A 45,772-nucleotide genomic window follows, 5' to 3' on the forward strand; every position below is an offset into this window, starting at 1 on the left:
GAGGCGAGAGGTGAATCAGTAGAGACGTTGCATCGCAACGTCTCCAGTGCGAAGGTTGCCGGTTGTCGTAGGGGCGCCGCTGGCGCGCCCTTGCGTTGCATGGTGCGCATTGCACGTGGGAAGGTGGAAGGTGGTCGTGGCACGTGGCGCGTGGGAAGGTGGAAGGTGGAAAGGTGAGTCCCCATTGCCCACTCCCTGCTCCCTACTCCCGAATCCCTGACCTGTTCCTGGTTCTTGGTTCTCAGTTCTCGGTTCTCGGTTCTCAACATTTCCAAAGATTCAGGTATAATGGTGCCGCACCCAAAGCAACAGCAAACGTGCAACGGAGCAGAAAGGAGTCTCCCAATGGCGGCGAAGAACATCTTGATGCTTGTCGGCGATTACGTTGAGGACTACGAGGTGATGGTGCCATTCCAGGCGCTATTGGCAGTCGGTCACAACGTCCATGCCGTCTGCCCCGATAAGCAGGCAGGCGACAAGGTACGCACAGCGGTTCACGATTTCGAGGGCGATCAGACGTACAGCGAGAAGCCAGGACACAACTTCGCACTGAACGCGACATTTGCCGAGGTTCGGGCTGAGGATTACGACGCGCTGGTGATCCCTGGCGGGCGCGCGCCGGAGTATATTCGCCTGAACGAGAAGGTGCTGGACATCGTCCGTCACTTTGCGGCTGCCAACAAGCCAATTGCCGCCATTTGCCACGGCGCGCAGGTTCTGGCGGCGGCAGGCGTCCTGGAGGGCAAGTCGTGCTCTGCGTATCCAGCGGTTGGTCCGGATGTCAACCGCGCCGGGGGCCAGTATGTCGATATTCCAGCCAACAAAGCGCATGTCGACGGCAACCTGGTGACGGCGCCCGCCTGGCCCGCGCATCCTGAATGGATTGCGAAGTTCCTCCAGGTGCTTGGCACGAAGATCGAATTGTAGGTGGTCATGATCATGGGGGAGACGTTGCAATGCAACGTCTCCACCTTCTTATGTTATGGCCTCTCCACCTTATGGCGTTTATCGCCCCACCTCTCCCGCCAGGTAACGCCGCGCGGTTTCGGCGAGAATAGCGGCGCCGATCGGCAATGCGCGCTCGTCGATGTCGAAGATCGGGGTGTGATGCCTGCGGCTCACGCCATCATCAACTGCCGCGCCGAGCATGAACATCGCTCCAGGCGCTTTCTGCGTCATGTAGGCGAAATCCTCTGCACCCATACCGGTGCGGCTGCGGTCAATCGCATCGGCGCCGATCAGGTCGGTAATGGTTGCTGAAATCCACTCGCTGACCGTGGCATCGTTGTGCCCGGCGGGGTAGCCCCGCTCGATTTCCAGCCGATAATCACCGCCAACGGCGCGTGCGACAGCGAAAGCACGCTCTACCTCGGCAATCAACTGCTCGCGCACCTGCGGGTCGAAACTGCGCAGCGTGCCTTCCAGATACACCTCGGCGGGAATGACGTTCGACGCCGTACCGCCACGCACCACCCCGAGGCTGACGACTGCCGGATGCATTGGGTTGATGCGACGCGCCACAATCCCATGCAGCGCCTGCATCACCGGCAACAGCATCCAGAGTGGATCCGTCCCCAGATGTGGATAGGCGCCATGCCCGCCGCTGCCGGTAATCCACCCACGGAACGAGTCGACCGCCGCCGAACTCGCTTCTTCGCGGATAGTGATGTTCCCCACCGGCAGCCCGGAGTCGACGTGCAGCGCGATGACATGATCGACGCCATCGAGCGCGCCATCGTTGATCATCCGCGGCGCGCCGCTGAGACCTTCTTCGTCCTGCGCTTCCTCGGCTGGCTGGAACAGGAACCGCACATTGCCGCGCAGATTGCCTTCAGCAAACTCCTGTTTGAGCAGGTGCGCAACGCCGAGCAGAATGGCAGTGTGCGCATCGTGACCACATGCGTGCATCACTCCCGGATTCTGCGAGGCGAACGGCAAACCGGTCGCCTCATTGATCGGCAGCGCATCCATATCGGCGCGGATGCCAATCGTTGGTCCATCGCCGGTTCCCAGTTGCCCGACGACGCCGGTTTTGCCGACGCCGGTGCGGATGTCGATGCCGCCGATCTCACGCAGCGTCTCTGCAACCAGTTGGGCGGTCCGCACTTCCTGGAATGCGAGTTCGGGATGCGCGTGAATCTCGCGGCGCAAACGAATGATTTCAGGTGCAAGAGCATGGGCTTTGTCGAGCATGGACGATTCCTTTCTAACCAGCCGAGACATGAACAGCATAGGTATTGACGACTGTTTCTGCTACATCGCCCTCCAGCGCCAACTCCAGACGATATGTTCCAGGGTCCGACGGGATCAGGCGCAACCGTTCGACCTCCATCGCCATACAATCGGCAGGCAACGTGAAGGATCGCTCGACAGTCGCCAGAACTGCATCGCCAGGACCGACCAGGCGTGCGGCCGCTGTCACGGCAAGGTCGCGGTGCGCGTCGTTGACCACATAGACCGGCAGATCGAGCGCTTCATTGAGGGTAAGCGTTTCTTTTTCCAGCACGGTGAAGATATACTGCGGGCTGAACGCCAGGCGCATAGCGTGGTACGAACGTTTTGGAATGCGCCAGTAGTCGATGATCGACCAGGAGACCGAGGGGTTGGCATCATGGAACATGAACGGCATGATGCCGCCAGTCGGACGATACTTGCGCAACCGCAACCGGTCGATGTAGTGGCGATTGACCTTCACCTGATACTCTTGCGACATCTGCACCAGTTCCTCCAGCGAACGCGCAGCGCGCCAGTCGTACCAGTGCGCCATGATGTCCGCCTGAAACTGATGGCGCTCAATGAGGCGTTGCCAATTGATACGCCTGATGTCGGCGTCCATGAACCTGACGCAACTCTCGACGTTCGGGAAACTCTGTGCGCCGAACTCAGTGACAAAGCGCACCAGTTGCGGGAAGCGGCGGATCAGCGGTTCCCATGCTTCGAGGCGACCGTACATCTTGTACCAACCATAGTAGAAGTGGGTGCTGGCGCCGGCACGAATGCCCGGAATGGGAAACTCGTTCGACGAACGCACCACCGGTCGTCTGCGATCTTCCCGCTCGACTACCCGCTTCAACTCGCTATCCATAACATCACGGTTCCAGCTAAAGACAAACACCGACGCATACGTGCGCATGCGTGTCAGCATCCGTTCATCGCGGGTATCGACGACGTACACCGGTTCGTTATGCATACACCAGAGCGCCACCGATGGGTGGTTGCCCAGCAAACGCACCATGGCGCGCGCCTGACGGCGCGCCTCGGGCAGCACATCGCGGCGGTAGAGCCAGTGCAGCGGGAAATCCTGCCAGAGCAGCATGCCCATCTCATCGGCAGCGTCGTAGAGCGCCGGATGCGCGATGTGCCCGTGCACCCGCAGCATGTTCATATGGCACGCACGCGCCAGGCGCAGGTCCTCAATGCACCGTTCGCGCGTCGTGGTCGCAATACGCACATCAGTCGGCGGATAATTGTTCCCTTTGACGAAGAAACGCGTCCCGTTGAGATACGGTGTCCAGTCGTGCAATTCGAATGTACGGATGCCAAAGCGAAAGGTGCGCGCATCGGAAACCACGCCGTTGCAGAGCGCTTCGAGCGTCACTGCATAGAGATTCGGCGCTCCCATATCGTGAGGCCACCAGAGATGCGGGTCACTCACCAGCAGCACCCCGGCGACCTCGTGTTCTCCGGCAGCCAGCGCGCGACGCTGCTCGATCGTCTGAACCGCCCCTGCAAAATTGACCGGCGCAAACGTCCAGCGCAGGGTTACATCCCGCGCCGCATCCGTATCGAAGACCGCGCGGAAGCGCAGTTCCGCCAGCGACTCGCCAGCCGCTTCGGTGTGCAACACCACCTCGCGCACCCGCACCGGACCGGCGGCGATCAGTTCGACGGGCAACCAGACGCCGCCGGGGTTGGCGAGCGGATCCATGCAATCCCAGTGCGAGAAAATGCCGGTGATCAGGCGCTTGCCCGATTTATTGGCTTCGTCGGGGCACTCGACCTCGACAACAATCTCGTTCTCCGGTGCAATCCAGGCAGACACCTCACGCTCATACGGCTCGAAATACCCCTCATGACGCCCAAGATCAACGCCGTTGAAATAGGGCTGCGCCCAGTAAAACACCCCATTGAAGCGCAGGAAGTATCTGATCGGCGGCTGATCAGAGTTGCCCGCCGACATATCCGGCAGAGCAAACCGTCGGCGATAGACCATACATCCCGCGTAGCGTTCCAGCAGCGGATGTTGTTGCCAGTGCGCCGGTATATCCTGCGTCAGCCAGGTCTCGTCGTCAGATGGATAGAACCCCTGACGAAACGTATCGACCGGCAGCAGTTTCCAGGCGCCATCAAGCGATAGAACAGCGGGGATCTTCGTCATGTGCGTGCATCGATCAGAGTTCAGAACGCTGGTTTCAGGGCTTTGCCATTCTAGGGGATAGAACGCAGCGTGTCAATTGCTGCGTGGTACAATAGGTGACCGTGCGGTTGGGGCGGCAACCACACCTGGCGGCGGGCAATCTCAGCGGGGTGCGCCTGCCCGACCTAGCGCAGGTGACCGTCCCCCCTGCGGTTGGCGCGGCAACCGGTGGTGTGGCAACCACACCAGAGCCTACGCACCGTCGAGTCGGCATCCAGTGATGACGGTCACCTTAAACGAGAGGGAGGACACATGTCTGGCGGCCTTAAGTCAGGACTCATTTTTGCAATTATCAGCATCGTTGCGGTGGTCGGTTTCTCCTTCATTCCGGCAATAGGCGTGTTCTGTTGCGGTCCAGTGGCATCGATGGCGTTGGGTGCGATTGCAGGGTACATTGGCGTGCGCTGGAGCGGTCCGACGGCGGGAGTGGGCAGTGGGACGCTGGCAGGCGGCATTTCCGGAGTCGGAGCGTTGATCGGGTCGGTGATCTTCTGGATCGTGGCGTTCCTCATCATCCAGAATGACCCGGCATTGTTCGAAGAAGTGTTGCGACAGATCGAAGAACAGCAACCGGCTTCCGGGTTGACCAGCGACGACATTCGCTCCCTGATCAACATCATGGGACCGCTGATCGGGTTCTGTGCCGGTCTGATCCATCTGCTCTTCGCGGTCGCGCTCGGCGCGCTCGGAGGATGGCTGGCGGTGCGCCAGCGACCGCAACCGCCGATGACACCGCCAGCGTACACGGTTGGCTGATTGCTATAAACTGGCGCGCAGCGCCGTCTCGAAGATCGTCAGTCCTTCATCGACCTGCGCTTCGGTGAGCACCAGCGGCGGGCAAAGGCGGATCGTCGAGGCGCCGCAGGTCAGGATCAGCAGGCCGCGATGGAATGCTTCCTCCATCACGCGCTGCGCCAGCGACCGCGCCGGTTCGCGTGTTTCCCGATCTTTGACAAATTCAATGCCGATCATCAGACCACGTCCACGGACATCGCCGATCACCTGGTAGCGTTGCTGGAGGGTGCGCAATCCCCGCATCAGGTGTGCACCGATATGCGCCGCGTTGGCAGCGAGTTTGTGGCGCACCAGATCGAGCACCTCGTTGGCGGCAGCACACGCCAGTGCATTCCCGCCGAATGTGTTGCCGTGCGATCCAGGCTCCCATAGCGCTGTGAACGCTTTGCGCGCCACAATAGCGCCAATCGGCACACCGCCGCCTAACCCCTTGGCAGTCGCCAGAATATCGGGAATGCAGCCGGCGGGTTGCGCACAACCGCATGCCACACACGCGCCAGATGTATCGGAGGGGCATTCCTGCTCGAATGCCCACATAGTTCCGGTGCGACCCACGCCGCTCTGCACCTCGTCAAGAATCAGCAGAATGCCGTAGTGATCGCACAACCGGCGCAACCCGCAGAGAAACCCTGGCGCCGGAACCACATACCCGCCTTCACCCTGGATCGGCTCGACGACTATCGCCGCAATATCGTGCGGCGGCGCCACCGTGCGGAAGAGGGTGTCTTCGATGTACGACAGACATGCCTCGGCGACATGCGACGGATCGACATTGAATGGCGGGCGATACGGATTGGCGTAGAAGGCATGGAACGTACCCGGAACCAGCGGGAAATAGCCGCGCCGTTGCACCGGTTTCGAAGCGGTCAGCGACAGTGCGCCGTAGGAACGCCCGTGAAACCCGCCAAAGAAGGCGATAACACCCTGACGACCGGTGGCGTAGCGCGCCAGTTTGATTGCCGCTTCAATCGCTTCGGCGCCGGAGTTTGCCAGAAACACCTGCCAGTCATAATCGCGCGGCATGGTAGCAACCAGTTTTTCGCCCAGCGTCACCATTGGCTCGTTGTAGAAATCGGTGGCCGCCATGTGAATGAAGCGGGTCGCCTGTTCCTGGACAGCGCGCACAATCCGCGGATGCGAGTGCCCGGCGGCGACGACGGCAATCCCGGCATTGAAATCCAGGTAACGGTTGCCATCGACATCCCACACCTCGCACCCCGAGCCGCGTTCCATCACAAACGGGTACACCCGGCCCATACACGGCGCAAAAATCTTCTGATCGCGGGCAACCAGAGCCGCAGCGCGCGGGCCAGGAATATCGGCTCTGACAGACAAAGACGTGTTCAACGACGAAAGATCCATACAATCCGTCTCCTGCTCACTACTGACGGGGGCGCACAACGCCCTGTGTGTTATCGTATCATATCCTGCACGTCTCATCATACGAGGGCACGGAAGACGGGTAAGGGCGGGTCTGAGACCCGCCCTGACAACCCGCCCCGACCGTCCCGCCGATCCACAAGGGCGAGTCTCAGACCCGCCCCGACCACCCGCACCCAGGCGGGTCTCAGACCCGCCTCTACTTTGGCACATTCTCGAGGCGCAGTTGTGCAAACACAATGCGGCCGGTCTGCGTCTGATAGACGCGCGTGACGATCGTATCCACCTCACGCCCGATCAGGCGCCGTGCATCCTCGACAACCACCATCGTACCATCTTCCAGAAACGAAATGCCCTGCTCGCGCTCCCGCCCGATGTCGCGGATCGTCACACGCAGATCTTGACCAGGGACGACCGGAGGACGAACCGCATCTGCAAGATGGTTCAGGCTCAGTACTTTGACTCCCTGGAGTTCCGCAACCCGCCCCAGATTGTTGTCGTTCGTAATCACGGGGCAACGATACTGGCGCGCCAGAATGACGAGTTTCTCGTCCACGTCGATTGCACCTGGAACTTCCACATTCAAAACCTCAACGGCGCTATGCGACTGCTTCTGCATCGTATTGAGAATTTCAAGCCCGCGACGCCCTTTCATCCGCCGTAGTTCATCAGCGGAGTCCGCCAGCGATTGCAGTTCGTGCAACACAAAGTCGGGCACCAGCAATGTTCCATCGATGAAGCCCGTCTGCGCCACAGCAGCAATACGCCCATCAACAATCGCCGAGGTGTCGATCAGGTAGCGGTATGGCGGATGGATCGCATCGCCGACCTGTTGGAACCAGGAGAAGGAGCCGCGCCGCGAGGCGAGGAGCAGGTCTGCAATATCTTTCTTGCGGCTGGAGAAGAGGATCGCGCCAAGATACGCCAGCGCACCGGCAACAATCACCGACCCAAACTGACCCAACGGCGGGGGCAGTTGCGCCAGTGGAAACGACAGAAGCACGGCAAAGATCAATCCAACCAGAGCGCCAAATACAATCGCCATCAATTCAGTAATCGACACGCTCTGCATATGGCGGATCAGATCACGGACCGGCTCGACCGTCCAGCGATGGGTGGTCAACAGTCCTAACCCGGCGCCTGCCAGCGCCAGCAGTTGGGTCGCCAGCGCCTCAGTCGCGTTTGGAGGTTCACCCGATAGCGCGATGCCAATGCGAAATCCCAGATACCCCAATGCGAACATCCCAATCAGGCGAACAACAAAATTAAGACTGATTCTCATGAGCACAGGTGACGCCATCATACAACGCGATCCCAATTGCATCGGCGAGTGCGCGCGCCATCACGATGCCGAGACCATCCACACGCGGCGGATGGGCGGTTTCCGGGCACAGGGCGCAGGTAAAACCCAGCCCCGACGCTTCGGTAAGGCGTCGTTCCAACTGCCCGGCGCTGCGCAACTCTCCTGCCAGTCCGACCTCGCCGACCATGGCGAGATCCTGGCGCACGCACAGATTGCGGAACGATGACGCAATTGCGATCGCAACCGCCAGATCGACTGCCGGTTCATCAATACGCAGACCGCCGACAATGTTAACATAGACATCCTGATTGAACAATGGCAATCCGACCCGCTTGGTCAGCACTGCAACCAGCATTAACAGCCGGTTCATATCGAAGCCGTTCGCGGTGCGGCGCGGTTGCGCGTTGGCGCTGCTGGCAGTCAATGCCTGCACCTCGACCAGAATCGGGCGCGTCCCCTCCATCGTCACCGCTACGGCCGATCCGGGCGCATTGGTGGTGCGCTCTGAGAGAAACGCCTGCGACGGATTCTGCACTTCGCGCAATCCCTGCGCTGTCATCTCAAAGACGCCGACCTCGTCGGTCGAGCCAAAGCGATTCTTGACGCTGCGCAACAGGCGGTACTGGTGGAAGCGATCCCCTTCCAGGTAGAGCACCACATCGACGATGTGCTCGAGCACGCGCGGTCCCGCAATCGCGCCTTCTTTCGTGACATGACCGACCAGGAACATCGGAATGGCATGTTCCTTGGCGAGTCGCAACAGGCGCAGCGCCCCTTCGCGCACCTGGCTGACGCTCCCCGCAGCGGAGCTCAACTCCTCCAGGTAGACCGTCTGGATCGAGTCGACGATCACAAGCTGCGGTTTGACCGCTGCAATCTGATCGAGGATGGCGTTCAGGTTGGTTTCGGAGTAGACGAGCAGGCGTTCCGGTTCAAGCCCCATGCGCGCAGCGCGCAGTTTGATCTGCTGGACAGACTCTTCCGCCGACACATACAGCGCTGAACCGACGTGTTCCGCAAAATGCGCAGCGGCTTGCAGCAGCAGACTGCTCTTGCCAATCCCCGGTTCGCCGCCGATCAACACCACGCTGCCGGGCACCAGACCGCCGCCAAGCACCCCGACAAACTCGCTTCCCAGCACCGGCAGGCGCGTAAAGCCGCCGATAGCAACATCGCGCAACCCAACCGGACGGCTCTGTGAACCTGGAGCGACACTCCGACTGCGGGCGGCGGGGTCGCGCCGTTCGGTCTGTTCAACCAGGCTATCCCACGTTCCACAATCCGGGCAACGCCCCATCCAGCGCGACTGCTGCGAGCCGCACTGCTGGCAGACGAATACCGTGCGCATTTTTGCCACCGGCATACCCCCCTAATAGAGCGATCACCAAAATCTGGACACTCAAGGACGTGGCGCGGCTGACGTTGGCTGAGCCTGTCGAAGCCAGTCAATCACCTGACGCTCATATGTTCCATTATATCACGGAGTTTTTGCGTCCCGCCAACAAAAGAACCGAGCCGAAGCAGTCGTTTAGAACTGCTTCGGCTGCGGGAATGAAAGGTCTGCCCGGTTGGTCTGGATTAACCTGAGACTTCGACCGTCTCCGTTTCTACGGTTTGCGTCTCCTCCACTTCGCGCGCCGGACGCAGGCGGAGATACTGTTCGCCATTGTCCAGCGTCGCCACATCGACCAGCACCTTATCGCCGGAGTGGAAGCGACCCTCCAGTACGCCTTCCGAGAGCGGATCTTCGATCAGGTTCGTAATAATGCGGCGCAGCGGACGTGCGCCATATGCCGGATCGTAGCCGCGCTTCGCCAGCAGATCGCAGGCTTCGTCGGTGATCTCGAGCGTCAGGTTGTGCTCCTTGAGTTGCTCCTGCACGCGCTTGAGCATCAACCGCGTGATCTGCCGGATCTCGTCGTTGGTCAGCGCGTGGAAGATAATCGTCGCGTCGATGCGGTTGAGGAACTCGGGGCGGAACAACTGCTTGAGCGCATCGTCCACCTTCTTGCGAATATCCTCGTTGTCCAATTCGCTGCCGGCGCCGTACCCGGAGAACCCGATGCGCGACGCGCGCCGGATATGCTCGGTGCCGACGTTCGAGGTCATGATGATAATGGTATTGCGAAAATCGACCCGTCGCCCCTTGCCATCCGTCAGGTGACCGTCCTCCAGCACCTGGAGCAGCAGGTTGAAGGCATCGGGGTGCGCTTTCTCGATCTCATCGAAGAGCACCACCGAGTACGGCTTGCGCCGCACCGCATCGGTCAACTGCCCGCCTTCGCCATACCCCACGTATCCGGGAGGCGAACCGACGAGACGCGACGTTGTATGGCGCTCCTGGAACTCGGACATATCAATCTTGATCAGGTGCTCTTCCGAGCCGAACATAAACTCGGCGAGCGCTTTTGCCAGTTCGGTCTTACCGACGCCGGTCGGACCAAGGAAAATGAACGAGCCAATCGGACGCTTGGGATCCTTCAGCCCTGCCCGCGCGCGACGCACGGCTTTGGCGATGGTCACAATCGCCTCGTGCTGCCCGACGACGCGGCTATGCAGATACTCTTCCATCTGAAGCAGGCGAGTTGTTTCGTCCCCCTTCAGACGCTTAACCGGAATGCCCGTCCACATCCCGACGACTTCGGCGATGTCTTCTTCGGTGACATAGGGGCGCTCCATGAGATGGGCATCGCTCCCAATGCCGAGTTCGGCTTCGATCTTCTGGATACGCGCCATCATGCGCTCTTCGCGCTCGCGGAGATCGGCGGCAAGATCGAATTGCTCGTCCTCGATCGCCGCCTCACGCTCCTTCCGAATCGCCTCCAGGCCGCGCAGCGCATCACGCAACGAGGGCGGGGTCGCCGAGCGCGTCATACGAACGCGCGCCGCCGCCTCATCGATCAGGTCAATCGCCTTATCCGGCAGGAAGCGGTCGGGCACATAGCGCGCCGAGAGGTGCGCCGCCGCCTTGATCGCCTCATCGGAGATCTGCAACTGATGGAAATCTTCGTAGCGACTCTTGATGCCGCGCAAGATTTCGATCGTCTCTTCTTCCGTCGGCTGATCGACCATCACTGGTTGGAAGCGCCGTTCGAGGGCTGCATCGCGCTCGATATACTTGCGATACTCATCGAGCGTCGTAGCGCCGATAGTCTGTAGTTCGCCGCGCGACAGCGCCGGCTTCAGAATATTGGCAGCGTCGAGCGTGCCTTCTGCGCCGCCGGCGCCGATGATGGTATGGAACTCATCGATAAACAGAATGCAGCGCGTTTCCTTGATTTCATCGACGACCCGCTTCAGGCGCTCCTCGAACTGACCGCGATATTTGGTGCCGGCGACGAGCGCGCCCATATCGAGCGTCACCACTCGCTTGCCCTTGATGCTGTCCGGCACCTCGCCCGCAACGATCCGCTGCGCCAACCCCTCGACAATTGCCGTCTTGCCGACGCCCGGCTCGCCGATCAGCGCCGGGTTGTTCTTCGTGCGGCGGCTGAGAATCTGGATCACCCGTTCGATTTCATGCTGGCGACCGATGACCGGATCAAGGCGTCCGGCTTCCGCCATCTCCGTCAGATCGGTGCCGAGTGCATCGAGGTACGGCGTCTTGCTCTGGCGCTGCGACGACTGTGACGCACCCGAAGACGCAGCACCGGGACGTTCGAGACCGGCGCCGGCGCCCTGGCGCAGCACGCGCATCACATTCGTGCGCACCTGCTCGAGCGATACGCCGAGAATATCAAGAACGCCGGTTGCCACGCCTTCACCGTTCCGCACCAATCCGAGCAGCAGGTGCTCAGTACCGATATAGTGATGGTTCAGGCGCTTGGCTTCTTCGACTGCATAGGCGATCACCTTCTTGGCGCGCGCGGTAAGATCCTGGTCCTGTCGTGGCGGGCCCTCCCCCTGACCGACGATGAACTCAACGGCGTGGCGCGCCTGGGCGAGTTTGACGCCAAGTTCATCAAGCACCCGCGCCGCAACCCCCTCACCCTCACGAATCAGACCGAGCAGGATGTGCTCGGTGCCAATGTAGGGGTGATTGAACGCACGCGCCTCTTCGGTAGCGATTTGCAACACCTGTTTGGCGCGCTTTGTAAACTTATCGTATACCCGCTCGGACATAGCAGTTCTCCCTAGCGTTGTTACAACCAAGAGTTATGACTGGAAGCCTGAGGTTGCCGGCTACCTAGCATCCCGCCGCCGACGGCATTCACTCACCAACATCGGACTCTTCATCGTCGGATGACTGGCGCGTGCTCTGATCATCGGAAGACTGGCGCGTGCTCAAACCGATGCGTTTCCGCGCCGGGTCGATACGGATGATGCGCGCCTGCACCACGTCGCCCTCCTGCAGCACATCGCGTGGATGCTGGATGCGCCCATCACCCATCTCAGACACGTGGATCAGTCCTTCGACCCCGTCCTCGATCCGCACGAATGCGCCAAAAGGCGCCAGTTGCGTTACCACCCCCTCGACCATCTGGCCGATGTGATAGCGTTCACCAACTGTGGCCCACGGTTCGTGCTGGGTGCGCTTTAGCGAAAGCGCAATCCGCTTCCGCTCGTTATCGATGCTGAGCACATACACCTGCACTTTGTCGCCCGGCTTCAGGATCTCGCTCGGATGTTTAACCCGGCTCCAGGAAAGCTCCGAAAGATGCACCAGACCATCGGCGCCGCCTATATCGACAAACGCTCCAAAGTCGCACACGGATGTGACGACGCCTTTGCGAATATCGCCTTCTTTCAGCGCCGACAGCAACTCGCCTTTCCGCCCTTCACGCGCATCCATCGCCGCCTGGCGTTCCGAAAGGATCAACCGATTGCGATTGCGATTGATCTCAATCACTTTCAACGCCAGCGTCTGCCCTACCATGCGCGCCATCTCCGACTGCTTCTGCGTCTCGGAGCCGCGACTGATACCGCTGACCTGCGAAGAGGGCACAAAACCGCGCACGCCATCGAGATTGACCAGCAATCCGCCTTTGTTGTAGTTGATCACCCTGGCTTCGATCACTTCGCCGGTGTCGTAGCACTGCTGCAAGCGGCGCCAGCTCTTCTCCTGGCGCGCCCGGTCGATCGAGAGGGTCGCCCGGCCCTCTTTGTCTTCCGACTGAACAACAAAGACCAGCAATGGATCGCCCGGTTTCAACGCAGCCCGGTCTTCTTCAGAGAGCGATTGCATTTCCCTGGCGGGCACTACACCCTCGGCTTTGGCGCCGATGTCCACCAGAATCTCATCGCGGCTGACGCGCATGATGATGCCATCAACGGTATCGCCGTATTGCAGATTGCGGTAGTCGTGAGCAGGATTGGCGAGGAACTGCTCCATCAATTCCTGGTCGTCGCGCTGATCGGCGGACTGACCATTCGCAGCGTCGCCGTTGCCGAACGATTGAGTAGCGTTCGCCTGTTGATGGTTTGTGGCAGCCTGTTCTTGCTGTTCCATGCCCTTTCCTTATCCCGGCGGCACAAGGCGGTATGCGCCAGAGGGCGAATAGATGCGCGGGACTCTGTGGTATTATACGGCGTTCACATGCAAAACGCAAGCGCAACGGTATGCAACTGTCCCCCAGGAATATGTCAGTTCTACGCCCGAAACCGCATTGCCAGATCGCCGGTTTTCTGATATACTTTCAAGTTGGATTGATGCTCCTCCTGCATGTCAGCGCAGGGCGCGTACCCGCCGGTAGGTCTGGAAAGCGAGATTCGTCACCGTGGAGCAGCTGACCACCATTGTGGGACATCTCGCTCCGGATCTCGATTGCCTGACGGCAATTTGGATTCTGGTGCGATTCGGCGGCGCACACAATGCTGCGCTTCAATTCGTCCCTGCCGGTCAGACGCTGCATAATCGACCAGCCGACGAGGATCCCCACATCATCCATGTTGATACGGGCGGTGGACGGTTCGACCATCACGCGCCGGAGTTGCAGGGGCTATGCGCCGCCGAACTGGTGCGCCGCAGCATTGCTCCCGACGATGAGGCGCTTGCCCGTCTGGTCGAGCAGGTCAATCAGATTGACAACGCATCCGCGCCCCGCGGCTCACAGGGGTTTTTCAACGTCAATGCGCTGGTTGCCGGCTATAATCTGCTGTTCCCTAATCGCCCTCATCACGTGGCTTACGCGATGCTGCCCAACCTGGATGCATGGTATGAGCACGAGCAGCGCCAGATCCGCCTCGAAAAGGCGTTTGCGCGCCACGTGGAGTTCGATACGCCCTGGGGATTGGGGATCGCCCTCGACGGCGACGATGGCGGGTCGAGTAAACTGGCGTATCGTCACGGCGCGGTGCTCTATGCGTACCGCAACCAACAGGGGTGGATGGGCATTGCTGCCCGATCGCGATCGAACGTCGATCTGTCGCCGGTTTACCATGATCTGCGGATCGTTGACCGCGACGCGGACTGGTATTTGCATCCGGGAAAGCGGATGCTGCTCTGCGGCACACCGAAAGCGCCGCCGCGCTCGCTCTCGCGCCTGACGCTCGATGAACTGGTGCGGGTGATCCAGGGTGAGGCGCTGTTTATGGAATATTCGCAACCGGTCGCCGACCGGCGCAGATAGGTGTGAGAACTCGTTCCTGCATGCCGAAGATGCATGCAGGAAGATACAATCGAACAATCACCGCCCGCGATAACGTGTCTCCGCCACGTCATCGCTCTTGACACCCATCCGAATAACTCTGCGTCGCTAATTACAGGTGCATCATGCATGCATAGGGCGTGTGTGTAACAGCGGTACACCCGCGTTCCCGGTCCATCGATGGCTCTTGGATACAGCCGCGCTCTGCGCCTACGGCGTATGTGACGCATACATTAAGGGAGATGAAAACCTTATGGCGCACCACGATGACCATGGACACAACTCGTCTGGCGCGTCGCCAGCCCTCTCGAGCAACTCCGGTCTCGACGCAGCGACGCTGATCGATTACTACCGGCAAATGACGCTGATCCGACGCTTCGAGGAGAAGTGTCAGGAGATGTATACCAAAGCCAGAATCGGCGGTTTTCTCCATCTGTACATTGGCGAAGAGGCGACGGCGGTCGGCGCCATTTCCGCCCTGCGCCCGGACGATCATATCTTCACCCATTACCGCGACCACGGCCATGCTATTGCGCGCGGCCTCGACATCAACGCGCTCATGGCGGAATTGTTCGGCAAAGTGACCGGTTGCTCCAAAGGGTTAGGCGGTTCGATGCACTTTGCAGACGTGCGCAAGAACTTCTGGGGTGGGTATGCGATCGTCGGCAGCCATCTGCCGCTGGCGGTCGGCGTGGCGCTCGGCATGAAAATGCAGCACAGGGACTCGGTCGTGATGGTGTTTTTCGGCGATGGCGCCACCAACGGCGGCGAGTTCTACGAGTCGCTCAACTTCGCACAACTCTGGAAACTGCCGGTGATTTTTGTGTGCGAAAATAATCTCTATGCGATGGGCACACCACTGGAGGTTCACTCGTCGGTGACCGAGATCTACCGTAAGGCGTGCGCGTTCGATATGAAAGCCGAACGGGTGGATGGCAACGATGTGCTGGTGATGCACGAAGCGGCGCTGCGCGCCGTCGAGCATGCGCGTTCGGGAAAAGGTCCGGTGCTGCTCGAAGCGATGACCTACCGCTTCCGCGGTCACTCAGCGCAGGATACGCAGAAGTATCGCTCGAAGGAAGATATCGAGCGTTACCGGCGCAATGATCCGATTGCCCGACTCCGCGCCCTGCTGTTGAATGAGGGAATCGCCACGGAACAGCAACTGCGCGACATTGACCGCATCATCGATGATCAGGTCGAAGCATCGGTGCGCTTCGCCGACGAAAGCCCGGAGCCGGGGCGCGAATGGATTATGCAGGCTGGCGTTTATGCCGCTCCCATCGCTGTTGATCCGCCCATTCACGGAGAATAACTATGCCGATCATGACAGTTCGCGAGGCGCTGCGCCAGGCATTGCACGAGGCGATGCAGGACGAGCGCGTCTTCATTATCGGAGAAGATATCGGACACTACGGCAGCACCTATGGCGTCACTGCCGGTTTCCTCGAACAGTACGGACCTGAGCGCATCCGTGACGCGCCCATCGCCGAGTCGGGCATCGTCGGCATCGCCATTGGCGCGGCGATGGTCGGTATGCGTCCGATTGCCGAGATTATGTCGGTTAACTTCTCACTTCTGGCGTTCGATATGCTCTTCAACCACGCCGCCAAAATCTACGCCATGTTTGGCGGCCAGATGACGGTGCCAATGGTGCTGCGCACAACCAATGGCTGGACACAACTTTCCGCCACCCACTCGCAGTCGTTCGATGTGTACTTCGCCCATATGCCGGGTCTCAAGGTCGTCGCGCCGGCGACACCCTATGATATGAAGGGCATGCTGAAGGCGGCCATCGAAGACCCCGACCCGGTGGTGTTCATCGAGCACACGCTGATGTACACGGTCAAAGGCGAGGTTCCCGAAGAGAGGTATACCGTTCCGCTGGGCAAAGCGCGCCTGGCGCGCGAAGGGCGCGACATTACGGTCGTCACTTACTCGCGTATGGTCCATCTGTCGCAGCAGGCTGCCAATATCCTTGCGCGCGACGGCATTGAGGTCGAGATCGTCGATCTCCGCACGCTGCGACCGCTCGATATGAGTGTGGCGCTCGAAAGTTTCAAAAAGACCAACCGCGCCGTGGTGGTGACGGAGGACTGGCAATCGTTCGGTACGAGCGCCGAGATTGCGGCGCGCCTGTATGAGCATGGCTTCGATTATCTCGACGCGCCGATTGCACGGGTCAACTTCCGTGAAGTTCCTATGCCCTACTCGAAGAATCTGGAGTTGCAGACTGTTGTGACTGTTGATCGGATCGTCGATGCGATCCGAAAGACGCTGTCGTAATTGGAGATACCTATGCCCGACATTACCATGCCCAAGATGGGCTTCGACATGCAGGAGGGCACGATCGTCCGCTGGCTGAAGAAGCCGGGTGACGAGGTTCGCAATGGCGAGCCGATTGCCGAAATCGAGACGGATAAGGTCACTATCGAGATCGAGGCGTTTGCGTCAGGCATTCTGACCGAAATCGTCGTACAGGAAGGGCAGTCCGCGCCGGTCAATGCAGTCATTGCCCGACTCGATGGCGGGAATGGCGCGCAGGCGCCTGCACCCGCCGCTCCTGCGCCGGTTGCCGAGGCGCCTGCACCCGTCACACCCGCGCCGGTCCCAGAGGCGGTTCCGACGGAAGCAGGAGAGATCCGCGCATCGCCGCTGGCGCGTCGCCTGGCGCACGAATATGGCGTCGATCTACGCCAGGTGCGCGGCACTGGTCCGGCCGGACGCATCGTGAAAGAAGATATCGAAGCGTATCTGGCTGCGCGTGGCGCTGCACCAGTCCCACCCCCCACCCCGCCGCCTGCCCCTGCGCCTGTCACCCTGCCGCCTGCGCCTGCTGTCGCGCCCACGCCGGCGCCCGTCATCCCGCCGCCTGCCCCTGCGCCTGTCACCCTGCCGCCTGCGCCTGCTGTCGCGCCCACGCCGGCGCCCGTCACCCCGCCGCCTGCGCCTGCACCGGTCAGCGCAGTGTCACCGGCGGCGGGCGCCGGCGTGCCGTTGAGCAACATGCGCAAAACTATTGCGCGCCGTATGCTGCAAAGCTGGCAGCAGTTCCCGCATATCTTCGTGTCCATCGAAGCGGATATGGGCGCGGCGCTCGCACTGCGCGCCCAGGCGAATGCTGGCCGGTCAAAAGAGGATCAGTTCTCGATCAACGATATGGTGGTCAAAGCGTGCGCCGGTGCGCTGCTCGCATTCCCCAACCTGAACGCTTCCTACAGCGATGAAGGAATCATCCGCCATCCGACGGTTAATATCGCAATTGCGGTCGCGTTGGAGAGCGGACTGATGGCGCCGGTCGTCACCAACTGTCAGGACCGTTCGCTCGGTTCGATTGCGCGCGAAACCAAACGGATCGTGGCACTGGCGCGTGAAGGAAAGATCACCCCCGATCTGCTCCAGGGAGGCACGTTTACGATCAGCAATTTAGGGATGTACGGCATTCCTGAGTTCACATCGCTCATCACGCCGCCACAAGCGGCGAGCCTGGCGGTCGGCGCGATTCGGCGCGTCCCGGCGTTCAAGGACGACAGCGATGAGGTGGTGGCGAAACACCTGATGATGCTGACTCTCTCGGCGGACCACCGCGTCACCGATGGCGCCGAAGTTGCGCAGTTTCTCAACGAGGTGAAGCGCCTGCTGGAGCAGCCGCTGGCATTGCTGGTGGGGTAAGGGCGGGCTGAAGCCCTTGCTGATACTGACTTTCGGTCAGTCAGACAAGATGTTCGCGTGCTCGTTGACTTCACTGCAAAAATCTGTAAACCACGAAGGTCACCAAGGGACACAAAGGACATGCGCTTCATATTTATGCACCTTCGTGCGCTTCGTGTCCTTGGTGGTTCAGCCTTTGTGCAGCAACCACGAAGGGCGCCAAGGGACACGAAGGACATGCACTTCATTGTTCCTCACCTTCGTGTACTTCGTGCCCTTGGTGGTTAAGTCTTCCATGACTTCACCGCAAAAAGCGAACCACGAAGGTCACCAAGGGACACGAAGGACATGCACTTCATTGTTCCTCACCTTCGTGCGCTTCAGGTCCTTGGTGGTTCAGCCTTTGTGCAGCGGACTCATACGCAATGACCGCGTATTAGTATCAGACCATTCTCTGCTCGATATTGTTCACGAATGCAATCAATGCTGACAAGATTGCCCGCCTGATCCTCATAGTACCAGTACTCCCAGCCATTGAAGGCGGGCTTATTCTGGGCAAGCGCGGCTATTTTGTGGATCGAGCCGCTCATATTGCCCCATTGCAATTGCGAGTCTGCCCGGACAACCGCCACAATACTGCGATCACCGGAATAGAGCTTCTGACCAATGCTGATGTAGCGCGCCTCAACAAGCTGACCAAAACCAACACGCGGCAGGTCACGCTTCGACTTTGTTTCCAGCAGATCGTCATCAAAGAATGATACCGGCGTATGTTCAATCCTTCTCCTGGCAATCTCAACGTAGGCCGGGTCCAGTTCGATACCGATATATGTTCGCTTCAGTCTTCGCGCAACCACGCCGGTCGTACCGGAGCCGAAGAACGGATCGAGCACCAGATCGCCGGGATTGCTCGACGCCAGGATCACCCGATACAGCAACGCTTCCGGTTTTTGCGTCGAGTGCGCCTTCTTTCCGTTGATCTTCACTCGCTCCGCACCGGTACAGAGCGGAATATGCCAGACGTTCTGCATCTGTTTCTCTTCATTTAGATGCTTCATGGCATGGTAATTGAACGTGTACTTCTTCTGATCGGCGGACTTCTTTGCCCATATTAATGTCTCAGTCGCATTCTGAAAGCGAACACCGCGGAAATTTGGCATTGGGTTTGTTTTATGCCAGATGACATCATTTAATATCCAGTACCCCAGGTCCATCATAATTGCCCCGACGCGAAAGATGTTATGGTATGTGCCGATCACCCAGATCGTTCCGTCGTCTTTGAGCACTCTGCGACATTCACCGAGCCAGGCTCTGGTGAATGCATCATACTCCTGAATATTCTCAAACTGATCCCACGCATCATCGACGCCGTCCACAACGGTTTGATTGGGACGAAGCAATTCGTGACGAAGCTGGAGATTGTACGGCGGGTCGGCAAAAATCAGGTCTACCAACTTTTCGGGGAATGTTTTCAAGACCTGAATACAGTCGCCCTGGATAATTTCGTTAACGGGCAGGCGATAGGCGCCTGGTTCAGTAATTTGTGGACGCCGGTGCATCATGATCCTTATATGGGGTACAGAGAAGAAGAAGGAGTTTTTATTGGGAAGCGGTGATTGTTTCTTTATGTCCGGTCTCCGCGCTCTGTCTTGACAAGCGTTCAAGCAGCCACAGATTAACCAACGTTTCAGGCGTAATACCTCGTCTGCGCGCCTGCACCTTGAGTTGAGCATAAATCTCCGGATCAAGGGCAACGCGCCATTTGCGTTGAGCACGAACCTCGAACACTACTTCACGAGTCTGATCCCAATAATCTGCCAGACTATGCGTATCCCAAAACTCAGCAATCTCGTCTATCGTTCGCGCTTTTGAAATACCGGTCAGTTGCGGCTCTTCATTTTCGTTCATAACGTCTGCGTTCCTTTGCATCCATATCACGTGCACTCAAGATCAAAGCGGCATTTGCCGCCTTGTAGATGAAAAACACAATCACATACCGACCTGCATCCGTCTGCCCGTATGCTGCATACACGTCTTCGCCCGACCTGTACCCCGTTTCTACGAAACGGTACTGTGGCTGGTTGAAGAACACTTCTTCGACTTCTTCCTGAAAAAGACAATGCTTACTGGCCAGTTTCTCGGCGACATTGGGCAACCAGATGAAATCATCGATATACACGACTGCAACGCCTTGTTGAGCGGGAACAACGCTCCCGTCGAGAAACGCTTGCGCCCGCTCCAACTTGCCCTCGGCATCCGGTTGGCTCAGAAAGGCGGTCACATCCGTTCCCGGTCTCCATCCGACGACCACTCATTCAATCGTCGCTGGCAGGCGCTATCTGAACCATATTCGGACGGCGCATCTTCCCAGGCGCACCCCGTTTTCAGCACAGACTGGATGCCGTTCAACGTCCGGCGGTCATCATATCGCGGACGTCCGCGCTTGCTCTTGTTCGTAGGGATGAGCGGTTCGATCACCGCCAATTGTTCGCCATTCAGGTTATGTCTACTTGTGCTCCCATTGTACCATCACCCGGCATTTTTGCAATGACTTCTACACAGACCCGCCCGCACTCAACCTTTCGCTCTCCAGCGCACGCACAATGTCGGTCATCGACAAAATGCCGACGGGCCAGAAACGCCCGTCGTTGCGCTCTTCGACGACGACCAGGCGATGGATGCGGTTGCGGTTGAGCAACTGAATGGCGCGGTCGAGTTCCATTTCGGGCATGCACGTCACCACGCTGCGGGTCATAATGTCGCCGACCGGTCCGCGCATAACTTCCTCAAATGACGACCCCTCCTTCCATACCCGCAGCAGGTCGGTCTGCGACACAATCCCGGCGAGGTGGCCAGGACCATCAACGATCACCAGCGCATGGATGCGATGCTCTTGCATGAGCGCAAGCGCTTCTTCAACCGGCGTCTCGACCCGGCACGAAATCACACCGTAGTGCATGACATCACTGACACGTTTCTGTTCCATCACATTTCTCCCGTATGACCTGTGCACAGGGGCCGTTCTACGAAGCGGTCTGTTGTTCCTGCGCCGTGCGCTCGATGGCTTCTTCCTGAGTAGCGCAGCGCACGCCGCCAGCGCTAATGTAGCCGATAACACGCGCCGGGTTGCCGACGACGATCGCGTGCGCCGGCACGTCGCGCGTGACGACCGCACCCGCGCCGCACAATGCCCACGCGCCGATGGTCACCCCGGTCACGATAATCGCACCAGCCCCGATGGACGTGCCCCGTCGGATCAGGGTTCGCCCGACGACCCAGTCTGCAGCGCCTTTGAGCGAGCCGTCGGGATTGATAGCGCGCGGAATGCGATCATTGGTGAAGATGGCGTGCGGACCGATAAACACGCCATCTTCAACCGTCAAGCCGTGATAGAGCGACGCATTGTTCTGAATTTTGACGTAATCGCCGATGACGACCTCGAAATCGATGTAGACATTCTTGCCGACGATGCATCCTCTGCCAAGCCTGGCGCGCTCGCGGATCTGCGCGCCGTGCCAGACGCGCGTTCCCTCGCCAATTTCAGCCTGCGGCGACACCTCTGCGGTTGGATGGATGAATGCCATCGGTCAGGTTCTCCAGAAACCGAATTCCCTGCTACTTCTCTTCGACCGCGTATGGAATATGCTCGATTGACACTGCTTGCCCATGCGATCCGGCGGCAATCGCCACAACATCGATCCGCCAGGGCGTGTCGGCGGGGAGATGGTGCGCTTCGAGGAACGCACTGGCGAGCGCCATCAGGCGCGCGCGTTTGGCATCGGTGATCGACTCGGCAGCCATTCCGGGATCGCGGCCACTCCGGGTCCGCACTTCGACGAAGGTCAGCATGCCATCGTGCCGCGCCACAATATCGATCTCACCGGCGGCGCAGCGCCACTTGCGCGCCAGCACATGATACCCGCGACACGCCAGGTAGCGCGCCGCCACGGTCTCGCCCCAATCGCCGAGGCGTCTGCGCCGCTCAGCCATACCGCCTCACGGATAGATACCGCGAATGCGCGTCGCATCTGCCGCCCGAGTGACCGCCAGCAGATAGGCGGCAGTGCGCATATGAACGCGGCGTTCATGCGCCGTGCGCAGCACCTGATTGAACGCTCCGACCATCACGCGCTCGAGTTGGGCATTGACCTCACGTTCGGTCCAGAAGAACTCCTGCAACCCCTGCACCCACTCGAAGTAGCTTACAGTCACGCCGCCGGCGCTGGCAAGAATATCGGGAATGACGAAAATGCCGCGATCATAGAGGATTGCATCGGCTTCCGGCGTCGTGGGTGCATTCGCCGCCTCGCCAATGATCCTTGCGCGAATGCGATCGGCATTACGCACAGTGATCTGGCTCTGAACCGCAGCCGGCACCAGAATGTCGCAGGGCAGTTCGAGCAATTCCTCATTCGTCACACGATCCGCTTCGGGAAAATCGGCGACCGTGCCGGTGCGCTGTTTGTGTGCGGCGACCGATGCGAGCGGCAGTCCGTTGCGCCGATAGACGCCACCTTTGCTGTCCGACACCGCGATGATGGTAGCGCCCATTTCTTCCAGCAAACGCGCACAGGTAGCGCCGACTTTGCCAAACCCCTGGATTGCAATCCGTGCGCCGGAGATCGGGAAACTCAATGCCTCAGCGGCTTCGCGCAACACATACGCCAGACCGCGCGCTGTCGCCTCACCCCGCCCGTAGGAACCGCCGATCTCGATCGGTTTGCCGGTCACCACTGCCGGAACGGTATGACCGCTGTGCATCGAGTAGGTATCCATGATCCACGCCATAATCTGGGCGTTGGTGCCGATGTCGGGCGCCGGAATGTCGCGATCCGGGCTAATCAGGATGCTGATCTCGGAGGTGTAGCGGCGGGTCAGGCGTTCGAGTTCGCCCATCGACAATTTGCGCGGATCAACCACGACTGCGCCTTTTGCACCGCCATAGGGAATATTGACCGTTGCACACTTCCAGGTCATCAACATGCTGAAAGCGCGCACATCATCGATTGTGACGTTGGGATGGTAGCGAATGCCCCCCTTCGCCGGACCACGAGTGATGTTGTGATGGACGCGATACCCGACAAATGTTTCGATCCGACCGTCATCCATTTTGACCGGGAATGTCACCGTCAGTTCGCGTTGCGGAACTCGCAGGATGCGGCGGAGACCAGGTTCGAGCTGCAGGATGTCGGCTGCGATGTCGAACTGGCGCTGTGCGCTGGCGAGCGCGCTTTCCTGCTCCATAGTCATAACTTTCTGTCCTCCTCGTTGAGCAAATCGAATCAGGACCCCATTGTCCACCTGAGCCACACACCGTGTAGTATAGCACGATGGACGCGGATGATGGAAGATATGTGCAGTTGAAGGTTGAAAAACTGATGAATGTATACCACAACTGAGCGCTTTCCGCCAACCTGGGCGTCTGCACCATCCTGCCCCTGGACGGCGTCGCGGCGGGTCTGCGACCCGTCGCGAGGCGGCGTGTGCCATCCGCATGCCCGTACCATGCCGGTTTATCGAGAGCGCCGTGCAGGGACAACCCCTCACGCCTGTGGTATGATTCCCCGGTGTCGAGCCTACTGCATCGGTCCTTCGGCAAAACGCAAAGCGCCAATGCGACGATGCCGGGAAAGGATTGCCCGTGACCTCTGAGATCATCTACGAGATAGCGTCGGTCCTTTTAGAGGCTGGCGCTGTGCTGATCCGCCCGCGCGAACCGTTCACGTTCGCATCGGGTCTGCGCTCGCCAATCTACTGCGACAACCGCATTCTGCTGGGTGATGTCGCTGCACGACGCACCGTAACCCGCGGTTTCGTTGCGCAGTGTGCCGATGCACAGGTCGTTGCCGGACCCGCCACCGGCGGCATTGCGTGGGCCGCGTGGGTTGCTGAGACGCTCGGCATCCCAATGGCGTATGTGCGCAGCAGCGCCAAAGGGCACGGACGCGGACGCCAGGTCGAGGGAGCAGTGGTCCAGGGGCAGCGTGTGATCCTCCTCGAAGATACGGTCAGCACCGGCGAGAGCGCGCTCCAGGCGGCGGACGCCTTGCGTGCCGAAGGCGCGATTGTGATGAGCTGCATCTGTATCTTCACCTGGGGATGGGCTGAAACGACCACGCGGTTTGCAGCGGCGAATCTCAAACTCGTGCCGCTGGCGACGCTTGCCGCCGTGCTCGACGTGGCGCAGCGCACCGGACGCCTGACGCCGGAGGCGCGCACGCTGGTCGAGGCATGGGCAACCAACCCGCGTGAATGGATGCCGCCGGAGACGTAGCGAAACTGCCCGTGAGAACGTCACACACACGACGATGAGCCAGACGCACAACGCAGACACTGTTGTGGATTCATCGCAGCCCGACGGCGCCTTTTCGCTTCCCAGCCTCTCCATCATCTGGCAGTCACGCTGGGGCATCCCGATCGGATATGCGGTTTCCTCCGAGGCGCTGGCGCTCGAACTGGCTGCGCGCGGCGTTGACCTGATGTACCGCCCGACGCCATGGCATATGCCGGGCACAATCCGCCACCCAGCGCTGCTGGCTGCCGCTGCGCGCGCACTGCGCGACGACGCGCCGCAGGTCAGTTACGACCAGGCGGACCTTTTCTATACCGGTCACGCCGGGTATAAAATCGGCTACACCATGCTGGAAGTCGATGGCCTGCCACGCGAGTGGGTCGCAGCGTGCAATGCGATGGACGAGGTCTGGACGCCAAGCCGCTGGGGGGCAACAGTCTTCGCCAATGCCGGGGTCACGCGCCCGATCCATGTCATGCCGCTGGGGTATGATCCGGCGCGTTTTCGACCGGACGGACCGGCGCGCCGGATTGCAGGACGGTTCACCTTTCTGTCGGTCTTCGAATGGGGTGAGCGCAAAGCGCCGGACATCCTGTTGCGCGCGTATGCAGCGGCATTTATGCAGCGCGACGATGTGCTGCTGATGCTGCGGGTGAACAATTTCGATGCCGGGGTCGATGTGGCGCAACAGATCGCTGCACTCCGCCTGCCTGCCGCCACTCCGCCGATTGCCCTGCTCTACAATCGCCATATCAGCGACGAAAGCCTGGGAGCGCTCTACCGCAGCGCCGACTGCTTTGTGCTGCCGACGCGCGGCGAGGGATGGGGCTTGCCGATCCTCGAGGCAATGGCGTGCGGGCTGCCGGTGATCGCCACCGACTGGAGCGGGCAGACCGAATTCTTCCATCACGAGGTCGGCTACCCGCTGCGGGTGCGGCGGCTGGTCGCCGCCGACGCCAAATGCCCCTACTATCTGGGGTGGCGTTGGGCGGAACCAGACATCGAGCACCTGATTGCGCTGATGCGCTATGTGTACGACCATCCCGACGAAGCGCGGGAGAAGGGCGCGCGCGCGGCGTATGAAGCGACCCGCTGGACGTGGGCGCACGCAGCAGAGCAGATTCATCGCAGACTGCGTGACATCTCCGGTGAACAACCCCAGTCCACGTGACGATGCCGCGCCGCCCGACCAAACCGGCTCTGCGCCTGGCGGCTGAAGCCGTCGGCTACGGTTGCGAAGCCTGCCTTTGCAGACTCGACCGGACTTAATGCTCAATGTTCATTAGCCCGAACGGATCGTCGCCCGCGCGCCATCGCAGCCCCGCAGGGGCTTGCACGTCCTCAGGGAGGGCTTTCGCCGGCAACGACAGGCATCGCGTGACGCATCATGACTGTGCCCGGGTGTAAATATGCGGTTGACGCACTGCTTCATCTATATTACACTGTGTCCTATCGAAGGGTCGAAAAGCAAGCGATGCCGGACTGAAGGAGGCTGTTTATGATGCCGCCGCGAGAGTTTCTCATGCCTGCGCAGGTTCTTATCGGCTCAGGCGCCGCCGAGCAGGTCGGCGTACAGTGTCAGAAGCGCGGTTGGAAGAAAGCCCTGATCGTTTCCGACAAGATTATGCTCAGTCTGGGGCTGGTCGGCAAGGTGGAGCAGTATCTGGCCGACAGCGGCATTGCCAGCACGATCTACGCTGGCGTCAACACCGAACCGGTGGTGGAATACGTTCAGGAGGGGTTGCAGGCATACAGAGAGGGCAACTGTGATTTTGTCGTGGCGGTGGGCGGCGGCAGTCCGATCGATACGGCGAAAGCCATCGCCGTACTGGTGACCAACCCCGGTTCGATTGAGCAGTACAAGGGGATCGGGAAGATTGCCGCACCCGGCGTCCCGGTCGTTGCCATTCCCACAACTGCGGGCACCGGCAGCGAGGCGACGGTCTATACGGTGATCACCGACCAGAAGACCGATGTGAAGATGTTGATCGGCAGCCCCTACCTGATGCCGACAGTTGCTATCGTTGATCCGATGCTGACCGTCTCCTCGCCGCAGAGCGTCACGGCGGCAACCGGCGTCGATGCGCTGGTGCATGCTATCGAGGCGTATGTGTCGGTGAAGCGCCAGCCGATGACCGACATCTTCTGCCTGTCGGCGATCCGGTTGATTTCCGAGAGCATTCGCCAGGCGTGGGCAAACGGCAACAACATCGAAGCGCGCGAGCAGATGATGCTCGGCGCCTTTCAGGCGGGCGTGGCATTCAGCAACTCATCGGTCGCACTAGTGCATGGCATGTCACGCCCGATCGGCGCGCACTTCCACATTGCGCACGGCGTCTCCAACGCGGCATTGCTGGCGGTCGTCACCGAGTTCAGTCTGATCGGCGATCCGGTGCGCTACGCGCAGATCGCCGAAGCGATGGGCGAGCCGATCCAGGGTCTGTCGCTCATGGAAGCCGCCGATCGCGCCGTGTATGCCATTCGCCGCCTGGTCAGCGACATCAAGATCCCATCGCTGAGGCAGTTGGGGGTCGAGCGTGAACGCCTGATCGAACTGGCACCATCGATGGCGGATGCTGCGATCGACAGCGGCAGCCCGGCCAACAACCCGCGCAAGCCCACCCGCCAGGAGATTATCGATCTCTACGCCAAAGCATACGACCAGGAATAGGAAAGGCGCGCACGCCATTGGATGGGTTTCTTAATCCTCATAAGCCCTTGCTGAGATCGTGAAAGCCTCTCTGTCGCTTCCACGTCCTGAGCGAGGGCTTATGGCGTTTGAGAAAATAATCCGGTATCGCCCAATGGAGCCCGCGAAGGCGGGCTTCGCAGCAGGAGCCCGCGGCTTCAGCCGCCGGGCGGGCGAGCGGATAGCGGAATAATTTTTCAAAGCCCATTAGCCCGCATTGCAGACAGACGTTTGCGGTTCCCAATCCCTTCGTTCGCGTCAACGATGTTCATCCTGCCGGCGCGCCGCAACCGCCACCCGCCGAATGTATTGTTCATGACATGCATGGCACGGGGAGGGCTGCCGCGAATCGTGAGCAAGCATGGCTGCGCGAACTGGAACGACGCGGATTGTTCACTCCGGTGATGCACGCTGGCGCTCTCATACTCATGAAACGCACCGATACACCTCTGCCGAACTTCTGCTTTGGCAGGCGGCAGGATGCGGCGTGTCACCCACATAACGAATGACGAGTGATCGCTGAACAACGCACTCGCATGCACATCAGGAACGGTTGGCGCGCACGAATGGATGCCGCTGAACACCTCGCAGCGCAGGCGAGTGAGATGACCAGGCAATGAACCGATCTCTACGTTTCAGCATCATCCTTGATACCATGATGATCATCGCCGTTGCGCTTACATCGGCGGCATTGCTGGTTCGCCCGCTGGAAACGCAGCAGCGGATCGTAATCGGGGCGAGCGATCGCGGCATTGTCACCGGGTTTCACGAAGCGGAGTTCAGCGAGACGGAAGGACGTCCGTTCCGCTGGACAATGGCGGAAGCCACGATCCGGCTGTCAACGCAAGGGCTGGCTGATCATATCCTGGCGTTACGGCTTGCCGCGCCGCCGGGAGCATCAGCGACTGCGCCGCAAGCGGTTGATATTGAACTGAATGCCGCACGTCTGGCAACCCTCCCGGTCACCTTTACGCCTCGCATCTATCGCCTGCTGGCGCCGCGCGCGCTGATTCAGTCAACCGGCAATACAATCACGCTGCACACAACCACATCACGTCTGCCAGGCGACCGGCGCGATCTGGGGGTGGCGGCGTTTACCGTAACGTTTGCAGCGCTCAGTGAGCCGTCCTGGCTGGCGCCGGTGCAGACGATAGCAGTCACCGGTGCGGCATTGTCGCTTCTGGTTGCTCTCCGACTGTCCGGCATCGGCGCACTGCGTTGGGTGGTCGTCGCCCTGTTCGCCCTGATCAGCCTGAGCATGCGCCATTCCGATCTGCGCTTCACCCAACGCTGGGAAGCGTTGCTGCTGACCCTGGGGCTGGCAACCGTGTTCAGTTGCATCACGCTGATCATCGCACACCGAAAAGACCACAAAGACGATCCAACGTTCAACGTTCAACACTCAACCTTTCTCCTTCTCATCACGGGCGTTGCTACAGTGCTGACCGTCCTGCTCCTTGCCCCGCTCCTTCCCGATCCTTCGCGGTTCATTCCCGGACCTCCCGGCGATAATCTCGAGTATGTCTGGAAACTTCAGTGGTTTGCCGGCGCACTCGCCGAACGACGTTCGCCAACCTTCGTACCGCACCTCTTCTATCCAAACGGATACGAACTGGCATACTCTGAATTGACCCCAGCACATACACTGCTGGCTCTACCGTTCACATGGCTTGCAGGACCGACGCTGACGTACAATCTCCTGATTGCTGCGTCGTTCGTACTGACGGCGCTTCTTACTGCATTGCTGGCGCAACGCCTGGGCGCAGGCCGCCTTGGCGCATTCGCAGCAGGCATTGGCGTTGGTTTCTGCCTCTGGCGCTACCAGCACACGCTGGGGCAGATGAACATGGCCGGCACACAGTGGGTTGTCCTTGCACTCTATGGGCTGGAAGGGTTCATTCGCTGGCGACGCGCTCACGATGCTCTGCTCACCGGGCTGGGAGTCGCGCTGGCGGCTTGGTCGTCGTGGTACTATGGCCCGACATTATGGCTGGTGCTGGCATTATGGCTGCTGATGCGCCATCCGCAGAGGCAAACGCGCGCTTTGCTATCGGCGTGGCCCGCAGCGCTGATAGGGATGCTTGTCGCGCTGGCACTCCTTGCACCCTACGCCCATCCGACGCTGCAAACGCTGCGCGGCGGCGAAACGCGCCACGACTATGCCTCGCTGCTTCAGCTTTCGGCGCACCCGCTCGACTATCTGACCCCGAGTCGCTACCACGCACTCTGGGGCGCGTGGGCAGCGCAGGTTGCCCCCGATACCGCAGGTGCACGACTCGTGGCGCCGGGTTTGGCGCTTCTCGCGCTGGCGGGTGTGGGTATGTGGCGCTGGCGGCGGAGCGCGATTGCGTGGACGTTGCTCATCATCGGGTTGGTGTGCTTCATTCTGAGCCTGGGACCGGAATTGCGCGTTGGCGATTGGAGCATTCCGCTTCCGGCGCTCCTGGCATACGAGCATGTGCCAGTGCTGCGCAGCATTCGCGCCTGGTCGCGCATGGCATTCTACGTCCAGATATGCGTCGGTCTGCTGGCAGCCCTCAGTCTGACCGGTTTTACGCAGTGGCGTCGGGCGTGGCAGGCGCTGGGAGTGATTGCAGTCTGCGGCGTTCTGCTGGAAGTGGCGCACGCCGTGCCCTGGAGCGCATCGACTGCACCACGGCCAGTTGATCGCTGGCTGGCGGATCAGCCGGGGTCCGGCGCGACGCTGGAAGTTCCCGACACCTTCTCCGGCGCGATCGAGTACTATGCTCTTTTTGCGAAACGTCCCAGCCTGACGGGCTATGGCACCTTCGAGCCAGCCGGCGCAACCGCTGACATGGCGTGGTTGCGCGAGTTTCCTTCAGAACGCACCCTGACGACCATCCGGCGTCTGGGGGGCAAGTACATTCTGGTGGATCGCGCTGCCATGGACCGCGAGTGGCCCGGATGGCGCAATCGCATTGCGCAACAACCAGAACTCATACAGGTGTATGAAGATGATGAGATGACCGTCTATCGGCTGTCGCCATCACAGACGATCCCGAATCGATGTGGTGGGTGCGGCGGCTAAGCCGCCGCACCCACCACAAAAGAAGGTACGTACCGCTCTGCCGAAGGCACAAAGAGCCGTCACGCGGCTCGTCCGTGACGTAACCGCGTAACTCCTGTTTGTGAGGAGACACATGCACGACGAGACCCACGCATCCAGGACCGACTCGCCGCTCTTCCTGGCGACCCCTGGCGCCGACGATGAACCGTTGGCGGCGCAGATCGAACGCGCGCTGCGCGAACGTCGACGGGCCGTAGCCGACCTGCCCTTGCTTACCGATGTCGCACAGGGCGACCCATACCTGGCCGAGCAACTCGCGGCGCTCCATGCATGCTGGGAAGTGCAACCGCCGCCTGTGCATGGACTGCTCGACCGCCTGCGGCGTCGCATCGCCTGGTGGCTGCTCGAACCGGAAATCCGCCAGATTAACGCAGTTCACGCCACCCTCACACGCCTGATCGATAGTCTGATCGTTCTGGCAGACCACGAACGCGCCGCGCGGCGGCGGATCGAGGAACAGCAGGCGCCTACAAGCACAGAACCTCGCCGGTAATGAGGACCTCAAGAGCCTGTCCCAGCAATCGCTGCGTGATGTGCGGCTGAGCAACGCCTCGCCTATCAAGCGATCTCTTCTGGATAGGCTCTGATAGAACGATCAACTGGGTGTTGCACAATACTTGCTGGGATTGACCGTCCTGTGGCTGACGTTGGCTTCGACAGGCTCAGCCAACGTCAGCCGCTCCAGGTCCTTGCTTGTCTAGGTTGTGGTTGTCCGCTCTATGAGAAAAGCGCCCACTTTTGTTAACTACATATAACAAGATCCTTACCAAAACTTAATGTCTGTCGCGTTGCATTCCCCTGCTTCCGGCACTAGAATCATAACCGCTCCAGGAACTGTGCGACATACAAACATATCGGGAACAAATCCGGTGCACCATGGGTCGTCCCTGGAGCATATTGCTGAAAGCGGACTCTAGAAGGAGAGATCACGATGGGTGGACGCGACGAACAGGACAAACTGATCGTCCGATCAGTCGAGGGGAAAGGCCGGGATTTTGAGAACATCCTTGAAGAGCACCTGAGCCGCCGTAACTTTCTCAAAGCCGCAGCAGTAACATCCGGTCTGGTCGTTGCAGCGACTGCAATGAATGTCGATGTCGCCGCAGCCCAGACGCGCCCGGCGCCGCTGCCGCCAAAATTCGGCAAGGTGTCGCCAACTAAGCCAGAGGTGGACGAGATTGTTGTGCCCGACGGCTACTATGCGGCAACGCTTATCCGCTGGGGCGAGCCGATATTCGCCGACGCGCCGGAATTCGATGTCTGGACGCAAACGAAGGAGAAGCAGGAGAAGCAGTTCGGTTACAACTGCGACTACGTCGGCTACTTCCCGCTGCCATCGTACACCTCGAACAACTCGACGCGCGGGCTGCTCGTGGTCAACCATGAGTACACCAATGAAGAGTTGATGTTCCCCGGTTATGACGTCGACAACCCCAACCCGACGAAAACGCAGGTCGATGTCGCGCTTGCCGCGCACGGCGTGTCGGTCATCGAAATCGCTCGCGGGCGCGACGGACGCTGGAATGTGGTGCGCAATTCGCCGTACAATCGGCGCCTGACGGGTTACACGCCGATGACCATCAGCGGTCCCGCCGCCGATCACGAGTGGATGAAGACCAGCGCCGATCCGACCGGGCGCAACGTCCTCGGAACGCTCAACAACTGCGGCGGCGGCAAAACGCCATGGGGCACGGTGCTGACAGCGGAAGAGAACTTCCATCAGTACTTCGCCAACCTCAAGGCAATGCCAAACGGCGACTATCGCAAGGCCATTCACGCGCGCTACGGCATGCCGAGCGGCGCCTCCGAGCGCAGGTGGGAAAACTTCTATGATCGCTTCGATGTCGCCAAAGATCCAAACGAGGGCTTCCGCTTCGGCTGGATTGTCGAGTTCGACCCGTACAACCCCAATTCTGTGCCGGTAAAGCGCACGGCACTGGGGCGCTTCCGCCACGAGGCGGCAACGATCGTGATCGCGCCGTCCGGTCAGGTGGTTGCGTACTCTGGCGACGACGCGCGCGGCGAGTATGTCTACAAGTTCGTCTCGAACGGGCGCTACAATCCGCGCAACCGAGAAGCGAACTTCAACCTGCTCGACGATGGGACGCTGTATGTCGCGCGCTTCAATGCGGACGGCACCGGCGAGTGGCTGCCGCTGAAGCACGGCTTCGGTCCGCTGAACGAGGGCAATGGCTTCATGTCGCAGGGTGACGTGCTGATCAAGACGCGCAACGCTGCCGATGCACTCGGCGCGACGAAGATGGACCGACCGGAGGACATCGAGACCAACCCGGTCAACAAGAAGGTCTACATCATTCTGACGAACAATAGCCAGCGCGGCGTCGGCGACGGACCGCCGGTTGATGCTGCCAACCCACGCGCCAACAACCGCGCCGGTCATATCATCGAACTGACGGAGGACGGTAACAACCACGCTGCAACCCGCTTCACCTGGAACATCTTCATCCTGGCGGGGCTGCCGACCGACGAGTCGACCTTCTTCGCCGGCTACGACAAGAGCAAGGTCAGCCCAATCGGCGCACCCGACAACATCGTCTTCGACCTGGCTGGCAACGCCTGGGTCGCAACCGACGGCGCCGCCAGCGCCATCAAACTGAACGATGGTTTGTTCGCCATCCCGGTCGCCGGTTCGGAGCGCGGGCATGTGCAGCAGTTCTTCTCGTCGGTGGCAGGCAGCGAGGTGTGCGGTCCTGAGTTCACTCCCGACAACCGGACGCTCTTCCTGGCGATCCAGCATCCGGGTGAGGGCAGCACGCTCGCCAATCCGATCAGCACCTGGCCCGACCGCCAGGGTCTGCCGCGCCCAAGCGTGATTACCATCCAGGCGTTCGATAACCGCCGCATCGGACAGTAGCGACGTGCAATACGAAGGGGAGACGTTGCAATGCAACGTCTCCCCTGTCGATCATCACCGCACTACGAGCGGCAGCATCGCCCGGTACGCTCCCGGTGCAACCTGCGGCGCCGGACCACCGCCCGACCACGCCGGCGCCTTGCCCACTACCCCCAGCGCCCGCAATCCATCGCCGTCCAAACGCACCACGTGCAGCACCGGGTTTTCGCCCGGTCCCGGATCGAGGTCGCGCACGAAGATCACCCAGTTGCCATCGGTCGATACCTTTGGCGACAGCGACGGCTGTCCGGTCGGCCCGCGCGTCAGTTGCGTCAGGTTGATGAGCTTCCCGTCCGGCTGTACATTGGCGCGCCAGAGTTCGCGCTGCCCCGATAGATTGGCGGAGAAGACCAGGGTCGAACTGTTCGGCGCGAAATCGCTCGCTTCGGCATTGATGCTATCGAGACACGTGCGTGTATCGTCGTTTGCCGTCACTGCCACACAGAGACTGGCTGTATCGGTTACCCCCGGGCAACACCATTACACCAGGCGCGATAGGTGTATGCCAGCAGTGATCCGTCGCTCGATACAGACACGTCTTCGGCGATAATGAAAGGAACTCTGAAACGTGTGGTAGCAGCCAGCAGATGCACCGTACCCGGCTCGTAGACCGTGCAGATGAAGGCGCCGCCCACGACGCGAAATAATACCAGCCCCATCGTATCTGGATCAGCGGTGCTATCGAGGACTGCAGCGAGATTATTGTCCACAAAGAGCACCCGCGGATCGCTGCCGTCCGGCAGGCGACTGAGCACCTAGTTTTGACCATCCCGTGAAACGAAGGCGAGCAGACGCCGTCCATCATGACTGAACACCGGCGCTTCACCCGGACCAATCACACGCTCTGAACCCAGCCCGCCGCCAGCAATGGCGCGTACTGCAATCCCTCCTTCGACCTGATAAGCGATGGTTCCCGATAGTTGCCGCAGATCGGTTCCGATCGTCGCTGCGGCTGTCGCCACATTCGAGGGTGGACCGACATTGCCCACGCCATCGACGACGTAGACCCGGTAGAAGTACGGCTGTGCGTCAAGCCCGACATCGCGGTAGGAGTTCGTGGTCGCCAGGCGCGGCGTGATCTGCGCATACGGACCATCGGGGCTTAGGGCGCACAACACGTGATACCCGGCGACGCCGTTCGGATCGGTCGCCGGTTCCCAGGTGAGCAGGATCGAGGTGTCACCCGGTTGCGCTGTCAGGTTCGGCGGCGCAGTTAGCGCGTTCTCATCGAGATTGACCCGCGTTGACCAGATTTGATTTCGCACGTTTCGGCTATCATCCAAAACCACAAAGGCGCGCTGGCCCGCCGGTCCGGCGCCGACTACGGTGTTGGGACGGTTCTGCACCGCAACACCGGGATACAGTCCCTGATCGTCCTCCAGAGGGTTCCCCAACGCGAAACTCCGTCCGCCATCGAGCGACGTCGCCAGGAGCAGGTCAGTGCCGCTCTGAGTCGCAATCTGCAAGACGAACGTCAAAAGCACCGCGCCGCCTGGCGAGACATCCAGGTCGTAGGACGGAATATCCTGGCCCTGCGCCAGGGCAAACGCTGGATTGGGATCGTCCCAGGTTGCGCCGTTGTCGCGCGAGCGACGTAGCAGGATTTCCTTGTTGTTCGCTCGCTGGTACGCAGCGTAGAGCGTACCATCCGGTCCAAACGCCAGGCGCGGGGCGAAGCTGTCGCTCCCTGAAATCTGGACATTCGGGCCAAAGGTCTGTCCGCCGTCGATTGAGCAGGCGCCAAAGATCGCAAACCGCGCGCGACGGTCCTCCCAGGCAGCGCAGACCGTCCCATCGCGCACGGTCAACGCCATACGCGGACCCTTCCCGAGAGCGCCAGGGTCTGTTATCCGGCCATTACCGAGTCCCTCGCTGACCTGCACGGTGCGAATATCAATTCTGCCCGACCCGGTGCGCGTTATGATGTCCAGCAAGACATTGACGCTGTCACGATCAACCACGTCATAGTTGAGGAGCAGTGTACGCTCACCTGTTGTTGCAATCTCCGGGTAGCCATTGATTTCTGGCTCATCACTTCCATCGATGAAGTACTCCGCGAAACTCTGACCGCCATCGGTCGAGAGCGCGAGCATCACATCGTTGGAGCGATCCTGCCCGCCACATGCGCCATCGATAGCAAAACAGCGCTCCATCCACCAGGCGATCCAGATGCTGCCATCGGGAGCGACGCTGATGACCGGGCGCTGTATAAAGCCGTTGAACGCGAGCGAACTCGCGCGCGTGTTGGCGCTCCAGCTCGCGCCGTCATCGTCAGACCGCGCGAAATAGATGGTCGGTTGGGTGATGCTGCCCTGGCGCGTGTCGAGCCAGGCGGCCTAGAGTTTGCCGTCCCGAATGGCGACATCCGGTTGTCTGGCATCATTGGACTCTCCCAGTCCGGCATCGGTGACCTGCATATTCGGACCAACCGGCATCCAGCCAGCCAGCGTAGTCAACGGAACGAGCACGCCGATCAGACTGAGCACAAGCAGTGCACGGCGAAGCATACTATCTCCTTCTCTTCTTCTCATCGTTCACCATCTGTGGAGCGCGTCCCGGTACAGAGAGAACACACTCCTGACTCGGTCCTTGCGGACTCTGCTCGACAGCGAACTATCGGGCGGATTGAACGAAGGACACTGAAGTTCCTCCGCTACCGAGCGCAGGCGCACTCACTGGCAGCTTTGTCGGAGCAGAGAGGCGCTTCTCGGCGCGAGCGCACACACATTGTCAATAGCGTCCTGATAACGAAACGCGGGCAAGGGAAGGAACCCAGAGCAGGCAGCGCAGGGGAACAGGTCTTCCGCCTCCGCTCGGAAGACGCCAGCGGTCGGCGTGCCACACGCAGCAGAGCGACTCTGCCACGTGTAGCGCACGCGCTTCATTGCGGCTCAGATATATGCGTATTTGCGCCATACATCGTGACGTTCGAGTTCGCCCAGGAGCGCGAACGCCACATACTGCGGCTGACGGGGGATGGTCAGCAGCGTCATGCCGGCTTCTTCCGGGGTTCGCCCGCCTTTGCGGTGGTTGCAATCGCGGCAGGCGGTCACAACATTCTCCCAGGTCGTCTCGCCGCCGCGTGATCGCGGGATCACATGATCGACGGTGAGATGGGCGCGACCCGGTTGGGCGCCGCAGTACTGACACGTCTCACGGTCGCGCATCAGGATGCTGCGGCGCGAACATGGGAGGCGCATGCGGCGCGGGATGCGGATATAGCGCACCAGCCGGATGACCAGCGGCACCTCGAAAGAAATGCCACGCGCGCGAAGGCGTTGCTCGGCCGCTTCGACCAGTTCAGCCTTATCTTGCAGCAGGAGAACAATTGCGCGACGCACAGAGATGAATTGCAGCGGCTCGTAGCTTGCGTTGAGAACGAGAACTCGTTGCCCCAAGCCATTCCCCCTTTCCAGAAGCTGCAAAGCCTGCTCCGACCTGTTGCGCTCTGGCGAAGGGGGACGACCCTACGCTTGAGCGCCTATGACATCTGCAGCGCTCGCAGCGAGCACCACCCGCGAGGAGGGCGCGACGCATCGCCTGATATATCGAATACGAACTAAACCCGCATTCGCCGGCATCGATTGGGGATGCCGGTTGCGATTGTTGCTCGTATTCTGTAAATTGAGCGTCACGCTTGATAAACCCTTAATAACGAACGCTATTTCGTGCATTCGTAATGTATAATGACCGTACTTATAGGATACACGATGCATGTATCATCTGTCAAATATTTTTGATGCGGATGGATGGGCGGGAGAGACGTTGCAGCACAACGTCTCTACGGATATAATCGGAGCCGTTGGGTCATCACAAGTCTGTTCGAGGAACAGTATTGGCGGACGATCATCGCGGGCGTTCTATTCGTGGCGCAACGGCGCGTGAGCGCATCGCGGCACGACGGCGCGCACGCCGCACACATTCATGGTCTACGTTTGTGCTGGCGCTCATCGCACTTGCGGCGCTTGCGTTGTTGACCGTCGGAGTGATGGCGCTGCGACGCACCGGGCAAACGCTGTCAGAACTCGAACAGGAAGATCCGCGTCAGCGAGTGACGGGTACGGCACCCTCGCCTGCCACACCGCCAACGCCGGCATCTGCCGTCCCGTCATCTCCCGCTGCGCTCACCCCCTCGCCAGCGCCTGCGGCGCAACAGTCATCGAGCGATCTGCTCACTCGACCATTCACTGTGCTCCTGCTCGGCGTTGACCGCCGCACCGCGCCGGACGAAGGGGTGCGCAGCGATACGCTGATTCTCGTGCGCGTCGATCCGCAGGCGCGCACCGCCAGCATGCTCTCGATCCCGCGCGACTCGGTCGCGCCCATTCCACGCCTCGGCTGGGCAAAGATCAACACGGCCTATGGATACGGGTATGCCAATGCTGCAACACTCTACGGCGCGGGCACGGAACCTTCGGCAGCCGGCGGCGCGCTCGCAGCGGAAGCGGTTGAACAGTTCCTCGGCGTTCCCGTCGATTACATTGCACAGGTCGATTTTCGCGGCTTCGAGCAACTCGTCGATTCGGTCGGCGGGGTGCTGATCGATGTGCCTTCCCCCATCCTCGATGCAGAATATCCGACCGAAAACTATGGCGTCGAGCGGATCTATATTCCGGCAGGGTTACAGGTGCTCGACGGGCGCACGGCGTTGATCTACGCCCGCACGCGCCACGGCAGCAGCGATTTCGACCGGGGCAAACGCCAGCAGCAGGTGCTGCGGGCGCTCTTCGACCAGGTGCGCGCCCGCGGCTTGCTGGCAAATACGGCGCTTCTGCCACGCTGGATCGAGGTCGTCACCCAGCACGTGCGCACAACGCTGCCGGTCTCCGACCTGCGCGCAATGGCGGAACTCGCGGCACTGGCGCGTGATCTGGACAGCAGTCGGATTCTGCAACTATCGATCAACCCGAACGATGTGGCGATCGATCGAGAAGATGGCTCGGACATCTACTGGAACCCGAACGACATTGCCGCGCTGGTGGCGCGCTGGCAGGCTGGACCGGACCTGAACGCCGCGCCGTCGCCGGCAAGTCTGCCGACGCTGATCGCTGCATTCGACGCGCCAACGGTCGATCCGCTGCTGCCGACGCCGACCCTCCTTCCCTCGGTCGTCGAGCCGGGCACGGTTGTCCAGGTGCTCAACGGCGCGCGCGTCGAGGGGATCGCCGGGCGCGTCAGCGCCTTCCTCGCCAAACGCGGGTTCACCCTCGCCGACCCGGAAACCGTAACCCGCATATATGAGCACACCCTGATCATCGACTATACCGGACGCCCCGAAACGCGCCGTTTGCTGGCAGAGGCGCTGGGCGTCAATGCGCGCTACGTTCTGGCGCCTGCCCCGCCCGATGCGCCGCCGCCGGGGTATAATGTCGATATTGTCGTCATTGTCGGGCGCGATTACCGGCAGGAATGGTTGAACGACGGCGGGAGGTGAAGCAGTGACGATGACAATGCCAGCAATCCCCTACCTCGAAAGCGGCGACCGATTGACACGCGACGAGTTTGAGCGGCGCTACGCGGCCATGCCACACGGTACAAAAGCCGAACTGATCGAAGGAGTGGTCTACGTGGCATCACCCGTTCGTTTTACAACCCACGGCGAACCGCACAGCCGCATCATCACACTACTCGGCGTCTACGCGGCAGCAACACCGGGAGTTCGGGTCGGCGACAACGCGACGGTGCGGCTCGATTGGGCGAACGAACTGCAACCCGATGGATTGCTCCGCATCGAGCGCGGCGCCTCGATGATCGACGCAGACGGGTATGTTCAGGGACCGCCGGAGTTCGTGGCTGAAATCGCCGGTAGCAGCGCCGCCCAGGATATGCACGACAAACTGCAGGTTTATCGTCGCAGTGGGGTGCAGGAATACCTGGTGTGGCTGGTCTTCGAGCAGCGGATCGCCTGGTTTGCGCTCGACGCCGGCGACTATCGCCCTCTCTCTGCGGACCCAGACGCCATCACGCGCAGCCGTGTCTTTCCGGGACTCTGGCTCGACCTGTCTGCGCTGGTGTGCGACGACATGGCCCGCGCGCTCGCGGTTCTGCAGCAGGGGATCGCCGCCGCAGAACACGCCGCTTTTGTCACTCGCCTGCGATCCATTGAATGAATGCCAGAACTATGACCATCCATACGCCCGACTGGGTCAAGCACGCGGTGTTTTACCAGATTTTTCCCGACCGTTTCGCCAAAAGTGATCGGGTTGCCAAACCAAACAACCTCCAGCCCTGGGATAGCCTGCCCACGCCGGAAGGGTACAAAGGGGGCGATCTTCTGGGAGTAGTCGAGCGACTGGACTACTTGCAGGACCTGGGAATTACGGCGATCTACTTCACGCCGATCTTCCAATCCGCCTCGAATCATCGCTACCACACCCACGACTACTATCAGGTCGATCCGATGCTCGGCGGGAACGAGGCGTTTCACGAACTGTTAGAAGCATGCCACCGGCGCGGGATCCGGGTTGTGCTCGATGGCGTGTTCAACCACGCCAGCCGCGGCTTCTTCCAGTTCCATGATATTCTCGAAAACGGACCACACTCCGCCTACCTGGACTGGTTCTTTATCGAAGGGTGGCCCCTCAACCCCTACGACGGCTCGCGCCCGGCAAACTATCGCGGCTGGTTCAACAACCGCGCGCTGCCAAAGTTCAACACCGACAACCCACAGGTGCGCGAGTTTCTGATGCGCGTCGCCGAACACTGGATCCGCCAGGGTATCGACGGATGGCGCCTCGACGTGCCGTTCGAGATCAGCACCGAAGGGTTCTGGCAGGAGTTTCGCCAGCGCGTGAAGGCGATCAACCCCGACGCCTACATCGTCGGCGAAGTGTGGCGCGATGCGCGTCAGTGGCTCCAGGGCGATCAGTTCGACGGCGTCATGAACTATCTGTTCGCCGGACCAACGATTGCCTACGTCGCCGGTCCACGGGTTGATCCGGCACAGGTCGCGGGCAGAGATTATGTCACCTCGCCGCCGCTCACGGCTGCCGAGTACGCGCGGCTGATCGACAATGTGCTCACCCTGCACGACTGGGAGATTCAGTTGACCCAGTTGAACCTGTTCGACAGCCACGACACGGCGCGCCTGCTGACGATTGCGCGCGGTGACCGCAGCAGTGTGCGCCTGGCCACGATCCTGCTCATGACATTCCCCGGCGCGCCATCGGTGTTCTACGGCGATGAAATCGGGCTGCCCGGCGGCGTCGATCCCGACGCGCGCCGCACCATGCCGTGGGATCGACCGGAAACATGGGACACGGAGGCGCTGGCATACCACAAGCAGTTGATCGCTCTGCGCCGGTCGCTCCCGGCGCTGCGCACCGGCGCATTCCACCCGCTCTACGCCGACGACGCGGTATTCGCCTTTGCGCGCATCCTGAACGACCAGATCGTCATTGTGGCGGTCAACAACGACGAGCAAGCGCGACAGGTCGCCATTCCGGTTGCAAATCTCATGCCCGACGGTCGTGAGATGATCGCCCGATACGGGAACTACCGCGATTCCATTGTTATTGTTCATGGTACAATTCATGCGTATGTGCCAGCTCGCGATGGACTGATCCTGACATGACGTTCGATCCCGCTCAGTTCCGCACGGCGCTCGATGCCGCCTACGTCCGTGATGGCGATCCGACAGCGCTGGTCTTCGACCGCTACCTGCACTGGAAAGGTCTGCCGTCCTTCATTGCGCGTCCGGTCTTCAAAGAAGGCACAGCGCCGGTGGAAACGTTCGTCTCACCGCATTTCGCCGTGCTGGCGTACCAGACCAACCCGCTCTATACCACCCTCTGCACCCTTGGCGCCAGTTATCGCATCATCCCCTTCAGCAGCGCCAGTTTTGGCGATGAACGCGGCGTGCGTTACGAGTACGTCATGCATGCGGCGCGGGCGAATGAACAACAGACGGCTGAACTGCTGGCGCTCGTCGCCGAGTATCCCTTTGTGCACAATATCGAAATCGGACCAGGGTATGTCATGCCGGTTGGTGAACCGGTCGCTCCTGGCTCTCCAATGGAATATCTCTATTTCACCTACCCCTACCTGGACGATGGTCGATTGTACGAGAGCAATCCATGGGGCGAGATCGATCGTCCAGAGTTGTTGATCCAGGTCTTGTGGGTGCTGCCGATCTACCGCTCGGAAGCGCGCTTCATCCGTACCGCCGGTATGGATGCATTTGAGGAACGCCTGCAAGAGCGTCATTCGCAGATCTACGATGCGTATGACCTGATGCGATTGCCGGTCGTGCAGGCTTGATCGAAGGTGGAACGTGAAGCGGACGAAGGCAATGCCTTCGCCCACCCAATGCTCCTAACGATATACCTTATTCCTGCGAGAAATCTCATGACACAGCGACAGGTTGTCATCGCACTGCTGGCGTTGCAACTGATTGGCACCATTCTGCTGGTGATCGGGCAGGCGATCCAGGACATCAATGATATTATCGTTCCGCTTGGCATCGTCACAACGTTTATCATCGCCGGTCTGTTGTGGGCATACCTGCGCGGCTGGGAGCAGGCAGGCATTGTTGACGTCATTATTGTGACCATTGCCGTCGGCATCGGCACGCCCGACTCGCTGATGCGCCCATACCAGGGTCTGATCGTCCTGACGCCAATGGCGCTGGCGCAGATCCTCGGCGGACCGCGCTGGATTCTAATCAGCATGTTCGGCTTGCTCGCCATCCTGACCGTGCGCGCCGGACCGGAAGCGGGGTACATCACCGCATACACCGGCGACTTGCGCACCATCACGATTCTGGTGTTCATCGTGCTGAGCATGGCGCTCAGCCGGATCATCGCCGACACGGCGGTCCGCAATGCTACCACGAATGCGCGGCGCGCCGAGGAGGCGCGCGCCCGCGCCGACGCGCAGGCAAAAACCCTGGAGGAGCAGACACGGACGTTGCAGGAGCAGAATCGCCGTCAACAACAGCTGCTCGACCTGGTGGCACAACTGGAGACGCCGGCAATTATGCTGGCGGAGGGGGTGTTGCTGGCGCCGATTGTCGGACCCATCGATGACCGGCGGGCCGAGTCGTTTGTGGGGCGTCTATTAGAGGTCGCCAGCGCGCAACGCGCGCGCCTGGTGGTCATCGACATCGCCGGCGCATCGAACGTTGATGAACGCGCCGCTGCGCTGTTGGGTCGCGCTGTCCAGGCGCTGCGCCTGATCGGGTGTCAGGTGGCGATCAGCGGCATCTCGGCGGAACTGGCGCACACACTGGTGACTTCCGGCGTCTCATTCGATGACGTGCCCACCGTGCGCACCCCGCGCGAGGCGATTGCGCTCTATCAGGATCTGATTGGCGCTCCTGAGTAATACTCAGGAGCGGTCATTCGTACCATACTGCCGGGGCGCTGCGGGCTGAAGCCCTCGCTGAGGCAAGTGTCAGGCGCGTTTCAACGTTTGACGCCGCTCTTCCGGTCTGGTATAATGCTGCGAGTGAGAGCGAGAGAGTGGATTCACCACTCTCTTCTTCTTGTCTGTGACATCGGGCGCACACGCTCGCGCCCGCAGGGTTGAGGAGCAGAGCAGTGTACGCTATTGTGCGCGACCGCGGGATGCAGTACCGCGTTGAGGAAGGGCAGACGCTGAATATTGCGCTGCTCGATGCCGAACCAGGGAGCGAAATCGAACTCGGCGAAGTGTTGTTGATCGGCGGTGAGACGCCGCTCGTCGGCACACCGACGGTAGATGGCGCAAAAGTGCTGGCGACGATCCTGGGCGAGGAAAAAGGCGACAAGATCGTTGTGTTTCGGTACAAAAACAAGAAACGCTATCGCCGCCGCACCGGTCATCGGCAGGAATATACCCGCGTGTCGATCAACAAAATCGTTGTCGGCGCCGATGAGCAGAATGTGACGAGTACACCGGAAGGAGAAACCGATGGCGCATAAAAAAGGTGTTGGAAGTTCGCGCAACGGTCGCGACAGCAACCCGAAGATGTTGGGGGTCAAGCGCTTTGGTGGCGAGCGCGTCAAGCCAGGGATGATCATCGTGCGCCAGCGTGGTACGAAGTTCAAGCCCGGCGCTAATGTGGGGCTGGGACGCGATTATACCATTTATTCGTTGATTGAAGGCGTTGTCACCTTCGAGCAGCATTCGCGCAACCAGAAGCGCGTCAGCGTCTACGCGGCAGAGTAGGAGCGTTTCCGTGAAGAAGGGCATTCATCCAAAAAATTACAATACGCAGGTGGTCTGTTCAACGTGCGGATCAATCTGGCCTGTGATCAGCACGCGCGAAAACCTGCGCGTCGACGTCTGCTCCCACTGCCATCCGTTCTACACCGGCGAGCAGCGCATCGTCGACACCGCCGGGCAGGTGGATCGCTTTATGCGCCGCCTGCGCACCAGCCAGGACCAGCAAGCAGAAATTGCGCGCCGCCGCGCCGAGCGTGACAAGCCGGAGCCAAAGAAGCGCAGCCTGCTGAAGGAAATCTACGGCGAGGACGCTTGAGGGAACTGAGAACTAATTCCAATAAGCGGTTGTTTGTGCAATATCGCCGATGCAGGCTGTTTGTTGATCCACACGAACCGGGCGCCTGAACATCTTGCCTGATTGACCGAGATTTAGCCCGGTTCTTACAGGAAGATCAACCGAACATGAGACAATCTCGTGGTCGGCGTTGGCTTCGACAGGCTCAGCCAACGCCGACCGCTTCACAAGGATGACGCGCCTCCCCGGTCTCCCCGTCGAAGGCGCGGTGCATAGGCTCTGCCCACGCCGACCGCTCACAGGGATGCCGCTCCCCCTCGGTCTCCCCGCCGCAGGCGCGGTGCACAGGCTCCGCCAACGCCGACCGCTTCACAGGTGCAAGCGTGTTTATCCCGATGGAGATTGATCTTCCTATTAGTTCTCGGTTCCTGGTTCTTCGTACATTGCTGCCATGCGCCGCGCATGTTCTCGAACATCGTCGCGCAGCGCGTCAGGCGCCAGTACTTCGACATCCGCCCCCCAACTCAACACCCACGAACGGATCTCGCGCACCCCGCCAACCCGCAGGATAACGTCGCATCCACCGTCGGCGCGCTCGATTATTTGTTGGCTATGATGCCAGACGCTTTCTCGCACCCGTCGCGCAGCATCGCCGGTGAAACGCAGTCGCACTTCCACCTCGGTCTCGTTCATCACGCCCCAGGCAGCGCCAAAATGCATATAGGGGTCGAAATCGGCGGGAATGGCATAGGTCTCGTCGAGCATCGTCGCCTGCGCAATGCGTTCGAGTTTGAAAGTGCGTAACGCACCGCGCAGCCGGTCGTGCGCGACCACGTAGGATGCCGGCTCGCTCCGCGCCACTTCCAGCACGTATGGTTCGATAACCCGTTGCGTCACATCGCCGCTCGCGGCGCGATAGTCAATCGCAACACACTGCCGGTCCGCCCAGGCGCGGGTGATCGTTTCGAGCACCCGGATATAGTCCGTTCGGCGCGACCGTTTGCGAATGAGATCGGCGACGCGGGCGATATGTGAGGATACCGTGGCGTCGGGAAGGCTTGCAGCCAGTTTTTGCAGCGCTGAAACGACGTGCGGGTTGTTTTCATCGCTATGGTGCGCAAGCAGCCGCGCTGCGAAGAAGAGCGCCACTGCCTCGTTGAGGTTCAGGCGCACCGTCGAAAGGTACGAGTCGCGCTCGATGCCGTAGCGCCCGTTGCGCTGCCAGACCGGTGCGCCCATCTCTTCGAGCGCCGCGAGGTCGCGGTAGATCGTGCGGCGATCAACGCCGCAGCGCTCGGCAAGATCGACAACGCGCAGACCGCCGGGGGCGTTGTAGAGCAGATGTTCGATCCGGCGTAACCGCGCCGCCTTACTCTGAACCCGCTCAGACGTCACAGCGCCTCGTCTCAATTACAGTACGCCGGAGACGCGCAATGCAACCATCGCGGCGATCAAAAGCGTGGCAAGGATGGCAATTCGGCGCAGATCGTGACGCGCAACGTCATAATCGAGCGTGTAATCGACCGGCTCGGCGACGGGACGCACCTGCCGCCGCTGTCGGCGCGACGAGACACCGGGCGCCTCACGCTCCGGTAGAACGCGACCGGCGCTGTGGGAATGCGGGCCAATCGCCGGAGATGCGGGCAACTCCACCTCTTCCGGTGTCACTGACGTTGCGAGACCCGCCGCTGCATCCTCCGCTGGCGCCGTGGCATCGGCGGGAGCGGCAAGATTCGCCTTTGGCGGCAGCGGACGTTTATCAACCGGTCGTCCCGACGCAGGGGCTGCGGGGCGCTGCCGCCCCTGGGCGCGCTGCTGCTGGCGACGACGTTGTGAGCGTGATTGTGATGCCATGGAAGAACCTTTCGTGTCGAAATCGCTGATGGGTATTATAGCACGCTGTGAGTGGCAGGGGTTAGGGGTTAGGGGTTAGGGGTTAGGGGTTAGGGGTTAGGGGTTAGGGGTTAGGGGTTAGGGGTTAGGGGTTAGGGGTTAGGGATTAGGGATTAGGGGTTAGGGGTTAGGGGTTAGGGGTTAGGGGTTAGGGGTTAGGGGTTAGGGATTAGGGGTTAGGGATTAGTATTACAGCGCAAAGTTGCAAGCGGGCAGGTTGAGTAGTCTGGAACCAAGAAGGCATGGTATCTTTCTCCCACCACGATCAATTAGGAAGGAGACGAAGAACACCATGCCCGCGGAAATTGTAACTCAACCTTGC

43 protein-coding genes are annotated in these 45,772 nt (G+C 60.6%); 21 read left to right on the plus strand and 22 right to left on the minus strand.

Annotation, left to right across the window (positions count from 1 at the left end; all coding sequences use genetic code 11):
* The first annotated feature begins 345 nt into the window (after positions 1-345).
* Positions 346-927 carry a DJ-1/PfpI family protein gene (locus tag AC3EA7_RS13455; protein ID WP_488614574.1) on the plus strand — a complete coding sequence of 194 codons (582 nt, stop codon included), beginning with the start codon at positions 346-348 and terminating at the stop codon, positions 925-927.
* A 78-nt stretch (positions 928-1,005) separates the two neighbouring features.
* Here the strand turns inward: AC3EA7_RS13455 and AC3EA7_RS13460 are convergent, their stop codons facing one another.
* A complete protein-coding gene (locus AC3EA7_RS13460; protein WP_488614575.1) occupies positions 1,006-2,193 on the minus strand; it encodes a M20 metallopeptidase family protein in 1,188 nt (395 codons plus the stop codon).
* 13 nt (positions 2,194-2,206) lie between these two features.
* Positions 2,207-4,378, minus strand: a complete 2,172-nt coding sequence (locus AC3EA7_RS13465; protein WP_488614576.1) for a glycoside hydrolase family 2 protein — start codon at positions 4,376-4,378, stop codon at positions 2,207-2,209.
* A 95-nt stretch (positions 4,379-4,473) separates the two neighbouring features.
* On the opposite strand from AC3EA7_RS13465, the gene AC3EA7_RS13470 reads away from it, so the two are divergent.
* Positions 4,474-4,638 (plus strand): hypothetical protein, encoded by a 165-nt coding sequence (locus tag AC3EA7_RS13470; RefSeq protein ID WP_488614577.1) that lies wholly within the window; start codon positions 4,474-4,476, stop codon positions 4,636-4,638.
* A 31-nt stretch (positions 4,639-4,669) separates the two neighbouring features.
* Positions 4,670-5,173, plus strand: coding sequence for a hypothetical protein (locus AC3EA7_RS13475; protein WP_488614578.1), 504 nt, complete (start codon positions 4,670-4,672; stop codon positions 5,171-5,173).
* Between the two features lie 3 nt (positions 5,174-5,176).
* On the opposite strand, the gene AC3EA7_RS13480 is transcribed toward AC3EA7_RS13475, so the two are convergent.
* From AC3EA7_RS13480 to rpsA, 5 genes are all read right to left on the minus strand, one after another.
* Positions 5,177-6,574: an acetyl ornithine aminotransferase family protein gene (locus AC3EA7_RS13480; RefSeq protein ID WP_488614579.1), complete on the minus strand. Its 1,398-nt coding sequence runs from the start codon at positions 6,572-6,574 to the stop codon at positions 5,177-5,179.
* Between the two features lie 217 nt (positions 6,575-6,791).
* A complete protein-coding gene (locus AC3EA7_RS13485) occupies positions 6,792-7,874 on the minus strand; it encodes a PIN/TRAM domain-containing protein (protein ID WP_488614580.1) in 1,083 nt (360 codons plus the stop codon).
* Entirely contained in the window at positions 7,858-9,252 is a 1,395-nt protein-coding gene (radA, locus tag AC3EA7_RS13490; RefSeq protein WP_488614616.1) for a DNA repair protein RadA, read from the minus strand. Before radA ends, AC3EA7_RS13485 begins: the two co-directional genes overlap by 17 nt.
* A gap of 221 nt (positions 9,253-9,473) precedes the next feature.
* Complete coding sequence (locus tag AC3EA7_RS13495) at positions 9,474-12,017, minus strand: ATP-dependent Clp protease ATP-binding subunit (protein ID WP_488614581.1); 2,544 nt, start codon at positions 12,015-12,017, stop codon at positions 9,474-9,476.
* A gap of 88 nt (positions 12,018-12,105) precedes the next feature.
* Positions 12,106-13,344 carry a 30S ribosomal protein S1 gene (gene rpsA / locus AC3EA7_RS13500; RefSeq protein WP_488614582.1) on the minus strand — a complete coding sequence of 413 codons (1,239 nt, stop codon included), beginning with the start codon at positions 13,342-13,344 and terminating at the stop codon, positions 12,106-12,108.
* Between the two features lie 268 nt (positions 13,345-13,612).
* On the opposite strand from rpsA, the gene AC3EA7_RS13505 reads away from it, so the two are divergent.
* From AC3EA7_RS13505 to AC3EA7_RS13520, 4 genes are all read left to right on the plus strand, one after another.
* Positions 13,613-14,464: a hypothetical protein gene (locus tag AC3EA7_RS13505; protein ID WP_488614583.1), complete on the plus strand. Its 852-nt coding sequence runs from the start codon at positions 13,613-13,615 to the stop codon at positions 14,462-14,464.
* 271 nt (positions 14,465-14,735) lie between these two features.
* Positions 14,736-15,797, plus strand: a complete 1,062-nt coding sequence (gene pdhA, locus AC3EA7_RS13510; RefSeq protein WP_488614584.1) for a pyruvate dehydrogenase (acetyl-transferring) E1 component subunit alpha — start codon at positions 14,736-14,738, stop codon at positions 15,795-15,797.
* A 2-nt stretch (positions 15,798-15,799) separates the two neighbouring features.
* Complete coding sequence (locus AC3EA7_RS13515; protein WP_488614585.1) at positions 15,800-16,768, plus strand: alpha-ketoacid dehydrogenase subunit beta; 969 nt, start codon at positions 15,800-15,802, stop codon at positions 16,766-16,768.
* Positions 16,769-16,780: 12 nt separating this feature from the next.
* Positions 16,781-18,154, plus strand: coding sequence for a dihydrolipoamide acetyltransferase family protein (locus AC3EA7_RS13520; RefSeq protein ID WP_488614586.1), 1,374 nt, complete (start codon positions 16,781-16,783; stop codon positions 18,152-18,154).
* A gap of 395 nt (positions 18,155-18,549) precedes the next feature.
* Here AC3EA7_RS13520 and AC3EA7_RS13525 read toward each other — a convergent pair whose 3' ends face one another.
* The 8 genes from AC3EA7_RS13525 to AC3EA7_RS13560 form a co-directional block, all read right to left on the minus strand.
* Complete coding sequence (locus AC3EA7_RS13525) at positions 18,550-19,692, minus strand: DNA methyltransferase (RefSeq protein WP_488614587.1); 1,143 nt, start codon at positions 19,690-19,692, stop codon at positions 18,550-18,552.
* A gap of 40 nt (positions 19,693-19,732) precedes the next feature.
* Entirely contained in the window at positions 19,733-20,041 is a 309-nt protein-coding gene (locus tag AC3EA7_RS13530; protein ID WP_488614588.1) for a CopG family antitoxin, read from the minus strand.
* Positions 20,028-20,414 carry a BrnT family toxin gene (locus AC3EA7_RS13535; protein ID WP_488614589.1) on the minus strand — a complete coding sequence of 129 codons (387 nt, stop codon included), beginning with the start codon at positions 20,412-20,414 and terminating at the stop codon, positions 20,028-20,030. Before AC3EA7_RS13535 ends, AC3EA7_RS13530 begins: the two co-directional genes overlap by 14 nt.
* On the minus strand, positions 20,411-20,611 hold the full coding sequence (locus AC3EA7_RS13540; RefSeq protein ID WP_488614590.1) for a transposase: 201 nt from the start codon (positions 20,609-20,611) through the stop codon (positions 20,411-20,413). The genes AC3EA7_RS13535 and AC3EA7_RS13540 overlap by 4 nt, the downstream gene beginning before the upstream one ends.
* A gap of 76 nt (positions 20,612-20,687) precedes the next feature.
* Complete coding sequence (locus AC3EA7_RS13545; RefSeq protein ID WP_488614591.1) at positions 20,688-21,119, minus strand: CBS domain-containing protein; 432 nt, start codon at positions 21,117-21,119, stop codon at positions 20,688-20,690.
* A 37-nt stretch (positions 21,120-21,156) separates the two neighbouring features.
* Positions 21,157-21,717, minus strand: a complete 561-nt coding sequence (locus AC3EA7_RS13550) for an acyltransferase (RefSeq protein WP_488614592.1) — start codon at positions 21,715-21,717, stop codon at positions 21,157-21,159.
* Positions 21,718-21,748: 31 nt separating this feature from the next.
* Positions 21,749-22,123: a YraN family protein gene (locus AC3EA7_RS13555; RefSeq protein ID WP_488614593.1), complete on the minus strand. Its 375-nt coding sequence runs from the start codon at positions 22,121-22,123 to the stop codon at positions 21,749-21,751.
* 6 nt (positions 22,124-22,129) lie between these two features.
* Positions 22,130-23,383: a Glu/Leu/Phe/Val family dehydrogenase gene (locus AC3EA7_RS13560; protein ID WP_488614594.1), complete on the minus strand. Its 1,254-nt coding sequence runs from the start codon at positions 23,381-23,383 to the stop codon at positions 22,130-22,132.
* A gap of 391 nt (positions 23,384-23,774) precedes the next feature.
* Between AC3EA7_RS13560 and pyrE the strand changes: the two genes are divergently transcribed.
* From pyrE to AC3EA7_RS13590, 6 genes are all read left to right on the plus strand, one after another.
* On the plus strand, positions 23,775-24,407 hold the full coding sequence (gene pyrE / locus AC3EA7_RS13565) for an orotate phosphoribosyltransferase (RefSeq protein WP_488614595.1): 633 nt from the start codon (positions 23,775-23,777) through the stop codon (positions 24,405-24,407).
* A 64-nt stretch (positions 24,408-24,471) separates the two neighbouring features.
* Positions 24,472-25,596 carry a glycosyltransferase gene (locus AC3EA7_RS13570; protein WP_488614596.1) on the plus strand — a complete coding sequence of 375 codons (1,125 nt, stop codon included), beginning with the start codon at positions 24,472-24,474 and terminating at the stop codon, positions 25,594-25,596.
* Positions 25,597-25,923: 327 nt separating this feature from the next.
* Positions 25,924-27,096, plus strand: coding sequence for an iron-containing alcohol dehydrogenase (locus AC3EA7_RS13575; RefSeq protein WP_488614597.1), 1,173 nt, complete (start codon positions 25,924-25,926; stop codon positions 27,094-27,096).
* Positions 27,097-27,730: 634 nt separating this feature from the next.
* Positions 27,731-30,163: a hypothetical protein gene (locus AC3EA7_RS13580; RefSeq protein WP_488614598.1), complete on the plus strand. Its 2,433-nt coding sequence runs from the start codon at positions 27,731-27,733 to the stop codon at positions 30,161-30,163.
* A 112-nt stretch (positions 30,164-30,275) separates the two neighbouring features.
* Positions 30,276-30,695: a hypothetical protein gene (locus tag AC3EA7_RS13585; protein WP_488614599.1), complete on the plus strand. Its 420-nt coding sequence runs from the start codon at positions 30,276-30,278 to the stop codon at positions 30,693-30,695.
* 438 nt (positions 30,696-31,133) lie between these two features.
* The gene (locus AC3EA7_RS13590; protein ID WP_488614600.1) at positions 31,134-33,077 is read left to right on the plus strand and encodes a PhoX family protein; all 1,944 of its coding nucleotides are present in this window, start codon (positions 31,134-31,136) and stop codon (positions 33,075-33,077) included.
* Between the two features lie 54 nt (positions 33,078-33,131).
* On the opposite strand, the gene AC3EA7_RS13595 is transcribed toward AC3EA7_RS13590, so the two are convergent.
* The 5 genes from AC3EA7_RS13595 to AC3EA7_RS13615 all read right to left on the minus strand — a co-directional run bounded on the left by AC3EA7_RS13595 (position 33,132) and on the right by AC3EA7_RS13615 (position 36,514).
* Positions 33,132-33,557, minus strand: a complete 426-nt coding sequence (locus AC3EA7_RS13595; protein ID WP_488614601.1) for a TolB family protein — start codon at positions 33,555-33,557, stop codon at positions 33,132-33,134.
* A gap of 20 nt (positions 33,558-33,577) precedes the next feature.
* Positions 33,578-33,871 carry a hypothetical protein gene (locus AC3EA7_RS13600; protein ID WP_488614602.1) on the minus strand — a complete coding sequence of 98 codons (294 nt, stop codon included), beginning with the start codon at positions 33,869-33,871 and terminating at the stop codon, positions 33,578-33,580.
* A complete protein-coding gene (locus AC3EA7_RS13605; protein WP_488614603.1) occupies positions 33,872-35,269 on the minus strand; it encodes a fibronectin type III domain-containing protein in 1,398 nt (465 codons plus the stop codon).
* Between the two features lie 183 nt (positions 35,270-35,452).
* Entirely contained in the window at positions 35,453-35,623 is a 171-nt protein-coding gene (locus tag AC3EA7_RS13610; RefSeq protein WP_488614604.1) for a hypothetical protein, read from the minus strand.
* A gap of 384 nt (positions 35,624-36,007) precedes the next feature.
* Complete coding sequence (locus tag AC3EA7_RS13615; RefSeq protein ID WP_488614605.1) at positions 36,008-36,514, minus strand: HNH endonuclease; 507 nt, start codon at positions 36,512-36,514, stop codon at positions 36,008-36,010.
* A gap of 437 nt (positions 36,515-36,951) precedes the next feature.
* Between AC3EA7_RS13615 and AC3EA7_RS13620 the strand changes: the two genes are divergently transcribed.
* From AC3EA7_RS13620 to rpmE, 8 genes are all read left to right on the plus strand, one after another.
* Complete coding sequence (locus AC3EA7_RS13620; protein ID WP_488614606.1) at positions 36,952-38,550, plus strand: LCP family protein; 1,599 nt, start codon at positions 36,952-36,954, stop codon at positions 38,548-38,550.
* Positions 38,551-38,560: 10 nt separating this feature from the next.
* On the plus strand, positions 38,561-39,226 hold the full coding sequence (locus tag AC3EA7_RS13625; RefSeq protein ID WP_488614607.1) for a Uma2 family endonuclease: 666 nt from the start codon (positions 38,561-38,563) through the stop codon (positions 39,224-39,226).
* 11 nt (positions 39,227-39,237) lie between these two features.
* Positions 39,238-40,689, plus strand: coding sequence for a glycoside hydrolase family 13 protein (locus tag AC3EA7_RS13630; RefSeq protein WP_488614608.1), 1,452 nt, complete (start codon positions 39,238-39,240; stop codon positions 40,687-40,689).
* Positions 40,686-41,375: a suppressor of fused domain protein gene (locus tag AC3EA7_RS13635; RefSeq protein ID WP_488614609.1), complete on the plus strand. Its 690-nt coding sequence runs from the start codon at positions 40,686-40,688 to the stop codon at positions 41,373-41,375. The genes AC3EA7_RS13630 and AC3EA7_RS13635 overlap by 4 nt, the downstream gene beginning before the upstream one ends.
* Before the next feature lie 87 nt (positions 41,376-41,462).
* Positions 41,463-42,440, plus strand: coding sequence for an STAS domain-containing protein (locus AC3EA7_RS13640; protein ID WP_488614610.1), 978 nt, complete (start codon positions 41,463-41,465; stop codon positions 42,438-42,440).
* Positions 42,441-42,655: 215 nt separating this feature from the next.
* Positions 42,656-43,018, plus strand: a complete 363-nt coding sequence (gene rplU, locus AC3EA7_RS13645) for a 50S ribosomal protein L21 (protein ID WP_488614611.1) — start codon at positions 42,656-42,658, stop codon at positions 43,016-43,018.
* Positions 43,008-43,265 (plus strand): 50S ribosomal protein L27, encoded by a 258-nt coding sequence (gene rpmA, locus AC3EA7_RS13650; protein ID WP_488614612.1) that lies wholly within the window; start codon positions 43,008-43,010, stop codon positions 43,263-43,265. Before rplU ends, rpmA begins: the two co-directional genes overlap by 11 nt.
* Before the next feature lie 10 nt (positions 43,266-43,275).
* Positions 43,276-43,578 (plus strand): 50S ribosomal protein L31, encoded by a 303-nt coding sequence (gene rpmE, locus AC3EA7_RS13655; protein WP_488614613.1) that lies wholly within the window; start codon positions 43,276-43,278, stop codon positions 43,576-43,578.
* A 393-nt stretch (positions 43,579-43,971) separates the two neighbouring features.
* Here the strand turns inward: rpmE and AC3EA7_RS13660 are convergent, their stop codons facing one another.
* On the minus strand, positions 43,972-44,952 hold the full coding sequence (locus AC3EA7_RS13660) for a helix-turn-helix transcriptional regulator (protein ID WP_488614614.1): 981 nt from the start codon (positions 44,950-44,952) through the stop codon (positions 43,972-43,974).
* Positions 44,953-44,967: 15 nt separating this feature from the next.
* Positions 44,968-45,411 carry a hypothetical protein gene (locus tag AC3EA7_RS13665; RefSeq protein ID WP_488614615.1) on the minus strand — a complete coding sequence of 148 codons (444 nt, stop codon included), beginning with the start codon at positions 45,409-45,411 and terminating at the stop codon, positions 44,968-44,970.
* Between the last annotated feature and the right edge of the window lie 361 nt (positions 45,412-45,772).

It is taken from the genome of Roseiflexus sp. (assembly GCF_057785375.1).

Coding starts and splice junctions, on each gene's coding strand:
- AC3EA7_RS13545 (WP_488614591.1), bottom strand. CDS start 21,119: ATGGAACAGAAACGTGTCAGTGATGTCATGCACTACGGTGTGATTTCG.
- AC3EA7_RS13630 (WP_488614608.1), top strand. CDS start 39,238: ATGACCATCCATACGCCCGACTGGGTCAAGCACGCGGTGTTTTACCAG.
- rpsA (WP_488614582.1), bottom strand. CDS start 13,344: ATGGAACAGCAAGAACAGGCTGCCACAAACCATCAACAGGCGAACGCT.
- AC3EA7_RS13625 (WP_488614607.1), top strand. CDS start 38,561: ATGACAATGCCAGCAATCCCCTACCTCGAAAGCGGCGACCGATTGACA.
- AC3EA7_RS13610 (WP_488614604.1), bottom strand. CDS start 35,623: ATGCTTCGCCGTGCACTGCTTGTGCTCAGTCTGATCGGCGTGCTCGTT.
- AC3EA7_RS13590 (WP_488614600.1), top strand. CDS start 31,134: ATGGGTGGACGCGACGAACAGGACAAACTGATCGTCCGATCAGTCGAG.
- AC3EA7_RS13520 (WP_488614586.1), top strand. CDS start 16,781: ATGCCCGACATTACCATGCCCAAGATGGGCTTCGACATGCAGGAGGGC.
- AC3EA7_RS13475 (WP_488614578.1), top strand. CDS start 4,670: ATGTCTGGCGGCCTTAAGTCAGGACTCATTTTTGCAATTATCAGCATC.
- AC3EA7_RS13580 (WP_488614598.1), top strand. CDS start 27,731: ATGAACCGATCTCTACGTTTCAGCATCATCCTTGATACCATGATGATC.
- AC3EA7_RS13555 (WP_488614593.1), bottom strand. CDS start 22,123: ATGGCTGAGCGGCGCAGACGCCTCGGCGATTGGGGCGAGACCGTGGCG.
- AC3EA7_RS13515 (WP_488614585.1), top strand. CDS start 15,800: ATGCCGATCATGACAGTTCGCGAGGCGCTGCGCCAGGCATTGCACGAG.
- rpmA (WP_488614612.1), top strand. CDS start 43,008: ATGGCGCATAAAAAAGGTGTTGGAAGTTCGCGCAACGGTCGCGACAGC.
- AC3EA7_RS13665 (WP_488614615.1), bottom strand. CDS start 45,411: ATGGCATCACAATCACGCTCACAACGTCGTCGCCAGCAGCAGCGCGCC.
- AC3EA7_RS13585 (WP_488614599.1), top strand. CDS start 30,276: ATGCACGACGAGACCCACGCATCCAGGACCGACTCGCCGCTCTTCCTG.
- AC3EA7_RS13495 (WP_488614581.1), bottom strand. CDS start 12,017: ATGTCCGAGCGGGTATACGATAAGTTTACAAAGCGCGCCAAACAGGTG.
- AC3EA7_RS13465 (WP_488614576.1), bottom strand. CDS start 4,378: ATGACGAAGATCCCCGCTGTTCTATCGCTTGATGGCGCCTGGAAACTG.
- AC3EA7_RS13575 (WP_488614597.1), top strand. CDS start 25,924: ATGATGCCGCCGCGAGAGTTTCTCATGCCTGCGCAGGTTCTTATCGGC.
- AC3EA7_RS13460 (WP_488614575.1), bottom strand. CDS start 2,193: ATGCTCGACAAAGCCCATGCTCTTGCACCTGAAATCATTCGTTTGCGC.
- AC3EA7_RS13640 (WP_488614610.1), top strand. CDS start 41,463: ATGACACAGCGACAGGTTGTCATCGCACTGCTGGCGTTGCAACTGATT.
- AC3EA7_RS13635 (WP_488614609.1), top strand. CDS start 40,686: ATGACGTTCGATCCCGCTCAGTTCCGCACGGCGCTCGATGCCGCCTAC.
- AC3EA7_RS13550 (WP_488614592.1), bottom strand. CDS start 21,717: ATGGCATTCATCCATCCAACCGCAGAGGTGTCGCCGCAGGCTGAAATT.
- AC3EA7_RS13530 (WP_488614588.1), bottom strand. CDS start 20,041: ATGAACGAAAATGAAGAGCCGCAACTGACCGGTATTTCAAAAGCGCGA.
- AC3EA7_RS13560 (WP_488614594.1), bottom strand. CDS start 23,383: ATGACTATGGAGCAGGAAAGCGCGCTCGCCAGCGCACAGCGCCAGTTC.
- AC3EA7_RS13485 (WP_488614580.1), bottom strand. CDS start 7,874: ATGAGAATCAGTCTTAATTTTGTTGTTCGCCTGATTGGGATGTTCGCA.
- AC3EA7_RS13525 (WP_488614587.1), bottom strand. CDS start 19,692: ATGCACCGGCGTCCACAAATTACTGAACCAGGCGCCTATCGCCTGCCC.
- AC3EA7_RS13605 (WP_488614603.1), bottom strand. CDS start 35,269: ATGGAGCGCTGTTTTGCTATCGATGGCGCATGTGGCGGGCAGGATCGC.
- pdhA (WP_488614584.1), top strand. CDS start 14,736: ATGGCGCACCACGATGACCATGGACACAACTCGTCTGGCGCGTCGCCA.
- AC3EA7_RS13455 (WP_488614574.1), top strand. CDS start 346: ATGGCGGCGAAGAACATCTTGATGCTTGTCGGCGATTACGTTGAGGAC.
- AC3EA7_RS13480 (WP_488614579.1), bottom strand. CDS start 6,574: ATGGATCTTTCGTCGTTGAACACGTCTTTGTCTGTCAGAGCCGATATT.